The sequence below is a fragment of the Candidatus Zixiibacteriota bacterium genome, from assembly GCA_019038695.1.
Classification (GTDB): Bacteria; Zixibacteria; MSB-5A5; order GN15; family FEB-12; genus B120-G9.
Genome location: JAHOYZ010000005.1, coordinates 1 through 57,671 on the forward strand (window position 1 = coordinate 1; position 57,671 = coordinate 57,671).

Below are 57,671 nucleotides of genomic sequence, written 5' to 3' on the forward strand. Positions count from 1 at the left end.
CGAACCTGGACGGCCACCGATGCAAGTGGCAATGTGTCAGCTCCTTGTAGTCAGGATGTAGTCTATGCCTGCGATCCTTGTGACTCAGATGTGATCGTCCCCTCTCTGGTCTGCCAGGCAGATAAGCAAATAGGATGCGACGAATCTGTAGTTTTCGACGAGCCCACAGCTACCGACAATTGTGATCCGTCGCCTGTTATAGACGTTGTGTCGACAACCGAAAACCCCGGTCCTGGACCTGACGAAATCACTCATACTCGAACCTGGACGGCCACCGATGCAAGTGGCAATGTATCAGCTCCTTGTAGTCAGGATGTAGTCTACGTTTGTAGTGAGCCTGATCCCTGTGACTCAGATGTGATCGTCCCCACTCTGGTCTGCCAGGCAGATAAGCAAATAGGATGCGGCGAATCTGTAGTTTTCGACGAGCCCACAGCTACCGACAATTGTGATCCGTCGCCCGTTATAGACGTTGTGTCGACAACCGAAAACCCTGGTCCTGAACCTGACGAAGTCATTCATACTCGAACCTGGACGGCCACCGATGCAAGTGGCAATGTGTCAGCTCCTTGTAGTCAGGATGTAGTCTATGTTTGTAGTGAGCCTGAGAGCTTGATTACAGATGTCAAATCCTGCGATAGCTATGTCGATGGCACTTCGGCTGATATAACCCATCTTTGCTACACATTCAGGAAAGGCAAGATTAGCAAGTGTAGCTCGAGAGAATTCTATTATTATGTAATGGTGACCGCGCCGAGCGGAACCTTCACCGTCGACATAGTACAAACAAGGGACAACGTAGATTTTCCTCTCTTTGATATAGCCAGAAGGGGTGTTACTGCTTATGACAATTGCGTAGTTACTGGTTCAGGATCGTCGAATACCCTCGGCCAGGCTTGGGTGAATATTGACGGCGCCTCCGAGGGACAGAAGTTCGTAATCAGAGTGAAATATTCTACCAGTTCAGTGGTTGGTACCTCAGTTGGTGTTCCCATGCCGACTGTGCATTATGACTTTGCCGCCGAAATCGACGGTGTCGTGATCGACTCTGATCTGGACGGACTGGTTCTGTCCAGTTGTACTGCTGGTACTAAAAAGAATAGTGTCGTACCTAATGGCAACTTCCCGAATCCCTTTAACCCCACTACCGAAATCCACTTCACCCTTCCGCAGGTTTCTACTGTGAGATTGGATATCTTCGATATCGTGGGCCGGCGGATAACGACTTTAGCAGATGGTCAATTCGGAACTGGCAGACACAGTGTGTTGTGGGATGCAAGCTCTGAGGCCAGCGGTGTCTATTTCTATCGGCTGGCTACGGATTATGGCGTTTTCGGCAAGAAGATGGTACTAATTAAGTAAGTGCCCAGCTAAGGGCACGTCAATCTAGTCGGCTGTAAGGTGCTGACCGGGGCAATTGCTTGTCAGCGCCATAGCGAGGAATCGGGCCCGGAGTGGTAACACTCTGGGCCTAAGCGATCCGACAAAATCTCGAAAGGAGGCGACGCAAACCGGCAGGTCGTAACGTAAGTGAACCTACATGTAGCAGCCGATGCCAACTGTTTCCACTCAAAGCGGACATGGAATTGCTCAGACCACTGTTGCTACATTTCCGAGATTTATCTTAACACAACCTTCCCTAACCATCTGCGAACCTCAGGGATGTTGACGTTGTCATTAGTAGATCCAGTTTTCATTGCCGGTATTGTACGGCGGATCAATGTAGATACACTTGACTTGTCCCGCGTAGTAGGGGAATATAGCCTTCAGGGCTTTGAGATTGTCACTCTGAACCAGCAGATTGCCTACATCAGGGTCGCCCTCCGAAAACTTTCGATCACATTGCAGCAATCGATAAGGAATCTGCCAGTGATGATTGACGACTTCTTTTTTGCCTATCCACTCCAATGATGGCATGAGCCTTGAATCCTCCATGAAACTCCAGTTATTCGGGTCACCCAGCGGAACTCACGTTTCAGGTTCAACCCTTCCCACTGTCGGTACACACACCTGTAGCGAGTATGCTAACGTATTTCTAACTGGGAACTACGCGGTACTACACGCTACTACAGCAAACTACTCCGAGTAATATGCTCCTTGTCCAACTACCAGAGTGAATCTTCTTGCCAAATTCATCAATTGAAATGCATATTTCTGTCTGTTTTCTTCCGCTTTTCGTTTTTACGAAAAGGGAAGGATCTCCTCAAATCCAACCTCTTTCAATCCGATGCAGATATCAATGAATCCTCAAAACAACCACCAATTCCGAACCCGATGGCTGCCTATGCTCGACAGTAGTGATTTCAGCCTCTAGCCAATCAAAAGAATCCCACGCAGAGCTTCCTTCGGTTACCTACATATGTGAGAAATAACCGTCTATTCTTGTTGCGCGTTAGTAGTCGCTATGTTCGGTCTTGTTGGAGCGATATTGGCACGAGACTTGCTTAAATTAAGCTCATTAGAAACGAATAACGTATATCGATTCGAGTTGCTAATTCTGTGTTTTTTGTTATCTTGTTATTAGTCGCTTGGATAAAACCACTAACCCAAAACCTTGGAGTTCCTTATGCTTTGGAGACTCTTTCATGACGAAGAAGGTCAGGACATCATCGAGTATGCTCTCCTGGCGTCTCTCATCTCAATCGCAGCGATTGCTGCAATCGTGTTGATCGGCCCTGCTCTTGTATTAATTTACGAAGCAATCGTGGCCGCGCTTTAACCTTAAGAGTTGGCGTGATCACGTATTAGCGAGTGTTCAATATGCCTGAAAATGCTAATTACTTTGGTACAATGGCGTTTATGGCGGCGATTATCGTCGCAGCGCTCGCAGTCTACACGGATCTCCGGTGGAGGAAGATCCCGAATAATCTAACCGTTCCAGCCGTCGCGGCAGGTATTATTCTTAATATCCTGAGTGGCGGCTGGAACGGTCTCCTTTTTTCCTTGACCGGACTAGTCATTGGTATCGTAGTTTTTATAGTACCTTTTGCGTTGCGCGGTATGGGGGGTGGTGATGTCAAACTGATGGGGGCTCTGGGCGCTTTGCTTGGCGGCTATGCCATTGTCAGTATAGCCATCTACACTGCGATTTTGGGTGGCGTTCTTGCTATTGTGGTAGCGGTATACAACCATCAGATGGGAAGCTCTCTTAGAAAAGTAATGATGTTGCTCGCGAAACTGGTTCCCTTCGTTGGCCGATCCAAGGAAATTGACAAAACAACAAGCTTGCGTCTTCCGTATGGATTGGCTATAGGTGGTGGAACTATGCTTCTGATTTTAATAGGACAGGTGTTCTGAGGACCATAATATGGTTAATTTGAGACTAATTGGCAGAGTACGAAGAACTGACGGTAATGCAGTTATTGAGATGGCGCTGCTTCTTCCGATTCTCCTGCTGGTCATTTTTGGTATCACTGAATTTGGGCGTGCTGTCATGACGACGAATGTCATAAATTCGGCAGCCCGTGAAGGAGCCCGTTTAGCCGCCGTATCGCAACTAAGCGATACTCTATCGGTTCAAGCGCGCGTAGAGGAAGTTATGCTGGCGGCTAACGTGACGCCGAAAACTATTACCGTGCAGTATTTCGCGGCAAATAACAGCGTACGGGTCGAGGTCACCAGTGACTTCGTAGTTTTAAGCGGCGACGTGCTGCAGGTCTTTACGGGCACGATAGAGCTTTCCGGCACCGCTGTAATGCGCTACGAATTGTGATCTGCGGAAATCATGATGAATATGAGATCGACGATTCATAGTCAAGAAACTCGTTCATGTAACTCGGACTTGGTATTCGGAATGTTACGTTCGATTTGTGGAGAAAATTATTAGATGAGAGCTATTGGTGTAATTCTGATCGTTATAGTGGCACTTACGTGTGGTGCCTTTGCGAGCGTCCTCGCTTACAATTACCTCAGGGATAATCGGGCAAATCAAGGACCCGAATTAGTTCCCCTTGCTGTTTCTGTAAGGGATATCACTTTCGGTACTACATTGACCAAAGAGGATATGGAGGTAGTGCTGTATCCGATTGGGAGTGTCCCTGATGGAGCATACGAGAACATCGACAGTCTGGTTGGACAGTCAACCAAAGTGTTCCTGAAGAAAAAGGAACCGATCCTTGACTCCAAGTTGTCGTCAATTGGTGGTGGATTATCATTGCTGATAGGTGATAACCAGCGTGCGGCGTCTATTCTAGTCGATAAAATCTCCGGCGTATCAGGCTTCGTGCTTCCTGGGGACAAGGTTGATATCATTGCAACAATAGCGCGCGTTGGTAGTAAAAGGGAATCCATAGCCAAGACCATTCTTCAGAATACCGAGGTGCTGGCGGCAGGTGAAAAGATTGAGCGCAAAGGTGATAAGGTGATCGCTGTTCAGTCAGTAACGCTATTGGTCGACCCGGACGGAGCACAGGCTCTTGCCTTGGCCTCGATAGAGGGCAAACTGCATTTGTCTCTTCGTAATCCAAATGATTCAATCACTGTTCAGGTTGATCCGGTGAGCAAGTCCGGGATTCTTGCTGCCGAGAAGAAGAAATCCAAACCGCAGCCCAAGAAATCAAAGCCACGTGTAAAAAAGACTCAAGCAAAGAAGAAAATTGAGCCACCCAAGAAACCGGACTCGGTGGTTGTTTTCCGAGGTACAGACAAGACTGAAGAACTTCCTGTAATGGACGGGCAAGACAGCACTATAGATTCGACATCAACTACCAAACCGTAAAGCAGCGTAGACGATTTTCATAAGGAGTGTGATACATTGCGCAGACCAAATATAGCTTGGACTACTTTGATGCTGACCTTAGGCCTAATAGTCACTTTGACGATATCCCTGGCCCCTAGCAGTAGCGCCCAGGAGCAAGAGGTCCGTGTTGCAGTAGGTAAATCTACGGTGCTTCGTCATGTAGAGCGGATGGAAACAGTCTCTTTGGCCAACGAGGAGATTGCGGACTTTGTACTTGTTACACCTACTGAACTGGTCCTCATCGGAAAAGAAGTTGGAATAACGACTCTCTTTATCTGGGGTGAATCAGGAGCTTATCACGAATTCAACCTGGTGGTAGAAAGAGCTGTGGTCGGTCGCCAGATCATCATAGAAGTCCAGGTGGCGGAGGTCAATCGTTCGGGTTTGTCTGAACAAGGTGTGGACTTCCTTGTTATTGATCAAGACAATGACGCTATAGCATCTGGAACCCAGACAGTCGGATCGTATGCCGGCCAAGTTAGCCCGGTGGATCCATTCTCTAATGATATCTTGGCGCAAGAAGGAGCCACAGCGGTTCTTAAATGGATCGGGGACAAACAACATGTTGCCGGTGTGATTCGCGCTCTAAAGAAGAAGGGGGTCCTTAAGCTGCTGGCTCATCCGCGTCTCTTGTCGCTGAGCGGAGAAAAAGCGAGTTTTCTGGTCGGAGGTGAGATACCGATTCCAGTTTCTCAGTCAGTATCAGGTGCCGGTGTTAACGTCTCTGTCGAATGGAAAGAGTACGGCGTTAAGCTTAATTTCGTACCGACAATCATTGATTCTAACCTAATCAGATTGAAAATAGCTCCTGAGGTATCCAGCCTGGACTGGGCCAATTCTGTGACTTTTGCAGGCTTCGACATACCAGCTCTGCGTTCGCGAAAGGCCGATGCTGTAATTGAGCTAAATTCAGGCCAGTCGGTTGTTCTAGGCGGGCTGGTGTCCTCCGAGACAATAGAGACTATTAGCAAGGTACCAATACTAGGCGACATACCAATTATCAATTTCTTTTTCCGACGCAAGGAGCGAACATCATCGGAAACCGAACTACTGATCATTGTCTCACCGCGTATAATTGACGATATAGCTAGTGAAGTGATTCCCCCTCTCCCTGGTGTTGTCTATGACTCGACCAAATTTGAGGAGAAACTGACACCAGTTGGAGTGGAACAGGGACGACCAGATGATACTTCCAAAGAACCGGATCAACAGATTCGGGAGAACTAGGCGGGAGTTGTGTTATGAATACATGGCGTGTTTTGAAACGAGAAGAGAGGGGAGCAACTACTGTAATGGTTGCGTTTGCGATGGTCATGATATTGGGGTTTGCAGTTGTGGCTATTGATATGTCGATTGTAATGCTTGCCAAAAACCAGCTGCAAATAGCAGCCGATGCGGCTGCTCTCGCTGGAGCGCTTTCGATGGGATATACTAACGGGGATCAAGGAGCTGCCGAGAGCTCGGCAATAGAAGTCGCTGGCCTGAACGTTGCCATTCAAGATGTTAACCAGCCGGTAATAATTGGTCCTGACGACGTGACTTTCCCTGAATCCAACAAAATTACCGTGGTCACTCACCGTAAGATTGAGACCGGTGATCCAATCAGTCTCCATTTCATCAACGTTCTGGACGATTCATACAATAAGCAAGGTGAAATGACCGCTAGGGCATCGGCTGCGGTTTATCCAGTCTCAGGTACGGACTGCATTAAGCCCTGGTGTTTCCCGGATCAGTGGGATGATACAAACAACGACAGCCTTTATGATCCAGGAGAGTTCTACGATCCACTGCTCACCGGATACGTCGTGCCGGACGATGTTGGTACTCAAATCGTTCTTAAATTGAACAAATCCTTTGATCCTGCCCATATGGGCTGGTATTATGCCGTTGACTTTGGTCCTATCAATACTGGCGATCCGGTAATAACTGGCGCCGACGCTTATCGCGAGTGGATCGGACACTGCGAACCGTACCTGGTTTCGATTGGGGACCAATTGCAGATGGAACCGGGAAACATGGTCGGGCCAACCGCGCAAGGTATCGCAGACCTTATTGATCTCGACCCGTATGCCGAGTGGGACCCTGCTACCGGAACGGTCATAAACTCTGATTACCCAACTTCGCCGCGAGTGATAAAGGGGACAGTATTCGATCCCAGCGTTGGTGTCCAGACCGATGGGACTGGACGAGACTATCTCACGGTAGTTAAAATAGTTGTATTATTCCTGGAAGAACATCACAGTGACGAAGTGACCGGGCGGTTTATGCGTCGTGCCTCCGGAGGAGAGCCTTGCCCTGATTGCCCTCCGGGGTTCGTTTTCACACCGGTGTTAGTGGAATAGCGAAATTCTGAAGGAATCGATGTATGTCAGAGCAAATCCGAATATTGACTGCCGAGTTTGACGATACTCTCCGTCTTAGCGTCCAGGATCTTGTCAGAAGACTAGAATTTGCCGATTTGCTACCGTCGACAGAGCTTGAGGGAGAATGGTCTGCCACAGCCAGAGCTGTAAAACCGGATATTCTTATGGCCGTGCTGGATACAGCTAATGACTATGGCCATACTCTGAGCTTGGTCGAGGACCTAAAATCCGAGTTGCCACATATGGCTGTGTTCTTTTGCTCGGCCAATGATTCGGCCGAGCTCGTTTTGTCGGCCATGCGAGCCGGTGGTCAGGAATTCCTAAATGTGCCTATAAACGCTCAGGATTTTGAGCGAGCCATAAGGAAAGCCTACCGGGCTCACGAGCAACGCCATATGAACAAAGTCAAACTGGGTGCAGCAATCTCCGTGTTCAGCGCTAAAGGAGGTCAGGGCTCATCTTCGTTAGTAGTAAATCTTGCCATCGCAATGGGGCGACTTGATCAGGTCGAGTCCGCCATTTTGGATCTAGACCTATTTGTCGGGGATATCCCAGGGTTCATGGATATCACGCCTCAGTATGATCTTCTCGATGCCCGCGATGCTAATGGAAACATTGATGTCGCGCGGCTTCAAAGTTGCATGACCAGACATGATAGTGGTGTATCAGTTATGGCGGGGCTTATGAACGCGGGCCGTATCAATGAGATCAGCGCGTCTCTTGTCAAGCAAGCTATCGCCTCACTCAGGACCATGTCCTCTTATATATTAATAGATACAGCTCATGGCTTTGATTCCCGTACTCTAGCTGCTCTGGAGTCATCGAATCTGATTCTCGTGCCAGTAATACCTAGCGTTTTATCTGTGCGCGCCGCTCGACGCTCACTAGACCTACTGGGCGGCTTGGGCTACGACCGAACCAGGATAATGGTGATCATCAATCGTGTTTCCAGAAGAGATACAATTAAATCGGCAGATATTGAGAAGGCTCTGGACTACCCGGTTTTTTGGAAAATTCCCAACGACTACAAGACAGTAGGCAGTGCCGTAGACACAGGACGTCCGTTCACTGTCGGAAAGAGACTGTCTAAGGTTGGCAAGAACTTCCTGGAACTGGCGGATCGCATTGATAGATATTTCTACCCTGATGAGGATTGACCAGACGTACTTAACCAGCACGCTGGAGTTATCTTGGGTTAAATCATGAACTCTGAATAGGAAGAAAAAATTTAACGTGGATCCGCTAGAACACAACGATAGTCAATCGAGGTCAAAAGCTCGAGACAGTTTCCAGGAACTCAAGTCAAGATTGCATGCGAAGCTAATAGCCCGAGTTGATTTGACCGCCCTCCAGAATTTGGATCCTTCCTCCCTGATAGACCAAGTTCGCGAGATCACCGAGTTGCTGATAGCTGAAGAGAATCTGCTCCTTAGTCCAGAAAGTCGCAAGCAGCTCATCCTTGAGATTCAGAATGAGACTCTTGGCCTCGGACCACTTGAGCAGTTCTTGGCCGACAATGACATCTCCGACATTTTAGTCAATACACACAAACAAATTTATATTGAGAAATTCGGTAAGTTGGAGTTGACAGGAACCAAGTTTCACGACGACAATCATCTCATGCTAATCATTGAACGTATCCTCTCACGGGTGGGCAGGCGTGTTGATGAATCCTCACCAATGGTCGATGCCCGCCTGCCTGACGGTTCCCGAGTCAATGCCATCATTCCTCCGGTTGCCCTGGATGGACCTTCGCTCTCAATCCGCAAGTTCCGGACCGATATTCTCAGCATGGATGATCTTCAGCGGGGAGGAAGCGTTGCTGGTCCCATGATTCAATTCTTGAAGGCCGCCGTTGCATGTCGTCTGAATATCCTGATCTCAGGAGGAACTGGAGCCGGTAAGACGACGTTGTTGAACATTCTCTCCGGCTATATCTCCTCTGGCGAGCGGATAGTTACGATTGAGGACTCAGCTGAGCTTAGGTTACAGAAACCCCACGTTATCAGATTGGAAACACGCCCTCCCAACATTGAGGGAAAGGGAATCGTAGATCAACGCGCTTTGGTGCGTAATGCTCTGCGAATGAGACCCAACCGCATTATCATCGGTGAAGTTCGCGGGGCAGAAATCTATGATATGCTTCAGGCCATGAATACCGGACACGACGGATCGCTAACGACTGTACATGCAAATGGTCCTCGCGATGTATTATTGCGGCTGGAAACCTTGATGCTTTTGTCAGGGGTCGCCATACCTATACGCGCTATACGTGAACTTATTAGCACATCTATTGATATTGTGATTCAGATTAATCGATATAGCGATGGGTCTCGTAAGGTGGCCAGTGTTTCTGAGATCGTTGGTATGGAACACGATACCATAACTATGCAGGAGATATTCCGGTTCAACAAGACCGGAGTAGGAGAGTTTGGGGAGACCCTTGGCAACTTCGAGGCAACCGGCATACGTCCTCAATCGTTGATTCGCATAGAAAATTCCGGTATACATTTACCCCCAGAGATGTTCAAGGAGATGGACCACTAGGTGATGTTAGAGTATGTGGCCATACTTGTGTTTGCGGCTGTGTTTCTCAGCACCTTGGCGCTCTATTTGCTGCTTCGCGATCGTGTAAGTTCCCATAATCGGCAAGTTCGAAAGCGTTTGGGAAGTCTTGCTTCTCAGTCTGACGAAGATCGATTTGTGTTTAGCATCCTGAGAGATAGCCGGCTGAGCAAAATCCCAGTGCTACACCGTTTGCTGGCGAAGACGAAGTTCTCTCGTGTTTTACAAAGAATGATAGAGCAGGCAGGTGTCAATGTGAATACTGGCACCGTTGTCCTGGCTATGGCTTCCCTGGGTGGTTTGTTTCTGCTCGTAGTAAACATGTTGACGGGGAATATTATTTTAGCGACATTGGCTTGTCTTGCAGCAGTGGCTTTGCCCTATTTGTTTCTTGTTCACAAACGCACGAAAAGAATTTTTCAATTTGAGGAAACACTGCCGGATGCGATTTCTATGGTCGTCGATGCCTTACAATCCGGCTTTTCATTCGAGTCGGCATTACGGCTGGTGGCACAGGAAATGCCTGACCCACTCGGCACGGAGTTTGGAATCACCTTCGAGGAACAGAATCTCGGAGCCTCCTTTTCCTCAATTCTTACAAATCTCCGCCAACGAGTTCCCAGCGAAGACCTTGATCTCTTCGTCACCGCCCTTATGATCCATCGCAAAACCGGCGGTAATCTTGCAGAGGTACTCACCCGAACCGCAGATACTATTCGGGAGAGATTTACATTTAGGGGTGAGGTTAAGACCAAGACAATTCACAGCCGCTTCTCAGGCTTAATTCTGATCCTACTTCCAATCGCAATTATCGGCGCAATGATGTTGTTGAATCCAAGCTACTTCATGATTTTAGTTGAAGATAAGACAGGTAACTACCTTCTTGGGGGAGCTTTTATTATGCAACTAGTTGGAATTTGGATCATTAAGCGTATAGTGGACATTAAGATATAGGGAACGTGACGTGGATGTGAGAATCATATCGGCTCTGGCCTTCATTTCAATATTCCTGTTGTCATTTGCGGTGCTTTACTTTGTTTCTTCCCGTAAGCATCATACAAAAAAACGTCTCTTTGAGCTCGCAGCTGGCACTGAGAAAAATGCTACGCAAAAGACAAAGCTAACACTATTGCAGAAGAGCCTGTCCGTATTACACTTTGGAACCGGGCCGGAGTCACACCTAAAGCACTGGCTGGCCAGGGCAGGGTACTATGGTCCCCAGGCAATTTATGATTATTATGCGCTGAAGGTGGCCTCGGTCATCGTTCTGAGTGCACTTGTTGCGATCGCATCATTCTATGGTCATCTACCACTTCCCCAGGTGCTTCTATTCGTTGGCCTAGCGGTAGTGGTGGGAGCGCTTATTCCGCACTTCTGGATTAGCAATAAGATTATTCAGCGCAGTGAACAGATTCGACGAGCAGTTCCAAACATGCTCGACTTACTGGTCGTTTGTGTGGAGGCGGGATTAAGTCTCACTGCCGCGATTCAGAAGTTAGCTGTAGAATCGGAGCATAATTGCCCACCTCTGGGTCATGAATTACACATAGTTACGAGAGAAGTCCTAATAGGAAAGTCCAGAGGAGAAGCTTTCCGTAACTTGGCTGACCGAACCGGAGTTCCGGAATTGCGTTCTTTGGCAATCACGCTCATTCAAGCTGACAAACTGGGAACAAGCGTCTCCAAAGCACTCCGAGTGCTGTCTGAATCGATGCGTATTAAGCGACGACAACGAGCAGAAGAAATGGCAAACAAGGCCTCTGTAAAGCTTGTATTCCCCCTTGTGTTTTTGATCTTTCCAGAATTGCTGGTGGTCTTATTAGGACCAGCAATGTTGAATTTTCTTAAAATGTTCCCTGGTGTGGACAAATAAAAGCCACAAGGAGGTGAGCTGATGGATTTCTGGACAGTAGTACTCATTGTCGCACTCGTTATCATTGGGATTGCCTATTTTGCTAGGCGAAGCAGTCGCATCCGCAAAGAAGGCAAGCGTCGAGGCAAATGAAGACAGAGTTTCGTGTGTATCAGCCTTTCCGAGGCATGAAGCGCCTCGGAAGGTTGTCAAACGTGCATTTGTGATGGGGGGTAAAGTGCCACGGCGGATGCGACGTAAAACTGGACCGGTGCCTAGGCTGAGCCGGTGTAGGGCTGTACTTACCGGTAAGAACAGCCGTACGCAATTATTATAACCGTTGGAACTAGTGTAATTTTCAATTGCGACTTAACGCCAGATAATAGGATGTAATTATGAAGCTTACTATCAAATGGGTTGCTAGCATTGTAACCATTCTGCTTTTAACTGTTATATTTGTGGAGACGGTACCCCCCACATATAAATACAGCCAAGTAGATGTCCCTGGTCAGTCGAATCTGTTCGAGGGCAAATCAGATCATCAGTGGAGTATTGAGCAGTTAACGCGTGCCCTATTATTGGCTTTGAGCACAATCGTTATAATCATGGCCATTTGGGTTTCGCCGGAGAGATCTTGGCCGGGGCTTTACATGGAAAGAAAACGAGCCGAGCAAAGGGCAAAAATCGCGGAAGCCGAAGCGCAGATTGCTAAGCTTAAGATGGACAAAGCTAGAAACATTACGAATCCTTAGCTTGCAGCAGAGCCCATGCTCGACTTATTTTGAGAGATATAAACGAGCCCAGCTCCCTTGATCAGCGGAGAGCCAGAGCGTCATGGTACCTCACACCCGGCCGTGGTTCGTCTTGGAATATTGAGTCACCAAATTGCATGATCTTGCCACCTTCGATTGATACCTCTCATAACTGAGTTAGATTGATTCCAGGAAGTATCTTGGGATGTCATGGGCGGAGCGAGATGGCAGGCGGAAATTGCGAGTACTTCGCCAGGAAGTAGCCTTATGATGCAACCCATGATTGGAGCATAGCCTGGGCAAAGATTGCAAAGATACCGACCAACCCGATATCTCTTTGAAGGCGGTCAATGTCTCCAAGGGAGGTAGGATTTTGGCGAGTTCCGTTGAGTGGGCGGGGACCAGCGATGAACGACGCCGAGGACTATTGGGCCGTAGCGGGATGGACTTTATGCATGGTATTTACATAGTTCCGTGCCAATGTGTCCACACATTTCGGATGAAGTTCCCGATTGATGTGGCTTTCGTAGGTTCAGACGGATGTCTTTTAGCTGTACAACACAACTTGAAGCCAAATCGGATTTCAAAGCTCATCTTTCGTGCTGAGGGAGTATTGGAACTGGCTTCAGGCAGGCTTCACGACACCGATACTGACATCGGCGACATAATCAAGTTTCAGGAAGTGGATTCGACGGAGGAGTAACCTGTTCTCCTCATCTGTGGCATAATTCCGGTGCAATCTACCATAATATCTGAACATAGTATAAAATTCGGTTATTCCGCACAATGACGAGCTGAAACGAACCGGCCTATTTGACCTTGATCCGAGCCATCATGTATTCACGGTTGAGCTTGGCGATGGTATCGACGCTAATCTCCTTGGGACAGACCGCTTCGCACTCAAAGAAATTGGTGCAACCACCAAACCCTTCCGCGCTCATTTGAGCCACCATGCTACGAACCCTCGAAGTTCTCTCAACCTTACCCTGTGGTAAATGTGCAAACTGGGATACTTTGGCTGCGACAAACAGCATTGCTGACGCATTCTTGCAGGAGGCAACACACGCCCCGCAACCGATACACGACGATGCATCCATCGCCTTGTCAGATTCTGATTTGGGAATTGGGATAGCGTTGGCATCGACAGTAACACCAGTATTGACCGAAACAAATCCCCCGGAGTACATTATGCGATCAAGAGCAGTACGATCAACAACAAGGTCCTTGATGACCGGGAACGCCCTGGCGCGCCAGGGTTCAATGTAGATAGCGTCGCCGTCCTTGAAATGGCGCATGTGCAACTGGCATACAGTCGTACCCGGTTCGGGTCCGTGGGCTGTACCGTTGATCATCAGGGAACAGGTACCGCAGATGCCCTCGCGACAATCGTGGTCAAAGGCGATGGGGTCCTGGCCTTTCTCAGTGAGGTCTTCATTGACCACATCAAGCATCTCCAGAAATGACATGTGGGAGTTGATTTCTTTGGCCTCATACCGTTCCATCCGGCCTTTATCTTCGGCATCCTTTTGCCGCCAAACGAAGAGCGTGAGATTCATTACTTATAGCTCCTGGTGGCAAGGTGGACGTTTTCGAACTCAAGGTTCTCAACATGAAGTGATGGTGATGTGTCCGCTCCCTCAAACTTCCATGCCGAGACGTTGGTGAACTTCTTGTCATTGCGAACAGCCTCACCCTCCTCAGTCTGGTACTCCTCTCGGAAATGCGCACCGCAGGACTCGGTACGATTGAGAGCATCGTGGCACATCAATTCTCCGAACTCAAGAAAATCGGCGACACGTCCGGCCCGCTCCAATGACTGGTTAAGTTCTTCGCCGACGCCCGGCACCAGCACATCTTGCCAGAATCTATCCCGCAGAACGGGAATCATCTCAAGCGCCTTTTTCAGACCGGCCTCATTGCGAGTCATACCGCAGTATTCCCACATGATCTTGCCCAACTCTCGATGGAACGAATCGACCGTCTGCTTGCCGCCTATAGTGAGTAGTCTTTCGGTACGTTCTTTGGTCTCACTCTCTACGTTTCCAAACTCCCCATGCTCAGTACCAATTCCGCTTGGGCCAGACCGCCCGAGGAAATCACCAATAGTATAGGGGAGAATAAAATATCCATCAGCCAGACCCTGCATTAGAGCACTTGCACCGAGTCGATTGGCACCGTGATCGGAGAAGTTGGCCTCGCCAACAACGAACAGACCCGGAATCGTGCTTTCGAGATTGTAATCCACCCACAGTCCACCCATTGTATAGTGAGCCGCAGGATAGATGTGCATCGGTTGGAGGTAGGGATTCTCACCGGTGATTTTTTCGTACATATGGAAGAGATTGCCATACCGTTCTCGGATGACGTCTTCGCCCAAGCGTCCAATGGCATCAGCAAAGTCCAGGTAAACACCTCGTCCAGTGGCACCAATTCCGCGTCCCTCGTCGCATACCTCCATAGCCGATCGAGAAGAAATATCCCTGGGTGAAAGGTTGCCAAAACTGGGATATTTGCGTTCAAGATAATAGTCGCGCTCGCCTTCCGGGATGTCAGCCGCCCTCCGACTGTCATCAGCTTTCGCAGGAACCCAGATGCGACCGTCGTTACGAAGCGACTCGGACATCAATGTCAGTTTAGATTGATACTCACCACTGACGGGGATACACGTTGGATGAATTTGTGTGAAGCAGGGATCGGCAAACAGAGCGCCTCTTTTATAGGCTCTATAGGCAGCTGTTACGTTGCAACCTTTAGCATTGGTAGACAGATAGAATACATTGGCGTACCCGCCTGTGGCCAGCACGACGGCATCAGCGGCGTAAGAATTAATCTTACCAGTAACCATATCTCGCACAACAATACCACACGCACGACCGTCGATCACAACCACATCAATCATTTCTGTACGCGGGAACATCTTAACTTGTCCCCGACCGATCTGTCTGGACAAAGCCGAATACGCTCCCAGCAAAAGTTGTTGGCCCGTCTGCCCACGGGCGTAGAACGTGCGCGATACCTGGGCACCACCGAATGAACGGTTAGCCAATAGCCCACCATACTCACGGGCGAATGGCACACCCTGCGCGGCGCATTGATCGATAATGTTGCTACTCACCTGGGCCAGTCGGTATACATTGGCTTCACGTGAGCGGAAATCGCCGCCCTTGATCGTATCGTAAAAGAGACGGTAGTCTGAATCACCATCATTTTGATAGTTCTTGGAAGCGTTGATCCCACCCTGGGCTGAAATGGAATGAGCCCGGCGAGGACTGTCCTGATAACAGAAGCAAAGTACGTTGTAACCAAGTTCGGCCAGAGAGGCTGCACCTGCACCGCCCGCAAGGCCGGAGCCGACGACAATGATCGTGAATTTGCGCTTGTTGGCCGGGTTGACCAACTTCATCTCAAATTTGTGTTTGTCCCATTTTTCGGCGAGGGGACCGGATGGAGTCTTGGCATCAAGTTTCATGTTAGTGCCCTCCTGCCGAAGTTGTGATTTGCCCTAGTAGTACAGCCACCGGCAAGGAACAGTACCCGAAAAATAGTACCAGGGCAACCAGATTGCCAAGTCTCTTGAGAGCGTTTCGCCAGCGAGTGTGGCTCAGGCCAAGAGTCTGCAGAAAACTCGGAATGGCATGGTTGACGTGAAAGGCAAGAGCCACCATAGCGAGAATGTAAACACCAGAGACCCACGGGTTGAGAAAGCCCAGCACAACCATAGAATAAACATCATGCAGGCCGTTAGGATCGTGTAGATCGGCAAACTCGGGGTTGGTCACCAGCATAGTGAAGTGAAGAATATGATAGATGACGTACAGAAACATAGCGCCGCCGGAGTATATCATTGTACGTGATGAGAAGCTGGCCTCCAGTGTTTCCTCTTTGGCGTAACCGACCGGTCGTGCCTTGTAATTATCCCAAAAGAGCCTTAGCCCAGTCCAGACATGAACGACCAGCAAAGCCAGGAGGGTGAATCGGACGATCCAGATTATCGGTCCCAAACTCTGAAGTGCGGCCGCGTAGCCGTTGTACTGAGCCTGGCCAAGGAATAATTGGAGGTTGCCGATCATGTGACCGCCGGCAAAGCCCACAAATGCCAGACCGGTGATAGCCATCAGAATCTTGCGACCGACTGTAGGTGCAGCTACGCTCGAAACTTCGGGCATCTGCACTATGGCTGTTCCACGATTGTTCATTGTTATCTCCCTTACACAAGAATTGGACAGGGAGGGAAGCATGTCAACCAAAATTGCTTCTATATTCTGACCAAACCATTAGCATAGTTGAAGATAATCCCCGCACAGGATCAGGAGTTTGCAGACATCTCTCGTCCCCTACGCCAGACAAACTAGTCTGACCAGACTATTCCAATACGGCAAGAAGTGAACAGTCATGAGGTCGTAGTTGAGATGTGCATCTGCTTTCTCAATCTGATCAAGTAAATACTTGGTCCGTTTCATCAATGAAAGACCGCTGATAATCAGACGGCCACAGAGCCCGTGGGCACTAGTCTCCGATAAGCTCTTTGACTTTAGAAATGACGAGTTCGGGGTCAATCGGTTTGTCGATAAACATCTCCGGTTTCACCAGTCCCTCCTCGCGCATCTCTTTGATGGCCTGCCGCATCTTTTCGCGCAAGGCATCATACGGCCGCTCATGAGTATCGTCACTCTGGGTATCAAGATCACCAAGAACCTCCGCCACGGCCGTCAACATAATAACCGGAATATCCTTGTATTCTTCATTCCTACGAAGCTGCTTGAAGAGTACGAAACCTGTTTTCTTAGGCATCATAACGTCTAGAAGAACCAGGTCTGGTTTTTCGATTCCTATCTTCTCCAGCGCTTCCTTTCCATCGCATGCTTGTATCGGTACGTAGCCATTCTCTTCGAGGGCGACCGAAAGAAACTTCCGTGTGATTTCCTCGTCGTCAACTACCAGAACTTTTTTTGCCATCACTACTCTCCTTTGTACTGCCAGTTCCGCCAACGGGAAGGATGATACGAAAAAGCGCACCCTGGTTGGGCTCAGACTCAACCTCAATCTTTCCCTTGTGGATATTAATCATTCTTGATGTAATGGACAAGCCTAATCCGGTTCCCGCCTTACTTTTCGTGCTGAAAAACGGAGTGAAGATGTCTGCTTTCACTTCTTCAGTCATGCCGATTCCGTTATCTTTGATTTCGATGATCGACTCCTGGCCATCTTCAGACAGGCGTGCACTCATTTCCACGTTCGGCTTTTCGTCATCTCCGTAATCCTTCCAGGAGCAGGCATCCAGGGCGTTGGATACAATGTCCATCACCGCCGAATGTATCATCGGGCCATCGCACACAATGGTCGGTAAGTCAGCGGCAATACTCAGTTCGAAGGCTATTCCTCTCCCAGCCGCAGTTTCTCTGACAACCCGGTAAATGTCGGACAGAGTTTGACTCAGATCAATTCGGTCGGGTCTCGGCTTCCACTCCTTCACATACTTGAGCATATCTGACGACATATCTTTCATTCTGTTTATCCCCTCCTGAACCATCCCCCATCCTTCCTCAAGCATCTTTCGGTTGTCCTTGGCCAAACCGATCCTGACCATGTAAGCCCCACCGGTGCAGGCATTCAACATGTTCTTCATTGAGTGTTGAATGCCCGTAAAGACCTCTCCGATCGCGGCCAGACGCTGAGATTGGACCAGTTTTTTCTGAAGACGTTTCTCCTCGGTGAGATCCTTGCCAATCCCGATAGTGCCGATAACTTCCCCGGCCGCATTCCGGAGCCTTGACAGTGATAGCAGTATGTCTCTGACTTCTCCGTCTTTGGTTCGAAATTGAGTTTCATAGTTTGAGACATTGTCGGAGAACTTCAGTTTTTCAATAGCCACGTATCTTTCCTGGGGATCGGCAAAGAGCATCTCAATCGGTTTCCCGATTACGTCCATTCGCCAATAGCCCAGTACAACCTCCGCACCGGTGTTGAACGTCCGGATCTTGCCGGAGGAGTTTACCGTTATGACAACATCGGCGGAGCTATCCAGTATGCCCCGCAGGTAATTCTGCGTCTTATGCAATTCCAGCATTGCCGAGGAGAGCAAAGCAGCAACATCATTGAAGGATGAGGCCACCGAGCCAAATTCGTCCTCTCCGTCTTCCTCCACACGAATATCCAGTTTCTTGTCAGCCAGCTGGCTCATGGCCTCCGCCAAACCGGCCATAGGCCGCTTGATGAACAGAACTATGAGGAACCAGGTGATGGAGTAACTGAGCAGGATAGCAATCACGATGGCTAACAAGGTCAGTTGATTGCTGCGGGTGATGCGGTCATCAACCTCCTTCAACGGAAAGTCCGTAACCAGGAGTCCCAGTACGGAAGAAACATCAGCCTGGACATGACAGCCCGCTGTCCGGCAGCCTTCATCATTGATAGCGGGCATAGAAACTGACACAGTCCTTTCGTCCGTGCCAGGTTCGGTGAACAGATTGATCGTTTGAGTTCTCGGTTCACCTTCTCCAGAGATCAGGTGGAAGCTCTTGCAACGGGGATTGCCTTCTGCCAGTGATCGAGCAAGCGTTTGGATACTGGTTTTGTCGTGGGTGCTATCAGAGATCAGATAGTTATGGACAGTTGTGTGGTACGCTAAAGCTGTTTCCTGCGCCCGGAGTATGGCATCATTCTCTTCAGCTCGATTATTGACATAGCCCATCGTTGCCAGGGCCAAGGTAATGATAAGGGCGAGAACAGCGCCAAGTTTCCAAAATAGTTGCATCGGTTTCATGGTGACTAAGATGAACCTGACATTTGATAATGCTCAGCAATCATGAGGTGACAGTAATGCGTTCAAGTGATGGCACGAAGGACTCAGAGAGCCAACTCTCGAACACATCTCCAGTTGTTTTTTCGCATTCAGATCAACTACCGATCCGTATCTCCCGTCATGTCTTATTACCTGCAGAATCGCTGGTCGATGAGCTATGAAGCACTCTTGCTTCGGAGGGCAACAGCTTCAAGTATTTCAACCCCCAGCCAAACATGAAGGCGACTACACCAAATACTCCCAGCGCCTGAAGTACTTCAACGTAGCTGATGTCGTAGGAAGCAATTCCTTCCTCAACGACTGACTGAGTAATATGCATACCGGGGAAAATCTCCGACCCGTGGGTTAGACCCGGCAAGACAATAACGTAGCGCTCACACAGGATTCCGAAGATCACCAAACAGGAAGCAAATACAATCCACGGCACTGATTGTCCGGTTGTTTTTCGGAAGAGAATTAACAAGGGCGTTACCAGGCCAACGAGAATCAGACCAATCCAGAAGAGCACACTATGAAAACCGCCGAATAGATAATAGATGGCAGCAGGACGCAATTCTACAACGTAGGCGCGATAAGCATTCTCTACAAACAGGAAATACAGAACAACAATGACGCAGATGGCCAGGAATCTCCCCAACCAGACTATCAGTTCGTCATCAAGGTGGCGCTTTGTGAATCTGAACAACCCCACAATCAGGACAATCATCAGGGCCGTCCCGGAAGCCATAGCAGCGGCCACAAAAGCTGCCGGTAACAGTGGCGATTCATACAGGACTCTCGCTCCGAAGCCGAAAATCGCCCCGGTTCCAGTATGGACACAGAAAGCCCAGCCAAAAGCCAGCGTCGCAATTACCTTGGTCAGTGTTTTCTTCTCGTAAAACAGAGCCCACAGATATACGATGCATATCAATATGTGTCCGATGTACAGGATCGGGTTGATAGAAAACATGGATTGAAGATTAAAATACACAAACGGTTCAACGAAAACTCGATCCATCCTTCCCTGGTCAGTGAGGATTGAGAGTAGACCGGCTATCAGAAACAGAGTAGCTACATAGACGGCGATTCGAGCAAACGGTTTGTACTCCTGTTTTCCAAAGACACCGTACAGTCCCGAGATTACCAGCGATCCAGCCGACAGACCGATGTAGTAAACCGCCATGACGATCTGAAGACCCCAGGGAACGCGGTTGTACATTCCAGTGACCCAGAGTCCTTTCTCGATGGCCCACCAGGTGGAGCCCACGCCCGCCACGGCCATAGCCGCAAAAACGATCATCAGCATCCGATACTGGGCCGAGTCTCCCTTAATGCTATCGAATTTCATATCCATGCAATTCCTCGCCGGTCCCGGCCTAAAGGCCGATGTAATAGACCTTAGGTTCCGTACCCAAATCCTCTCTGATACGTTTTACAGCCCCAGTTGTCACAATCTTAGAGATGTTGCTGTCAGGATCATTTATGTCCCCCACCAGCAGAGCCCCAGCCCCCACCTGTTCGCACGCCTCGACACAGGCGGGCATGCGGCTGACATCAAGACGATGGGCGCACAAAGTACATGACTCCGCCACTCCATGGGACCTTTTGGGACGATCTTTATTGGGCCATTCTTCGTTATCTCTAAAATTGAACTGCCGGGCGTTATAGGGGCAGGCGATCATACAGTACCGGCAGCCGATGCACCGGTGATGATCGATGATAACAATGCCGTCATCACGCTTGTAGGTGGCCTGGACGGGACAAACCTGGGCGCAGGGAGGATTATCGCAGTGATTACACAGCAACATCACGTTCTTCTCCATGGTTTTGTGACCGACTTGACTCTCCACCTTGACTTTCTTGATCCAATGAATATCCCACCGTTCATCCCCGAAATGGGCGACGTTGTTCTCGTGCCGACAAGCATCCATGCAAGCAGTACAGCCCTCCCGGCATTTTGTGAGATCAACAATCATCCCCCACTTCTTGCCGGACGATGGAATATCCGCACTTGCCCAGCCAGCTGAGGTCAGGAAGCGGAAGGCATAGGCACATGACGTCCCCGCCAATAAAGTGCCTCCCGCCGTCTTAAGAAAATCCCTTCTGTCCATTCTTTATCTACTTTCTCATGAGCCGAATTGTTTACGGATAGTAATGACATTCGAAACAATCAGGCGTCAAACTAGTTGCATCATGACAACTGTTACAAAACCGCTCCCGGCTCGTGTGACACTCCTGGCACTTATCGAGGCTCAGGTCTTTTCTAAAGCCGAATCGCACCACTTCCTCTCTAATCTGCCGCAGCAGTTCCCAATGATGGTAGCGCATATAGTCAGTATCTTTGACGCAATTCTTATATTGGGGATCAGGCATCTCGAGAAACAGCTCACTACTCTCAGCCTGCTCGGTAGAGACAAACGATACGACGCTGAAAACCAACGGCAGCAGAATAACCACCAGAATGACTACGGTCAGGAGAGCCTGTCTATCTTCGAATGCGTTTTTCGTTGGATTATCAGGCATGCACTTCCTCCTTTCCAGATGTCTTACCCTCAACGCTAATAACACGCTGCTCCGAATTGTCGCGGCCAGTGTATTCGGCGAAAACGAGAGCGGTGGTGCGATAGACAATGTGGGCGAACTTGGAATACGGCAGATACATCAACAACATGAAAACACAGACCAGGTGCACGAAATAGATCAAGTGTCGGTGTGGCTCCAAACGAACATAGTGCAGCGCTTCAGTGAAGAACCCGCTGAACAATACCGCCAGCAAAATCGCGATAAGCGACCAATCGAAATAGGAACCTGCTCCGTACTTCTCAGCGTTCTTGACCCGATCACGAATCATCAGCACCAAACCAATTATCATGGCCAGACCGCCAGCATTGGCAAGCACTTTCCACGGATTAAAGAAGCTGAAGGGGTAAATGAAATTACCCTGAATAAGCGGGTTGATTCTGGCGGTGATCACCCACAGCGTCACTAATGTCAGAGCCAGGAATCCGAAGAAAACAAACGTGTGTGACCAAAGTCGAATGTGCGCTTTGTCGCAGGTAGAGAACTTATCGTGGGTGAAGATATTTTTAATCACCGTAACGATACTTGGCCATAGCCCTTTGACCGGTGGATAGACCGCACCCATCGCAGTTGAACTATTCATCGCGAGCCAGAAACGATTCACCCCGACCACGACGGTAAAGATCATCAGTGCCGTGAACAGACCAAAGAAACTGTTGAGCAACCAGTGGGGAAACATGTGAGAGTAGGCGAACACAATTTCGTCACCGGTACCCCTCGACATACCCAATAGCTTCTCGACCGGACCTCTCAGATACAGCGCCAGCGCCAGCAACGCAATTGGAATACCCGCCAGCAACGGCAGACACTGGGGCTGATTAACCCATCGGCCAAGAAAGCGAGGGAAGGCGAAGTGCTGAACACATTCCTGCCGGAGTGCCCCCATAACATATCCCGGTTTGGCTCCACGCGGGCATCTGGTCGAGCAATCATTGCACTGGTAACAGAGCCAGATGTCAGGATCGATCATCAGACGCTCTTTCATTCCCCATGCGGCCCAGGCCATCTCCTTACAAGGGAAAGCATTCTTGTCGGGGGAGATCATACAAGTTCCCGCGCAGGTACCGCATTGGATACACTGCTTGAGAGTCTGGCCGCCCTGTTTCTCCAGCGCTTGGATGAAACCCAAATCCGGTTCGATCAAGACCGGTGCGTTGACAGCAGAGGTTTCGTCAGTTGTGTTAAGAACCTCGTGGGTTCCGGCTTCCGGCTTTTCTTGCGAACTGTTCTCGGCAGTATCCAATGTCTCATGTCCTCCGGCCGCTCAAACGAGCGACCCCATTTGTCAGACTACTGCTACCTGTCAATTACATTCCCTTAAACGGATTCGGGCCAAACTTCTCGATTACTTCCTCCTGGAACTTTGCGAAAATCTCAGGGAGTTCTTCGTACTCGGAGATTTGTAGTTGATGGAGTTCCACTCGTTCATTCTCCATGGCCATTTGGGTCAGCTTCTCTCTAATATTCTCACCCCGATAGTCGGCCAATTCACTACCCTTGATGAAATGACATTGATAATCATCACCGTACTTGCAGCCAATCATAACCACACCGTCATACCCGGCCGATATAGCCTCTGTGACCCACACCGAGTTAACAGAGCCGAGACATCGCACCGGTATGATTCGTACATACGGGTTGAATTGCAGGCGGTGTTGCCCCACCAGGTCCATGGCCGGGAAGGCGTCATTCTCACAAAGGAGCGCAAGTATCCTCGGCTTTTCATCGAATTCCTCGGGTACATTGACGGCCTTGATCATGGAAGCGACCATATCGACAGAGAAGTCCTTAAATGAAACAATCCGCTCCGGGCAGGCACCCATACAGGTCCCGCACCGACGACATCTGGTTGCCCATAATTGTGGTGTACCCTTTTCGTCTTCGTCGAGAACGCCGAAAGGACACTCTTCGGTACAACGCTTGCATTGAGTACATCTTTGCAGGAAGAAGTCCGGCAAGGATTTATCGCATGCGCGTGGATGGACTGACTCACCGCGGGAGGTTATCTCAACACACTGAATTGCCTTCAGCGCTGCACCGGTGGCGTCATCCCGACTGCCAAGACCGTCCATAGGTTGTCGGACGCATCCGGCGGCGTAGACGCCGGTACGTCGAGACTCATAAGGAAAGCAGATGAAATGCGAATCAGGAAAACCGTATTCAAGGACCGGTAAATCAGGTCCCTGGCGATATACGAGGTTGAGTATTTCGGTACCTTCGTGATGCTTGAGTTCCTCAACCTTTTCGGCTGCGGCCGCCCGCTGGATATCGGATTCTCCCTTGGCTGCGGTAAGTTTCGCATCCTCAAACGCTCGAATAGCCTCACCGTCCGCAGAATTGGGTACCATTCCGGCGGCCAGGACTACCAGATCAACATTTACCTGGATGTTCTCACCGGGCATGGTATTCCTGGCTGTTACAACGAGTTTACCGTCTTCACCGCGAGTTACATCAGCGACATCTCCCTTGGTCAGAAAAACCCCGGGGTCCTCCTGTACTCTGCGGTAGAAATCTTCATACTGCCCGGGAGTGCGAATGAACTCGTAGAAAATGTACGCTTTGGCGTTCTCATCGCTTTCCCGCAGGTATATGGCTTGTTTGAGCGAAGTAAGGCAACAGATCGATGAACAATGGGAGTGATGCTCTTTGACACGAGAACCACCGCATTGGATAAAGGCAATGCTCTTCACTTCCTTGCCGTCCGAGGGACGAGTAATACGCCCCTGGGTCTTGATCATCTCCTCCAAATCCACATTCCGGATGACATCGTCGACCTTGCCATAGGACAGGTTCTCACGGGGATCGGATGCCCTCCAACCAGTGGCCTGAATGATAGAACCAACCCGGAAGCTATCGAGAACCGCACCTTCAGAACCGCCGTTGTCAGCTGATTTCAGCGTGACATCAAACAGCCCCGGCGCACCTGTTATCGCATTCGTACTGGCCGACATATATGTCTTGATGAGTGGATTCCCTTCGATCTCGGCGACAAGCGCTTCGATACCGGTATCTTCAAGATCGCGGAAAGGTGGTTTGGTTGGGACCGATTTGTGCTGTTTGCCCAGCCATCCTCCCAGTCTGTCGGTTCTCTCTACGAGGCGGACCTCGTACCCGGCTCGGGCAGCCTCCAGTGCCGAGGTCATTCCGGTTATTCCGCCTCCAACAACCAGGATGCTCTTGTCGATTGTTTCCTCCGCCTGAAATGGTTCCAACAGGGCCATCTTCTGAACCTTGGTGATGTACATGCGGAGATAATCCTCGGCCAACATCTGGGTGTCTTCCTCATTAGGTGGCTGACACCACACCACATGCTCACGTAGTGCGAATTTCTCCACAATCACACCCTTGGCAAAAGCGTCACCCTCATAGTGACGGGGAGAAACTCCGGCAATCACGGCCTTAGTAAGGCCTTCCCTCTTTATGTCTTCACGGACGGATTCAAGATCATGCGGTTCGCACGAGCTTATCATTTTGCAATACGGCACGCTGAATTCTTCGGTGGCTACTTTGCTCAGGGCATCAATATCAAGGGCCTCAGCAATTCCGTATCCAGTGCAGATGAAAACGCCGATTTTGTCATCCATGATATCATTCCCCTCCGTTGAGGCACTGTATCGCTCTCAGTGCGGCCGCCGTGGAACCTTTTGTCGTTCGGGAGACATCACACGGTTGCCGACTACAACCGGTGGCATAAATGCCTTCCATCTTGGCCGAGTCGTCAAAAAAACCATACTCATCAAACTTCAATTCGAACGGTACTTTGAAATCGACACCGTTAGGCACCATACCAGTCGCCAGAACTACCATATCGTACTTCTCGTGCAGATTGTCACGCGACATAGTATCCTGGACATCAAGTAGCAAGTCCTTGCTGCCGGCGTCTTCACTGATCTTGGCGACCTTGCCCTTCACAAAGGACACATTATCATCTTCCAGGAGATCGTAGTAGAACTTCTCTTCGCGACCGATTGTACGGACGTCAATGTAGAAAATAGTGGCTTTTGCGTTTTCGTTCTTCTCCCGGAGATATCTGGCCTGTTTCAATGAAGCCATGCAGCAGACCGCCGAACAATATGGGAGATGGTCTTCATCCCTCGAACCCGCGCACTGCACGAAGGCCACATTCTCGGCCGGCTTGCCATCCGATGGCCTGAGAATCTTGCCTTCGGTGGGACCATTACGGGAGGCTAGCCTCTCCATCATGACGTTGGTAATCACATTCCGACATTGTCCGAACCCCAAGTTGTCGAGCTTGGTTGCATCATAAGGATGCCAGCCGGTTGCTACGATAACGGCCCCAACGTCTACCTTTATCTTCTTTTCTATCATGTCGAGATCAATCGCACCGTCCGGAAATGTGTCAGTGAGTTTAGCCGCATCCTCTTCAGACAGCGCCTCGCGATCAAGAACATAGGTTGATGGATAGGCCATATCATGGGGCGAGTAGAGCGCTTTGGTCTTATCCATCCCGTAGTTGAATGAATTCAATCGTTCGGATGACAACTGGTCAACCATAGAATCGTCCAGAGCAACTTTCCCTGTCACAAATCTTGGCTTGACTTTGATGATGGCTCTGAAGTCACCCACCTCGCCGGTAATCTCTTCTACTGTAGCGAGCGTGTGAACCGTTATCCTGGGGTTCTGTCTGATCCTGCGAATGTTGACTTCATACCCACATGTGGGGGGGCACATCTTAGGGAAATATCGATACATGCGCACAATGCGCCCACCCAGATAGGCCTCTTTTTCCACCAGGATAACGCGATAGCCAACCTCAGCTGCTTCCAGGGCCGCAGTCATTCCTGCTATGCCCCCTCCAACTACAAGAATAGGACTTGCATCAGCATTCATGTTATCGCCTCTCGGTCTATTTTTGTCCTAACAGAAACAACCCCGGGAAGGAACGTCAAGGGAGTCTGCACTTGGGGTTACCAGAAGATAATTAGTGTTGACGGCCATCGCAAGATTTTTCCTGCAGTTTTCTTACCATTGATTTTCTGATGAGTTGACAGTCGGTTCCACTTTATCAGGAGTAAGAATGAATGGGAGATGGCATCTTCACGCCGGAGACTTCTCCACAACTCAATGAGTAATTACTGTGCGGGTGTGATCGCGGCTTGACTTCTACGCTCACCAGACACCTGATCATCTGACAGACGAGGTTGACAAACTACTGTTTAGTATGTTGTATTGCGACCTGTTTAATTGTCATCCTCCGCAACAGCTCAACCTCAATTCGAGTTTTCTGAAAACAAACAACCTCTTTACTAAAAAATCAGGTGTTTACGAGATATTTATTGGACGGTATTTCCAGATCGATGTCGGGCGTAGTAGAGATCGACAAGTTCTGTTTTTTTGAGTTGACACTTGTGATCTGATTCACTAAGTTAGTGAACGATAACTAACCACGTCTGGAATTGTGAAATGAATAGCCAAGGCGGTTCACGAAAAGACCTGATCCTCAAACAAGCAACACAGTTATTCGCTGAGCAGGGTTATGACAAAACTACGGTCAGACATATCGCCACCGCCTGTGACATAACAGAGCCGGCTCTGTACCGCCATTTCGCTTCGAAGGATGATATTTTCAAGTCTGTACTACAGCAAATACCAGCCCGTGCTAGATGTGATGAGTTGTTTCAGCGACTCCAATCAGAAACTTCTCTGGAGGCCATACTCAGTGGTCTGGCCAAACATATTCTAAGTTTTTTCACCACCAACCAGGACTTATATCGCCTGCTACTCTATTCGAGCTTGAGTGGACATAAGGAAGCAGAGAAGGTCTACCGGGTGATCCGTGGCAACTTAGCATCGTTTCTGAAAGACCAACTTGATCGTCTGGCGATGCAGAAGCTGGCTAGTCCCGGTCGAAGCGAGATTACGGCTCGTTGTTTCATTGGTATGGTTTTCGATTGTTCATTATCAGACACCCTGTGGAAGGGGTATCAGAGACAGACGTTCAAACCTGAAGAAGTTGTTGCCAACAACATTCCCATTTATGTGAAAGGATTGAGTGTGGAGTGAGCACCTGATTGGCTCTTTCTCCGGCCAAATTGACTAATTGTCACAATGAAACTATAGATACATGCAAAGGTTGCGGAGGTAATAAATGACAATCGCTAACAAAGCTGGCCCAAGATTCGGGACAGCGGTCCCTATCATACTTCTCATTGTCGTGGGAAGCGTGTTGTGCTGTGCCATTACGTCTGTGGGTGGAGTGCCGGACGAAACATGTGCGGATTGCCACGACGAATTGGTCGCAGCCTTTGAACAAACGACTCACGGGACTTATTTTGGAGAAATAGGACGCATGGAGGGTCAGAGTTGTGAGTCTTGCCACGGTTCAGCGCTTGAGCACGTTGAAGAAGGTGAGCCAGAGAGTATCATCAATCCTGCCAAACATGATGAGTTTGGCGGCACCCAGTTGTGTCTTACTTGTCACGACGGACATACTTTCGACAACTGGATGTTCAGTGGTCACAGTGCCGCCGGAGTAACCTGCGCCGACTGTCACACAGTTCACCAGGCACACAGCTCCAAGACCAGCACGACGACCACCGAACTATGCTATGGTTGCCACACTCAGGTCCGCGCAGAGTCATTTATGCCTTCAAGACATCCCATTGCTGAAGGTAAGATGTCCTGTCTGGACTGCCACGGTGTCCATGGAGAAGATGCGCCGCTGGCGCAAAACGGGACTGGTCGAGAACTCTGTTTCGGCTGCCATGCTGAAAAGGAAGGTCCATTTGTCTTCGAGCACGCGCCTGTTAGCGAAGACTGTATGATGTGTCATACGGCCCATGGCTCAGTGGCCAACAACCTTCTCAAGCAGAACGAGCCGGCTCTGTGTCTCAATTGTCATCCGATGCACTTCCATGCCACGGTTGATGGCCTTGATGGGTCCTTCACGCCACCTGCCACCGCACCAGACAGGACCACCATGTCTACGCCGGACGGTTGGAAAACTGGCATGCTGACCAAATGTACACAGTGCCATACTACGGTTCATGGGACAGACCTGCCGTCCCAGTCAATTACAACCGGCGGCGGCGCCTTAACCAGATAGGAGCAGAACATGAAGAAGACAATTACATTGCTAAGTGTCTGCCTGACCGTTCTGGTTTTATCCGGTTCGGTTCTGGCAGGCGAAACGGACCAGGCCGTGACTAATTACTCGGTCTGGATTGGTTCGCACTACACGGAGTTTACGGACAACGCTAAGAAGATCGGCGAGTATAACCTCGGCAATACTGAGATGTTGCCCGAGGTTGGTTTGGACTTGATGTCCCGATCAAAAGGCAAACTACTGAGCTTTAGCAGTTACTATTTCGATGATCAGAATATGAGAGCCATTCTTCACGCCGTATCCGGTGATCGGCTTAGTTTCGAGTTGAGCTACCGTTCAATGGTAATTCAGAACGGACAGGACCTTCTGACCAATATTGCCGCCAAGGAAGCTGCCGCTGCCAAGATGCTAACCCATGATATTACCGATCCCGGAGCCGACTACAACTACACCCGACAGGAAATCCTGAGCAAGGTTAGCCTGCTTCTCTCAGAAAAGGGAAAGGTCCGTTTCGTTGCCGCTCATCGGAGTATTCTGAAAAACGGCACCGAGCAGGCGATCGCTTCCACTCACTGTTTCAGTTGCCACCTAACATCCGAGACGGTGGCGGTTGACAAGCGGACCCATACGGTCGAGGCCGGTCTTGAGGCTGAGGTAAGCAATTTCGATGTTGGATACACCGTTGGGTATCGGCTTTTCGAATCAGGCATGGCCGATCCTGAGGCTCGGTGGGATGAAGCAGTACATCCCTGGAATATAGATGCAGAGCCGTACCTTTCTGAATTTCCTACCCGGTTAGTGTATTCAGACACTACTCAACCTTACGCTGCTCTGCCCAGAACAGAGAAGATATCGCACAAGGTGCGGTTAAAAGGCAAAGTGGGTAAAGGGCGCCTGGCTTCATCGTTTGGCTACAGCAAAGCGACCAACGACAGGACCGACCTGTCCACTGACGCCTTGTCGGGGGCATTAAGCTATGCGGTGCCGTTGTCTCCCAAGTCGCGGCTGATTGCCAAGGCTTCGATGGTGCGACTAACCGCTGATGATATATTCATCGATCTGCCGACCTTCCGCGAAGGGCGCCCCGGTTGGACCGAGGACTTTGATCACACGAGATACTCTTCTTTGGATCGTAGTGTGGCGAAGGTTTCAGCGGAGTTCATAAGTCGTATTACGCCGAAGATGACCCTTTCGATTCTGGCCGGTTATGACCGTGTCGATCGTGACGACTACCCGGTACCTGATGAAGGCTGGACAACCAGCACTCTTAGGGGTCAGGCCAAGCTGCGCTACCGCAAAGGTCTGAAATACTCGACGTCTCTGAAATACCGTTTTGAAAAGACGACGGATCCCTTTATGTCCGGTCGTGGGTTCTTTGAGGATGTCGGTCGCGATCTGCTCACCCCGGCCGGTGGTGGTTCTACTATATTCTATCACCAGCGCGAGGAGATCCGGTACCAGAACATCACAACCGAGCCAACTGTAGCTCACAAAGTTGAATGGAGTTCTTCCTGGCGTCCAACTTCGAAGGTAAATGTAAACTTCGGGGTCAAAGGATCCTATGACAAGAATAACGATCTTGACTCCCTGGACGTCAATCATCTCAGTGTTCAACCGAATCTTTTCCTGAACTTGATACCCAACAGCAGAACAGTAGTGACAGCCGGGTTCACTCTCTCGCATCAGAAATCGAGAGGTCCGATTACGGTCGCTCTCTTCGATGGCTGAGGCGGCGGTCTATCACGCGACTCAGTTGGAGACGCTAAACATTACGGTTCCATGTATACCATGGCCGATTATAAGACCGACGTTCAGAATTTGTATCTTAGCACCAGCTGGCAGGCCTCACCTAAAGTAAACATCAATGGTATGGTTCGCTATACTATGTCGAAAGCAGAATATGAACAGGTGATAATGCCCGATGTCGAAGACCGGCTGGTCAATGATCTGGGTGATCCGGAACTTGGCCACCAGGATTTCACTTTCGATGAAATGGACCAGTACTCAAACCTTGAGTACAAACTACTTGGCTTCTCAGCCGGCATCCAGTATCGTATCGCATCCGATGTTACTATCACACTTGATGGTGATTTTGCTGATCTCAAGGACGATGCCGGTTATGTTTATGGAGACGAAACCGGACAGATGTTTATGATCCGAACCGGTGTAAAGATGGACTTCTGATCGAAGGATTAGTGAGTTGTTCCATATTGTTGGGCCGCCATCTCGGCGGCCCAACTTGTAAATGATCGACCCTCGGAGCGTCACTTCAGTTTATCGGAACGCGGCGCGGTTAGCTCTGTTGTGGTCGGCAATCTGCGGTTTCCAAATATGAAGGTAACACTTACAAAATCATTGGCGATTGTGTTTGCAGTCCTTCTGATCTGTCCTGTGATAGCTAACGGGCAGATCGAAAATGCCGACTGCTTGGATTGTCATGAAGAGGCTTCCGGGGAGCGAGCACCTCAGTATGATTCCTGTCTCGTGTCCTCAGTGCACAACGATTTTTTGTGTGTTGATTGCCACAGTTCGATAGTAGAGCTTCCGCACGACGAAGAACCGACTGCTCTCGTAGATTGTGGGGAATGTCACGACACTGAGACAGAGGTCTATCAGTGGCACGGTCGTATGAAAGTTTCTGATAGGGGAGAAGGTATCCCAACGTGTGCTGATTGCCATGGCAGACATGATATCCTGCCTGTGACTGACATTGATTCGCGGGTCAATGTCCGAAATGTCCCGGAGACTTGTAATCGGTGTCATGAAGATCAGGACATGATTGAACAGCACGAATTACTTTACAGCAGACAAGTATTGACTGCGTTCAAGACCAGTGTGCACGGCAAAGCCTCAGGCGGCGGCGTGAGTCTCGCTGCTACTTGTAATGACTGCCATTCGACATCGGGTACCGCTCACAGGATTCTGGGTCCGGGACACCATGAATCATCAATCAACCATTTTAACATTCCAGAGACGTGCGGCAAATGTCATCCGGGAGCAAGAGATGACTTTCATGCCGGAATCCACGGCATACTGGCGACCCAGGGAGAAACAGATCCACCGGTCTGCACGAACTGTCACGGTGAGCATGGAATTCTTTCCGCTTCCGATCCGCGTTCCTTAGTAAGCCATGCACGAGTAGCAGAAGCAACCTGTTCCCCCTGTCATGAATCAGCTCGCCTCAATGCGAAGTATGGACTACCGACTGACCGCCTCAAGAGTTGGGTTGATAGCTACCACGGTTTGAAAAGCAAGGCCGGAGATGTGGCTGTGGCCAATTGTGCCTCGTGCCACGGCGCGCACAAAATCCTTCCCAGTAGAGATCCGGAATCGCCCGTCAACGCGAATAATCTGCAAGCCACTTGCGGTGAATGTCATCCCAACATCTCCGAAAAGCTGGCCCAAACACCTGTCCACGGTACTCCCGGGATCTCGACAACACCAATTGCCGGTGTTGTGGCTGACATCTATGTCATAGCTATCATAGTTATCATTGGGGCTATGGTGGTACATTGGCTGGCTGATCTTCGCAAGCAGATTCATCTCATCATGCTCCGGCGACAGATCCGCCGCATGACCAGAAACGAAACAGCTCAGCATTGGTTCCTGATGATTAGTTTCATCTTGCTCGTGATAACTGGATTCTCCCTGAGATTTTCTGATGCTTTCTGGGTAGAGTGGTTCTTTGGCTGGGATGGCGGATTTCCTATGCGTGGCATATTACATCGTGTGGCTGCTGTCATATTTACGCTTTCCGCGCTCTGGCATCTGATCTTTCTGGCAACGCGCCGCGGACGCGATTTTCTCCGGGATATGTTCCCGAAATTCAGTGACTTCCGTCATTTCATGCAAATGATGAAATATAATCTGGGGTCGAAACACAAACGACCGCGCGCAGGACGATTCAGCTATGTGGAGAAGGCCGAGTACTGGGCGTTGGCTTGGGGATCAGTTGTGATGATTGTCACCGGATATCTCCTATGGTTTGACAATGTAGCAGTGGAGTTTTTTCCCAAGGGCTTCCTTGATGTCATGCTCGTAGTCCATTACTACGAAGCTTGGCTGGCTGCCCTGGCTATTTTGGTATGGCACCTGTACTCGACTGTGTTCAGCCCTGCGGTCTATCCCATGAACCCGGCCTGGATTAATGGCAAGATGCCGCTGGATTTCTATCAGCATGAGCACCCCGATGATCCTGCTCTCGCTGAGTACCTGTCTGAGGTATCGAACGACGATATTGTTACAATCGACGGTGATGTTCCTGGAGTAGAATCATCGGAATCTGAGAGTACCAAATCAAGTAATGACGCTACAGTTGTTGACAAGCAAGAGGACAATGATTCACAGTCACCTGATTAGACTCAAACCTTTGTCAACACTGCTCATCCGCGCATATGAAGCAATAGAAAAAGCGCCCCCCAATGGGGGCGCTTTTTAAATTTCACTATAAACGAAAACCGAAAGCTATTTACCCTCTGGCTTCTTCATATCAGCGTGAATACCGGTGAGTTTCATTTTCTCAAAGTTGAAATCTTTGGCGGTCGTGCCCAACACTCCAGGGGCTTTTTCATTGTGGCACACCATGCAGCTGGTGCTGTCGGGGATTATCAATCCAGCTGCTACTGCCTTGTCACGGTCTTTCATGACGGTCTTCTTCTTATAATCTGAACCTGCACCATGACAAGCTTCGCACTGGACACCCGTCAATAGTACATCTTTGGCCGTTGTGCCCGTAGTGTAGAAGGGTGCCAGAGCCTTGTTCTTCTGATCTTCGGCCGAAAGGCTGTCCCAGGCGGTAGCGTGTTTTGTAGCCAGCCAACTCTCATGGATACCATCTTTCTTATGGCACATCTTACATTTCTTGACGCCTACATACTCATGCGCGGCCCCCTTGTCTTCCTTGGCCTCGTCAGAGCTGACTGTGGCGCAGAAAATAAAGGCCATTGCTGCAGCGAATAAAATCAGCAGACGTTTCATAGGAAATCCTTTCTCAGAACGAGTCAGTTCAAACACTTGTACATATCAACTCATACAAATTGCCGTCAATATGATCTATTGTCGAGGGAAATTTCAAGAATCTTCCTGCTTTGGAAAACCCAGTATACAAAATATTCTCATATGGCAACGTTCTGTAGTATGTGGATAAAGACTCAGATTCGGGATGTGATAGTGAATTACGCGTATTTGGTGTGACGCTCTGTGCCAAAAGCCACTCAGATTGAGGCTTTTGGCCGTACGTTATCGGTCAGGCGGCACAGATATTCGAGGGGTAGACTAAGAACTAGTTTCCTCGACAACCATCACTTCGTAGGTCGCAAAATTCCAGAATACCAACTCGTAACACAAAGCGGCTGCAACCCATACGACAAGAGAGAACGCTACGTTGTCTGAGCTGAACAGATTGTCCAATAGAGCGTGAAGTGTACCCAAAACGAACGCCACAGCGATGGAGACCCAGAAAGTGGATACCCATTGGTGCGACAATTTCAGTTTGGCATCGCAATTCCGGCAACGAATACGCCTCGGGTCGAATATAACCAGACATTTGCCGAATGACATTGCGTTGTACGAACATTCAGGGCATTTCATAGCTTACCATCTCCCTTCAACTATCTTCAATACCAGATACGAAAACCATTATTGCCGTTTACTACCGCTACCGTTGCTTGTGCGCTGCAAGAAGCTTATCCAGAACCTCTTTGAACTCACTTGGGTTTTCTGGAGTGAAAAGGAACCTCTTGCAGAAGCCTTCATTCCTGTCCAGGACCACATGCTCCAGGAAATTTGCCCAGTCTATTTTTATTGCCGGCTTGAAATTCTTCAGTCTGAGATCACCCTTCAAGAGACCTTTCACATCAGATTCCTGAACATCAACATTTTCGATGGCGTCAAGCGGTATGGAGACAAGACCGAGATGCGTAGCAAACTCAACATGGTCTTCATATATCCTATATTCTTGCCAGAGACTCCTGGTCGTAGACTTAGATGTATATAGTACCTCGCTACTCACGACTTACTCCTTGCTATTCGGTTTCATTATTGTCATTAGGCTGCAAGCTCAAGAAAGATAACAACAATACAGATATGATCTGTTCCCGGTTGTTGTGCTGCTTGCTAAAATTAGTCACGATAGGTCCTCATGTCAAGATTGTTATTGTGCTGGGATAATCATCGAGAGTCGGAAAGGGGATCACATCCCGAATAGGGATCCCGCGTTCACAGAAAACAAAGTTTCGTATCTAAGATGCAACACCAACTTCTCTGAGATTCAGTTGTACTTTCGTATAGAGCGAGGCATCAAATGGAAAGACCTCTCAAGCTAAGCATAGTGAACCGAAGTGTTGCCACTTCAAGCTGAGGAGAGCGGTATCAGTCAGAAAATTTACAATCAAACTGTGAAATATGCGTTGCGTTTGGCACGGAAGGCGAGCATATTGAACACATCGTCATTTAATAGGAGGTAGTTATGGCTACGAAGATGAGTGGATCCCCGCGCAAGAATACCTGGGTATTCCTTGGCGGCGGACTGGCAGTTGTGGTCATCTTGGTCTTGTTTGTCGCTTTTGGCGGACAGGGGCCATCTGATGATGAAGCTCGCGGTACAATCGGAGTTGCCGAGACATATCGCGCCGAGCAAATATCTGAAGACGACGTCATTCTTGACGATCCCGAATTGCAGTCAGTATTGCAGAGTGACGACTTCCAGCGACTGATTGCTGATGAGGACTTCCAGGAATTGATGGGACACCAGGACTTCCAAATGCTCCTGGCCGATGAGGTTTTCACGGAGATGCTTGGTAACGCAGGCTTCCAGGAATTGATGCTACACCAGGACTTCCAAATGCTCCTGGCCGATGATGTTTTCGCGGAGATGCTGGGTCACGCTGGTTTCACAGGAATGGCTGGTCATGCTGGCCTTGTTGGCCTTGCCGAGATGATGAGTCATGCTGGGGCCAGCACAATTTTGGTGGACAAGGGCGTCCAAGACTTGCTCAACCACCAGGGATTTGGCGAGGCCATGACGCATTCGGGGTTCCCGGAGATGTTGGGAAACGCCGGCTTCCAGGAGATGATTACCCACGAGGGATTTCAGGTGATGATGGTCCAAGAAGACTTCTCTGAGATGTTGGCCAAACATGGAATGTCTGAGATGCTGTCACACGCCGGCATTAACTTGCAACTCGCCGACGAGAATTTTTTCCAGATGCTGAATCAGTACGGCTTCGACAGATTGATATCACACGCCGGCACCCGCGAAATGCTCAGTCATGCCGGCATAAATACAATGCTTAGCCATGCCGGACTCGCCACGAGTCTTTCCAACCAGGATTTTGTTAAGATGCTTAACAACCAGGGTTTCCTCGAGTTGCTTACCAATGCCGGCTTTCAGGAGATGTTAAATAACGCTGGATTTGGCGTGATGATGAAGCACTCCGGATTCCCGATAATGCTTGGCTATGCTGGCTTGGAGAGGACTCTTTCACACCAGGGTTTATTAACTAAGATGCTCGGCAACCAGGGTCTCCTGAAGGCTTTGAGCAATACCGGTTTCCAGAAGGCTATGACCCACGCTGGATTCAAACGCTCCTTAGCTCATCAGGAATTCATGAAGGAGATGATTGCCCATGCCGGTAAGGCCGCGACGATCGAGAAGTAAGTAGCGACAACTCCGCGGAGTACAGAGCTCTGATGTAGCTTTGTGACAATCAGACGTACTCCGGTTGGCATCGAATAATCTGGGATAGGATGCACATCTGAGCTGCAGATGTGCATCCGTCTCAGATACTTGTATAAGGGTCTGTACTCAGAATATTCACATGTCTAAATACATTATTGCTCTCGTAGCGGCGATTGTCCTGGTAATTGGCCCTGGAACCCGTGCCCAGTTCCAATCTCTCGAAACCGAGAACATGCGTTTGTTGTACAACGAGGTTACACAAGCCTACCTTGCGCCTCATGTAGCCCGGTGTTTCGAAAACGCAATGAAGTTCCACCGTGAACTGCTAAATTACACACCATCCGAAAAAGTCACTGTAACTATGTTCGATATTGCTGACTATGGGAACGCCGGGGCAGCGGCGGTTCCGGAAAACAGGATATCGTTATTGGTGGCGCCTATCAGCTACGCCTACGAGACTTCACCGGCGAATGAACGGATGAATACATTCATGAACCACGAGTTGGTTCACATTGTGGCACTGGACCAGGCAACCGGCCGAGACAAGTTCTTCCGCAAGATGTTCTTTGGAAAAGTGAGTGAGACTTCGGATAATCCCCTGTCAATACTTTACGGTTATATGACCAACCCTCGCCAGGCAGCCCCGCGTTGGTTCCATGAAGGGATTGCTGTCTTTTTAGAAACCTGGATGGCCGGCGGCATCGGACGTGTTCAAGGGGCTTACGACGAGATGGTGTTCCGAACCATGGTGTTGGATAGCAGTTCGTTCTATGACCCTATCGGGGTTGAATCACATGGATCCCAGACGGATTTTCAGGTTGGAGTTGTATCGTATCTATATGGAACTCGGTTTTTCAGTTACCTCGCCCTGCACTATGGTCCGGAAAGTCTTATTGACTGGGTGGCAAGAGTTGGAGGTAGCAAAGCATATGTCATATCACAGTTCAAGCAAGTCTACGACATGGGACTGGGTGACGCCTGGAACCAGTGGATTGATTGGGAACACGAGTTTCAGCAGGTCAACCTGGATAGTATTCGGCAATATCCGATAACTCCCTATCGTGACCTCTCCCCAATAGCTCTTGGCTCTTTGTCTCGTGCTCAGTATGACTCAGTGTCAGGTGAGATATATGTAGCCGTGAACTATCCCGGGGAAGTAGCTCACATAGCTGCGATAAGTATCAGTGATGGATCGATACGGAAGTTGTGCGATATCAAAGGGGCAGCTCTTTACTATGTGTCGGCCATGGCCTTTGATCGTCACCGACATCAACTTTTCTACACAACAGACAATGACGACTGGCGCGATCTGAGAGTTATTGATACCAGAACCAAGCAGACCCGCACCCTGCAGAAAGACCTCAGGATGGGTGATCTTGCCTTCAATGAGAATGACAGCTCCTTATGGGGGGTTCGACATTACAACGGCATCTCCACGCTGACCCGTGTCCCCTATCCCTACGATGACTGGAATCAGATATATTCGTGGCCCTACGGTAAGGACATCTATGACCTGGATATTTCCAGTGACGGCAAGATTGTGACCGCCGCACTTTCGGAAATCTCCGGACGACAATCTCTGATTGCCATGAACATAGACTCTCTTGTGGCCGGTGACTCGTCGTACTCCACACTATTTGAGTTCGGTCACAGCATTCCAGCCGGTTTCGTGTTCTCTGACGATAATCGATTCCTGTATGGCTCCTCGTACTACTCGGGGGCTTCCAACATATTCCGCTATGACTTCAAGCTTGATTCGATGGAAGCCTTGAGCAACTGCGAGACCGGGTTGTTCCACCCGATCCCTGTCTCACAAGATTCCATGATCGCATTCAGATATACTAGAGATGGATTCCTGCCGGCTATCCTTCCCCACCGACCATTGGAAGACATTAGCGCCATCACATTTCTTGGTCATAAAATCGCCAGGGAATATCCGATTGTGCGAGACTGGAATGTCGGTTCTATGGCCGACATCAATCTCGATTCTCTCACCGTCAGCACAGGGAACTATCATGCTCTGGCAAATTTCCGGTTGGTGTCAATGTATCCCATCGTTGAAGGTTATGGCGAGTATCCAGCTTATGGTTTTCGGGTCAATCTCGAAGAGCCGGTTGGATTCCACAGTTCCGATATGACCGTTTCATATACTCCGAATCAAAGCTTGCCCCAGGAGGAACGGTGGCATGTTGGCTGGCACCATATTTATCTGAACTGGCAATTCTCGTTTAATTACAATGGAGCTGATTTCTACGATCTATTCGGACCCACCAAAACAAGCCGCAAAGGATACTCGGCGGGTCTCCTATACAAAAGGACGCTCCTGTACGATCTGCCGCGTGTGATGGACTATCGGCTGAGTTTGACCGGCTTCGGTGGCCTGGAGAAAATGCCTGATTACCAGAATATTGCGACTACTTTCGATGAGTTCGTTACCCTTAATGGTGCCTGGACCTACAAGAACCGGAAAGCCTCTTTGGGAGCGGTGGATCACGAGAAGGGAATACTGTGGAATCTCACTTCGAACAACACCTATGTAAATCGCAAACTCTACTCCAAGTTTGCTACTCGATTTGATTTCGGGATTCCCTTGTCCCTGCACCATAGCTCCATCTGGTTGAGGACCTCAGCAGGCTATGCACCGGGAGACAGGGACAACCCGTTCGCCAATTTCTTTTTTGGAGGATTTGGCAACAACTGGATTGATTATAAAACCGAAAAACGCTATCGTCAAACTCATGCTTTTCCAGGGGTTGAGTTGAATGCCATAGGCGGCACCAATTTCGCACGGGCCGTCCTAGACTTGAATCTACCTCCAATCCGTTTCCGTCATCTTGGCTGGCAGGCGCTTCATATCATGTGGATCAGGTGTTCACTTTTCTCAACAGTTTTAAGCACGAATCTGGACAACGAGGAGTATCGCACCACGTATTTCAATGCCGGTACTCAGCTTGATCTGAGGTTCAAGCTGCTTTCCCGACTGAAATTGACTTTCTCGGTTGGTTATGCAGCAGGTTTTGATGAACAAGAGTACTTGTCCGATGAGTTGATGGTCTCTCTGAAGGTGCTTTAGAACGATAGAACTCAAGTCAGAAATTCTTTGACTTCGCATTAGTCGGCACCTTAGCTTGACATAACAGTGAATCAGAGAACACTATCATGACCGGCGGACTATGGAACGCGAGTTTCGCAGAAGCATTGACAGTCTTGATGACGTATTCAGTTTCGTCGAGGAATGTGCCTCCGCCTACAGTCTGGACGATACAATCAGGCTCCCCCTCAGTCTAGCTATCGAGGAGGCATTCACTAACGCTGTCAGGCACAATTTTAGCTCACATCAGAGCCTCTCACTTAGTATTGTTACTGATGATCGAACCATTGTCGTTAACTTGATCGACCGCGATGCCAAACGATTCGATGTTGTGTATCCCGGGCCGGAGGACATCGATTCTCGCCTTCGGCAGGGAAATCCGGGAGGCCTGGGATTGCATTTAATTCGGGTTTTCATGGACAGCGTCGATTTTACATACAAGAATGGAAACAGCATAATCACCATGACAAAGAACGTGGATAAATAACATGTTTGATATCACGATGACAGATGATGGAAGCGTATCACTCGTGGGCAGACTGGACGCTGCTCAAGCCAGAAAGGCAGAGGAAGTACTCGCCAAAATATCCAGTCCACTTCGAATAGACTTTACCGGACTTGAGTACATTTCCAGTGGTGGCTTGTCTGTTCTGCTGATTACATACAAGCGATTGAGTGATCAGGGCCACAGCCTGAAACTGGTGAACATGAGCCCTCATGTCCGCGAGGTGTTCCACTATGCGCGTCTGGACAAGGTCTTTGACATTGAGTAATCAGGTAATGATCCGTTTTTACGTATATTTGACCGGAGATTCATATTTCTCACCAACCTCCCTGTCGGAAGATGGTATTTATGACAGAAGCTGATAATGATCATGATAGAACCTTGGTACAGGATTGTCTCGCAGGCGATCTGAAAGCCTTCGAGGTGCTCGTTGATAAGTATCAGAAACCGGTATTCAATGCCGCTCTGAGGATCGTAGGTAATGGTGATGATGCCCAGGATGTTTCGCAAATGGTATTTACTAAGGCGTTTGAGAAACTTCAGAGCTACGACCCGAAATACAAGTTCTTTAGTTGGGTGTATCGAATGACTATTAACGAATCTCTTAACTGGATCAAATGCCGGAAGCCTCAGAGTGAGATTCCAGAGAACTTGGCATCCACGGCTCGCACGCCCGAGGAACAATATCGTCGGAAAGAGATTGATCAGGTGGTTGAGGATGCCGTTGGCGAACTCCCTCTTGATTATCGTATGGTCGTAGTCTTCAGACATTTCGTAGACCTCACATATCGGGATCTGAGTTTCGTACTTGGTATTCCCGAGAAAACGGTTAAGTCACGCTTATTTTCCGCGCGACGACTACTGGGCCAGGTGCTTCGCAAACGAGGGATGGTAGGATATGATTGATGACAAAATTGTTGAACTGATGAACAAGGTGATTGACGGAAGCGGATCTGCTGACGACAAAGAGGACTTGGAGAAGCATCTGGCAGAAAACGCAGAGGTCCGAAAATACTACGACGATCTCAAGGCCACCGTCTGTATTCTTGATCAAGTGGGAGCAGTGGAGCCCCCTTCAAATCTCAAGTCCAATGTCATGCATTCGGTTCGTCAGCACTATCAGACCAATTCCAGAGAAGAATCTTCTCCGCGACAGACGATCGTTGAAATCGTGCGGAGTGTATTGAACCCACGCTATGGGCTAAGTTTCGCTGCCGGCGCAGCGGCAGCGCTCCTGGTCTTTTCGTTGTGGACCGGAAGCTCCCTGGAGGGAATGAAAATGGACCCCTCACATCTGGCTGGTACTCTTATGCTTGATGGCATTTCCGAGGGACTGGTAGCGCTTGACCGGGACGCCTTCGATCTGGACGGTGTGAGTGGCTCAATTGAATCACGCGTAACCGGCAAGGCTCTGTTGATTGATATCAAAGCTCTGGCAGTCAGGCCAAATGAAATTATCCTGGAGTTCGACCCGGAACAATACAGATTTGACGGCTTCCGACAGCACGACAATCCTGAGAGTCAGATTGCTGTCAAGAGTGGGCTCGTAACAATGAATCTGGTCGCTCAACACCAATACACTCTCATCTTTGAAGTTCTCGTGGACGAACCGACCGAGACTATGAATTGTCGTGTTTGCAGCGAAGGCTTGATGTATGAGGAACAACTGGAAACCAGAGCCCAGCAGAAGAAGAACAAGTAATTGGATTAATATGCGACCAGCGACAAGAAACACACCAACATCCATCTGGTTCGAATGTAATTTAGTCAAACAGCTACTGGCACATCGAGTCGGTCAGTCGGCACCGACCAGCCCTCAGGGGCAGGATATACTGGCTTGATTGGAAGTGTCGCGCTGAAATGTCGTTAAACGTATTCGACATGACATATTGAGACGGACGGGGAAACGGTGCTCAGGTAGTTAGTTGCAAGAAATGCTGTCGAGATAATCGACAGCTTTCTTGCGTGCTGTTCTATAACATAGATTTGGATCAATCATATGTCTTATGCCGCAACGGGAGTCAGCTCTTGAACATCGCGGTTGGCCTTGTACCGGTATGTCTGTTCCTGGTGGCATTGATTTTCTTGGACAGCTTCAGACTCGTGAGACCCCGGACAGTAGGACTGTCTCTCCTGGTCGGTGGGATTGTGGCCATCGTATGCATGTTTCTCAATCGCTGGTTGATTGATCTTCTACCGTTATCCACTTCCACCTTCTCAAGATACCTGGCGCCAATTGTTGAGGAAGGACTCAAGGCGGTGTTCGTTGTTTGGATGCTTCGTACCCAGCGGGTTGCCTTCGCTGTCGATTGTGCAATCGTCGGCTTTGCGGTTGGAGCAGGCTTTGCCCTTGTCGAGAACATCTACTATTTGCAGAATCTCTCTGTCGCAAGCCCGTTCGTCTGGGTCGTTCGTGGACTCGGTACTGCCGTCGTGCATGGCAGTACGACCGCAATCCTCGCGGTACTGGCAAGGATTCTCTTGCAACAACACCCGGATCATTTCCGATCAATGATACTGATTAGCCTCGGTCCGCCAATATTCATACATGCCGTTTTCAATCATTTTCTTCTCCCACCATTGTTCATGACAGCGGTTATTTTGATCGTTCTGCTGCCGCTGACGGCGATTGTATTTGCTCAAAGTGAACGAGCCACCCGCCAATGGCTGGGCGTCGGCTTCGATACTGATATGGAACTTCTGGAGTCGATTACATCAGGCGATATCCGAAACACTCGTGTCGGAACCTACCTGGCATCTCTGAAAGATCGGTTTCCGGGAACTGTTGTGTCTGACATGTTGTGTTTGCTCCGTCTGCAATTGGAGTTATCTCTGGGCGCGAAAGGGATCCTCCTGATGCGGCAAACCGGTATAAAAGTACCCCCCGATCCTGAGGTCAAAGCCAAGCTCATTGAGTTGGAGTACCTGGAAAAGAGCATTGGACGCACCGGTCAGCTGGCCATGACCCCGATGTTGACATCAAGTCGCCGCGACCTATGGCAAACGTATATGCTCAAAGAGTAATCGATCACGATTCCCTGACTACATTGCAATCGAGCGTTAACCTATATCGTTTCCAAGCAAGAGATCATATTGAAACCAAGATGTTGTTGTTGAAATGACATAAAATGGTAGTCGCAAATTGATCACGATAGACTGTAAGTTCTCATATTTCAAGACAAGTCAAGGGTTCGCTCCCGCCTCGACCGAGGTCTCGGCATCGCTTGACATCCTGGTGGGTGCGAAGTATCGTACAGATATCTCAATCAGGTCATGAACCGGGAGAGTGTACTTTGACAGGGTTCTACCGATCACAAATCAGATTGTCGAGATATCGCAGAACCAGCCACACCTCGCATTATCTCCTCGGCATCTCCATCGGCTTTGTTCTCCTCATCATCGGAGTTTCACTATTCACAATTTCCTGTGATTCGAGCGTCGATCCGCCTCCACCTCAAGATCCATGCCAGGGATTTACAGGTAACGTATCAGGAGAACTTGCACTCCCATACTATACTGAAATACTATATACCGTTGAAGGTATCATTCGCGATCACTACGACGATAGCCCTGTCCCCAATGTTTCAGTTTCAATCGACTGGATTGATTCAGCGGTTGTTGTTACCTCTGACTCTTATGGTTACTTCTACATTCCCGGACCAATCTGTCCGGGAGAGTACGAGATCGTTTTCACGGCACCAGGTTTTGCGGTTCAAACTATCTCCGCTTACGCACCCAGTCTGGATGAGCTGAAAGGAGACATTGATGTCAGTCCATCCGGTTCCATTTTATACCCGCTCGAACTGGATGTAGAGATATACGGCCTGACGGGATCTGTTTCCGGCGTGATCCTGGATGCCTGGTGGGAGTTGTTAATTTGTCCGGATGGCTCGGTCATCATCCCTCCGGTGATGGGCGCTGAAGTCGAGTTGAAATTCCGAGGGCAGGATCATCTCGGTCAGGAGAATGTTACCCTGGTTCCGGACCTATACTGGGTAATGTCAAATGTGGAAGGGTACTTCGCCTTTGTTGATCTTCCTCTGACAGACTCTGCATCACTGACTGTCCCGCCATTCGTTGCGGGCGACAGCAGCTATGGCGGATGCCAGATCGTTGTACCTGTTCCATCAGCAGGTCTGGTGCTGGTGCCTGGAATGGACACAGTGTTTCAAGTTGCCTATCAGTATTTTGGATACGATAGTTCGGGTTTCCTCGAAGTTTCCGGATGGCTTGCATGGAACTACGTTAATTCAACGTATCTCACTGGTATATGGCGGATCAGCAATGCGGGCGGCATGGACACCACTTTCCACATGGTAGACAGCGGAAGGCTGGCGGGGATACATGAGGACGGACATATTTTCATCGACTTGAATCCCGGATTCGCCGATGCCAATACTCTACTGAGTGGCACTGTCTCCGAACAGTCAATATCCGGGACCTGGCAGACCGTGGGATTCATAGGTGTCCTTGATAGCGGGTCGTTTATCGCTGTAAGGAAGTAGTCGTCTTTGAACAATCGTCCTGCTGCCCAAAGGATTGCTTTTAATCGTCATATTCCAGCAAAATCGCAAAGAACGACAGGACAATCAGGAATATGAACTCGAGATTTAGAAACCGGGGTTTGTCTCATCGTTGCTAAGAGCAATCTCTTATTAAGTTTTTTTCTGTCCGACACTCGAATCATCCCCTCTCCTCCCCTGCAACCTTCCGACCACTCTGGCCGTAGACAGTTATAGCAATTGCGAATATACGAACAACCGGAGGATACATGCGAAACTACAAATTGTACTTTGTCGCCCTGTGTATGCTGATGATGATCGCTACCTCGGTCTCAGCCGGCAACTGGTTCACCGACATTTTCGGTAGCACCCGGGGAATTAGAGGCTCCGGCGATCTCGTATCCGAAGATCGGGATGTCAAAGCATTCAGTAAAATCAGAACTTCCGGGTCATACGACATTGTCGTCGTCGTCGGTAGAGAACAATCAATCAAAGTGACTTTTGACGACAACCTTATAGACATCATTGAAACCGACGTGAAAGGGAGAACCCTGCGTATCTACTCGGACGAATCGTACCGCACTCGCAGGGACTGTCTCATAGAGATAACGGTGCCCGAGCTTAAGGGATTCGTGGCCAAGGGTTCGGGAGATATTGAGATTCGGAATATGGACGGCGAATTCTTTGAGTTCGATCTGAAAGGATCGGGGGATATCGAGATGGAAGGCATGATTGACGAGCTTGAGATCAATCTGGCCGGTTCGGGTGACATAGATGCCCGCGATCTAATTGCCAGGGATGCAATCGTAGTCATCAAAGGATCGGGTGATATACGCGTCCATGCTACCGAGATCCTCGACGCTGCTATATACGGCAGCGGTGATATCGATTACTACGGCAAGCCCGACGATGTTTCCAAACATGTAGCCGGTTCTGGCAACATCAAGAGGCGGAAATAGCCAAAGATCGGCGTAGCTGGTTTCTTTCCATATTCAGAGTCTGTACGATAGAGGAAGTAGTAACTACATACGGTCTGAAAAGCCTGTCGGGATGTAGCAAATTCATCGCTTTTCGTATGCGGGGATAACGGTATCGACGTTTGATCTGGAAGGGACGGTTTCAAGCCTGAACGCCTACCATAATCCTATCGTATCCAACGGGTTACGTTACCTTTTTTCCTTGCAATTCATTCAACAAATCAGTATCTTAATATCCTGAATATGATGATGGAGAAACAAGGAAACCGATCGCCTGAAATGGGTAGATTCGACCAACATAGAAACGTTCCTCGCCTGTCGGGAGTGATTGACGCTGTAATCGGTTCGCTGGGACTGACACGGAAATATCACGGCTGGCAGGTAGTCAATAACTGGCCGGAGATAGTCGGTCGGCAAGTAGCAAAGGTGGCAACCGCCACTCGTTTTGAGGATACAACTCTCTATGTCGCTGTGGCTGATGATGCCTGGCGGCAGGAACTGGTAATGCAGACCGAATCGATTCTGGAGAATATTCGTCAGTACCCATATGGACAAGCTGTAAAACAGCTTCGATTCGTACGGGGTGAGAAAGGCTAACAAGGGATAATGGCAGCTAGAATTCAAGACAACGAAAAAGAAATACCGCAAGAGACGAACGGCCACGTCTACGACGCGACGACAATCAAAGTACTTGAAGGGCTTGAAGCTGTACGTCGTCGTCCTGCAATGTATATCGGCGATGTCGGCAGCCGTGGACTTCACCACACCGTCTACGAAGTCGTAGATAATTCGATCGATGAGGCCATGGGCGGCTTCGCTACCCATATTGTTGTAGAGATAGGCAAGGATGGTTCGATCACGGTTACCGACGATGGTCGTGGTATTCCGGTTGAGACGCACCCCGAGGAAGGGATTTCAGCCCTGGAAGTGGTCATGACCAAGCTTCACGCGGGCGGAAAGTTCGATCACGAATCTTACAAAGTCTCTGGTGGATTGCATGGTGTGGGCGTGTCTGTCGTCAATGCCCTGTCGGAATGGTGTTGGGTAGAAGTCTGCCGCGACGGGCAAGTCTATCGCCAGGAATACGCCCGCGGCATTCCCACGACCGAAGTTAAGAAAAACGGCAAGCGCAAAAAGGTTGGTACTCGGACTTGCTATATGCCGGATACCGAGGTTTTCACTTCTATAGAATTTAAGTTTGATATCATAGCTTCGCGACTCCGAGAATTGGCCTTCCTCAATCAAGGTTTGTCTATCGACCTTGTCGATCACCGAACCGATCGTAAGGTCAACTTCCTGGCCAAAGGCGGCTTGGTTGAGTTTGTCAAATTTCTTAATGAAAGTAAAACGCCCGTTTTCAAAAAGCCGATTCATTTCAAGAAAACCAGCAAAGATGTTGAGGTCGAGGTCGCGATCCAGTACAACGACGGTTACTCTGAATCGGTTTACTCCTATGTGAACAACATTCACACTATCGAGGGCGGTACGCACCTGACCGGTTTCCGCACCGCGCTAACTCGTTCGATCAACAATTACGCCTCAAAATATAACCTGGTCAAATCCAACGGTATCGGTCTCGTAGGCGAGGATAGCCGGGAAGGACTTACGGCGGTCATCTCGACCCGGGTACGCGACCCGCAGTTCGAAGGCCAAACCAAGACCAAGCTGGGCAATGGTGAAGTGCGAGGCATTGTTGAGCAAATCACCAATGAGTTCCTGGGAGCATTTTTCGAAGAGAACCCACCGGTAGCACGAAAAATCGTGGAGAAACTCCTTGCGGCTGCATCCGCTCGTGAAGCAGCCCGCAAAGCCAAGGAACTCACACGGCGTAAAACTGCGCTCGACAGTGCGGCGTTGCCCGGCAAGCTCGCAGACTGTTCACTGCGCGATCCGGCGCTGTGTGAACTGTATATCGTCGAGGGCGATTCGGCCGGAGGTTCCGCCAAACAGGGACGAGACCGACGTTTCCAGGCGATCCTGCCTCTACGTGGGAAAATCCTTAATGTCGAGAAAGCACGGATCGACAAGATTCTCTCCAACAAGGAAATCCGTTCGATGATTACCGGTCTGGGATGCGGTATCGGGGATGATTTTGATGCTGACAAGGTGCGGTATCATAAGGTCATCATCATGACTGATGCCGATGTTGACGGATCGCATATCCGGACGCTTATCCTGACTTTCTTCTTCCGCTACATGAAATCGCTGGTGGAGGCAGGACGTATTTTTATTGCTCAGCCACCATTATTTCGCCTGCGCCACGGCAAGAAAGAGCAGTACGCTTATACCGACGACGAGAAAGATAAGATTCTCAAACAGATGCCGTCGAGCGGAGTTTCGATCAGTCGTTACAAAGGTCTTGGTGAAATGAATCCCGATCAACTCTGGCGAACGACTATGGACCCGGAGCGACGCACCCTTTTGCAGGTCACGGTGCAAGACGCCGCGGCGGCCGACCATCTTTTCAGTGTCCTTATGGGTTCCGAAACAGCGCCTCGCAGTCGTTTTATCCAGGAAAACGCTCAGTACGTGAGGAACCTGGATATCTAGAACCTGCGCCCCATCATGTCACCATGTGTGGAGTCGAAGGGTAGTGGCGGATGGCACACTTAACTTCGTTTGAGTGTGAATATGGATGACGTTTTATCGCCCCAATAAAAAAGTAATACCCCCGGCAGGACTCGAACCTGCTACCCTCTGCTTAGAAGGCAGATGCTCTATCCAGATGAGCTACGGGGGCACAGACTTTTTCTGCTCTACAGTCTCTTAATCAAGGATACTGTAGATTCTTTCGGTTTATCAAAGTAAAGATATGCTTCACAAGCTCAACCGGCAACCCAAAAATTGGCTCGGTTTCCCGGCCAAATCAGCTATATTGCCACATGTTAGATATTGTCTTCCAGACGCCGCGGCTTGTGATTCGTAAGGCTGTCCCCTCTGATCACGATGTTGAGTTGTACTACGCCCTGTGGAGCAATCCGAAAGTGATGACCTTCGTTGGATTCCCAGAGGGTCTAAAAATGACTCGCGAGGATATCCGGAACCAGCTCGCTGGCTGTAACGAGACCGAATATGACCGGCTGCTGATCGTCGAGTTGAAGGATACTAACCAACCGATCGGTGAATGCAAACTTGGATTGCCCAACTCCGATGACATAGCCGGCACTGATGTCAAACTCCTGCCGGAGTTCTGGCGCAATGGGTACGGCAGCGAAGTCAAACGCGGCCTGGTTGAGTACCTACTTGCCCACACCGACTGCAAAGCGATCAAAGCTACCCCCAACAAACTCAATATCGCCTCGCAAAAAATGCAGGAGTCGGTAGGCGGAAAATGTGTCGGTGAGGACACCTATCATTTCCCCGAGAAAATGCGCTCGTACACTGTTGATCTGGACCTCTACATTTATCATGTCTCACGAACCGACTACGAGCGCAACAAGTAGGCACCTTGCCTAGCGTCCTCTATGGTATCATATGGGCGCAGCCGTTACCGACTTCGTAGCAAGTCCAGAACTCTACTTCAAGACCGCACTTGTTGTTTTCGTCGCATTGTCGGTCGTTGTGAGGACCATCGACGGCCAATCCAGGCAGAGCATGTTTGTCGAATGTCACGATAATCGCATCCAGAATCGGTCCCACTGTTTTTAGGTCATCGGCGAAGTAATCACCCCGAGTGGAAACCACAACCACAGCCAGTCCGTTGAGTGCTTTGGCCGCTGCGGTCTTGTCCTCTGCGCCAAGGTGTTTCTCGGCTGCTACTATGATATCCAACATGGTCGCATTCAGGTCCGCGTTCGCTATTGCCATGCTGGTGAAAGACGCACGAACCTCCTCCAGCTTAATCTTGACCTCACATATGTCTGTGCAGCATCCCACAGACAGAACAACGAGTGCCAGCAAAGTTAATACAAAAACAACAGATCGTAGCTTTTCCATTTCACTCTCCTTGGTTTATTCCTTCAAATCAATTGATGTTCATTAGGGATATTTAGTGAATTCAAGACGAGAAAAGCTATATAAATTATTCCGGACCGGAAGACGGCTCGGTTAGGATGCCGACCGCCTCACCAAGCTCAGCATTCAAAAGCACTTTTAGTATTTGCCCATCCGTTGATTTGGGAACATCAATTAACCGTATCGTGTCCGCCAGCGAAGCATACTTTGGTAATACTTCGGGAAGAATATTGCGCTGGCCCAAGAGGAAGTCTTCATTAAAAGCTATACCGTCATCGTCGGGGTATAGGGGGATATAGCGAATATCAGCCTCAACAAGGTCCTGGAAAAAATGTGTCCCGAAAGAAAGATCGGGGACATAGTTGCCCTTCTGTCGGGCGATCTCAATAAGCGCGGCTGTGTTGTTAATGTCGGAATAAATCACACTAACACCCAATCGGATATCCCCACGACTGCCCCACCGTCCCGGCCCCATCAGAATGAATTGTCGTCTGGGCAGGAGCTTATTAAGCTTCCCTACGGCACGACCCACATCAATCATTTCCGCGCGAGAACCCAGCTCGCCGTAGGCTGTCGGGTTGACGTAAACAATATGGGTAATGTCCGGCACAAGGCCGTTCGAAATATACTTGCGTGCCGAGAAAATCATCTTGTCGCGGGGCGTGTCTTTGGGAATCGGCGATGGGGCACTTAGGTCGCTATGACTCTGCGAACGGCACTGTAGGAGATAGAAGTGTTTTCCGTTGGACGCAAACTCGATATCAACAGGCACGCCCATAGTCTCCTGTAGTATATTCAAGATCGCCCCGACCTGTTTCACAAACGGAGTTCGTGTGATTAATCCTTCAAAGGTAATGGCCAGATTATCCCGATCGGGATCAAGACTCAGCCCCGACGGCAACCGTAGATGACCGTCTTCGTAAATTGAAGCCATTTGATTGATTCCAGGAATTTCAAAGGCCACATCCCTGAGGAATCTATTAATCTCGATAGTTTCGAAAGTGTTGGATTCCAAGTTGATCACGTCAATCATCTTAGGGGAATACCTGGCTGTTTCTTCGGGACTGGCATTAACTCTCAGTCCGGGTTGACCGGGGGCAATCAGAACCGGGTAATCATCGCTGAGACGATCGACAGCCCGCGTTCCGAGGCCTGGTACCAGCCTGATTAAGCCATCTTCACGCTTAATTCTGGGGGACCAACGGAACTCGTTCTGGCTGAATGCCACCCCCGCAAAGGATGGCAGAAAGTAGTTGCCCACCCGTGAGCCTACAACCCGTTGAATCATAATGCCCATTTCCTCGCCGAAATCAATCAGCCCCCGCTCCGTCCTGTACTCAATCGGATCAGGGCCGAAAGTGGATGCGTAGACTTCGGCGACGGCATCAAGTAACGCCGCCAGTCGTTGTCGCCGGGGACCCTGGTTGGCCACGAACAGGCTCTTGTACTTGCCGGAGAACACGGCCCCAATGCGATCTTCGAGAATACTGGAACTACGAACAATGAGTGGATGATCGCCCAAGTCACTCAGAGCGGCGGACAGGCCATTGACGATATCCGGGGGGAATCGAGCACTCTTGAAAGTTTGTACGATATACGGATATTCAAACCGAACTTGATCGATTGGTTTGTATTTCTGCTCAACAACCTCGTCGAAGTTGTTGTAGTGCATAAAATGAAGGAGAACGTCGGAAGTTATGTGATATGTCTTGGGGATTTTCACGTTGCTCAGCAGCGGGATTTTTTTGGCCTTCTTCTTGAGAATCTGTCTGGCCAGGTACAGTCCAGCACTCTTGCCGCCCAACTTGCCTTGCGAATCAGAACTGAACACCACTCTGTTGAGCAGGCCGTAGAAATCACTCACTTCAATGAAGTGTTTCGCCACGATGATATACTGGAGTTGATCTGAGAGAAAGCGTCGAATGAGTGATACGCCAATCCCGCGCTTATTAGGTGATTCGATCTCCGGATCTTCTGAAGCCAGATGATGATAGCGACGTATGGCATCAGCCACCTCGGCGAGTGACATATTCCGATTAACCACCTGCACCAGGAAACTAAGCTTGTCTTCCTGAATCCATTTTTGAATCAGCGCCAGGATTTCATCATCGCTCAGATTATCAGCGGCTATCTTGAAAACATCCGTACCTAGTTCGGCCGTGAAACCGGTTGCTCGGGTTTGATGCGGCTGATTCCAGTCCGCAGGTCGTTCTTCATTAATCGCCACTTCAGTTGGCATAAATGTCTGAAAAAGGCGTTCTGCCTCAGCTACTCCGCCCCAGCAAAGGTGATTGAGCATCTTGCGAGCTACATTTATATACAGATTACGATCTGTTTGTTTGAGCATCCGTAGCACCACCCGCCACCCCTCAAGAGAATCACTAGAATCGTCTTGCTGTCCATTCTGCCACTCGCTGACAATATGACGCATCTTCTGGTGCATTATGCGGTGTCCGATGCGACCGGCGATAATGTGAATCAGCTTCCTCTCTCCATTGAGAAAAGGGCCCTCATCACATCCCGGCATCTCTTTGGTGTAGTAAACGGAAATGGTGCCAAATACAATATCACCGGCAACGATATCGGCAGTCTGAACCCACTTGCTTTCAGAAAAATCAGGGGATGTCCAGACCCTGTCCTCCAAACTGAATTTCACCCTACAAAGGCTGGGGTATTGCCACCCGGCAGGAATGGCTGCGACAGTCTTCTTAACAATCTCGTCTGTGCTGGCATCCGGCTCTCGCAGAATTTCTTCTACCTGGTAAAGACAGTTGAGTTCCTTGGCGCGTTCCTGCAAAGCCTCGAAAAGCTTATCAACTGATTTCTTCTGGTCGCTCATCAGGTCTCAACACCTCTTCCAATTCCATTATCAACACCCGACTGATCGCCACTGAGGACGTCCAGCCAGGCATGAAAACTCGATATTACACCCATCCACGGTCGCGACACGCATGGGCAACGCGATCAATGGCAATTGCATAGGCAGCGTCGCGCATAAACAGTTTGCGCTTGCGGGCCAATTCGCTGACCGAGGCAAAAGCCGAAGTCATCTTGGTGTCCAATTTTTCAAGGACTTCGTTTTTTTCCCAAAAGTAGTTGGTGTTGGACTGCACCTGTTCGAAATAGCTGCAGGTAACACCGCCAGCGTTGGCCAGAAAGTCCGGAATGATAAAAATGCCACGTTCCTTAAGAACAGCATCCGCCTCGGGAGTGGTCGGACCATTGGCACCCTCGGCAACAACTTTGACTTTCGAACTAATCCGGGTAACGGTTTCCCCGGTGATCTGGTTCTCCAGAGCAGCCGGAATCAAGATATCGACATCCTGGTCAATCCAGGCATCACCGTCCTGAACCTCATACCCAAGATCACGGGCCTTATCCTTGTCTATCCCGCCAAAGCGATCAGTAATCTCCAGCATTGCCTTGAGTTTGATTCCATCTTTTTTGACAAACGCATACGATTTCTGGTCAGCCTGATCCCAGCTGGACACACAGATCACTTTGCCACCCATCTGTTCGTAAAGCTTGATTGCATACTGAGAGACATTCCCAAAACCCTGGACCGATGCGCAGGTATCTTCTGGTTGTATCCCAAGCTCTTTCAGTGCTTCACGGATAGTGAAGACAACTCCAAATCCAGTGGCCTCGGTACGACCCTGCGAGCCACCCATTCCAATTGGCTTACCAGTTATGAATCCAGGGAATTTGCCACCGTGGATGTGTTCATATTCATCCAGCATCCAAAGCATATGTTGAGCGTTGGTCATTACGTCAGGAGCGGGAATATCCGCCACCGGCCCGACATTCCTGGCCAGTTGGCGTACCCAGCCCCGGCATATCGCCTCTTGTTCACGCGCACTGAGATTATGCGGATCACAGATCACACCACCCTTGCCACCGCCGAGTGGAATGTCGACTACAGCACATTTCCACGTCATCCACATCGACAAAGCGCGAACGGTATCGACTGTTTCCTGGGGATGAAATCGAATACCGCCTTTGCATGGTCCCCGGGCATCATTGTGCTGTACGCGGAAGCCTCGGAAAACCTGTACCGTGCCGTCGTCCATTCTGACCGGGATGCTGAAATGGTATTCTCTCAACGGATTGCGCAACAGGTCACGAACGGGAGCTTCCAACTCCAAGGCATCAGCAACGTGATCAAACTGAGCCTGAGCCATTTCAAATGCGTTAAACGCCTTGCTCATCACTTCACCCTCTGAACAATGTGTGGGTCTGAATTCAGGCGACGGAAAGCCGCGCCGTGTATAGTGGATCGTAATAGATGGCACTGACTCACTCCTGCCTGGGGAAGGCTACGAAATCTGCAATTGAAGCGACTCAACATCTGTCACAACTCACAAAAGAATGTTACCTATTCCACAGGCGATCATACCTTGGCACCCTAATTCTGTCAAGCCGAATCGGAGCCTAAAGTAACGATTTATCCGGGTTCAGGCCAGCAGGTAGCCGCAGAAAAGGACGAGAATGGGTGTTGAGAATTCAGTAGGTTAAGTTGCTAGCTCTTGTTCGCTGATCATTGACTTTCAGCCTCATTCCTGGAGCGTCCTCAGGACGCTCTACAAAACCTCGGTTCAGGTAGAAGGACGTTTTACCACTTGCTGAGAATAGCTGGATGTCCCTCAATCCAGCGGATTTGCATTCTTCCACTAACATGCGAAGGATGGTTGATCCTACTCCTTTACCTTGGTGCGACGGTCTTACGATCATGTCATAGATCATGCCATAGAGGACACCGTCCGACACAACTCGCCCAACCCCCACGAGTTGATCACCATCATATGCCACTACCAGATACCAACTATTCGCCAGCGCGTGTGACAATTCTACCGAATCCACTCGATATTTAGAATTCCAACCCGTGGTCTCGAAAAGCTCCAGATACTCGACGGGATCAGGTACTTCATTCTTGTAAGAAATTTCTGTCATATTGCTCTTCCAGTGAACGTGAAGCGCAGGGTGTCTGCGTCTGCCGCAGCCGATTGTTATCCCTATTCGTCTATATGGCTTAGAAGCAACGGCTCTTCCTTCGCGTTGCTTCTGCTGAAATGCACGATGCGTCCAATCAGAAGTTGCTCGTACTCCGGAAGAGTGTCGTTGACGACTTCGCACTCAGACGTCTTCAAAGAACCGGGCAAGAGAGGAACTCCAAGCTGACCTGTTTCAATCTGCAAGCCATCAAACTTATCAACATCGGCGCTATGGCCTTCGCCAAAGCGAAGAGCGAGATCCTTTTGACTTTCAGAGAGAACACTTACCCCAAACACTCTACTCTCGATAATTGCCTTCCGGGTGGTGCTCTGTTTGCCTAAACAAAGCATTATCTTATCGGAGTCTACCTGGGTCGCCCAACAGCAGGTCATACCGTAGCGGCGGCCATTTAAGATGGTTGTGACGATATAACAACCGTAGGTCAACGCTTCGCATCTCTCAGCCATCAGTTTCTTTTCTCCTCGATTAACGTTTTAGGTAACAGGCATAACGTCATGAATGTCTTGTTGACCCAATGGTCAAATGTTAGCTCGCTAATCAATTGAATATAACTCGAAATCTATGTAGTCTTCCCATTATTAAGACCAGATGCAAGTTAGTGATTCTGTCTTTGTCTTGTCAAAGTATTTAGGTTTCTGTTCAACGGGTGTCTGCTGATCAACATAAAATGGATATTCGGTGGTTATGGGATTTATGTATAGCCTGGGGATTTGGATATGACAGCGGGACCGCGGCTCAGGCGATTGTGCTGAGGCTGGTCGTGGTACTGACGACATAAACAGCAGATGGCCTCAGCTACTTCAGATATTCCAGGGTCATCTTGCCGTCAGACAATTTCGCATAACTGAAGTGATTGATAAAATCCCCTGTGTTCAGATAGACGCCGTTGCCAAACTCTTTGATGACCGGGATATGAAGATGCCCTATAGCTACAAAGTCGTATCCTTCAGTCAGTTGCGCCTCGGCGTACTCTTCGTAGTCTTTGGCAAAAACGTGATCGCGACGGGCAGTGTAACGACGTGATGATCCAGAGACTTTTTTCGCCAGCGGCATAGCCCAGTCGGGTGGCAATTTGCGATAGAGCCAGATGTTCACCGGGTGGCGGAGAATTCGTTTGAGAAAACGATAACCACGATCAGCTTTCGCTAGGCCGTCCCCATGTATCAAATGCAAACGCTGACCTTCGTGCGAAAGGTCCAGAGTATCGCGATGAACCCTCAGGTGCAGCTGTTTCTCGAAGAAATCACCCATCCAGAAATCATGGTTGCCACTGACATAATCGACTGTGATCCCCTGTTCCACCAAGCGACTTAGCCAACACAGGACGTCATGGTACTCTTTGGGGATGGCATGATGATACTCGAACCAGAAGTCGAATAGATCTCCCAGTATTACCAACCGCCCTCCATCGGCTCTGATCAGTTCGAACAGAGAAGCGATCTTATCTCGCTTGAGTTGCTCTTGCTCGGGACTGCCACAACCCAAGTGGGCATCTGAGAAAATATACAGTACCATAGGGTGCAATATACACCAAAACCAAGCGCTGGTCAGGAAGTTTATCAATCAGATTTCTGGCGTTGATTTACACGGTTAACTTGACAAACGGCCTACTTCGTGAGGTTTTTTTTAGCTTTCCCGCATCTTCCCCAATCAATCATATTGGACTAGTCAAACTTGTCCGTCTGCCATAAGCAGACAATACGGAGACCAAATAGATGGCTGAGGAGAAAAAAAAGAAAGAGGTGTTTCTCACCACTCCTTCACTAGTCGGCAAAAAAATGTACTTGAGGACAGCAACCGCTGAAGACGTAGTAAACTTTCAGAAGTGGCGACTGCTTGGTGAACCGCAGTCAATGAGCTGTCGAATGGCCAGCCTGATTACTCCCGCTCAGGCCGCAGAGAGATACGCAAAGAAAGAAGCCCCCTTCGATAACCTGGAACTTGCGGTAGTCCTCAAAAAGGATCACATTCTTGTTGGCAAAGCAGTATCTTTCGATTACAATCACCTCAACCGTTCTGCCGAACTGGGACTGATAATCGATCCCGATGAACATGAGAAGGGGTACGGCAAGGAGGCGTTGCATTTACTCTACAAGTATCTCTTCAAACAACGCGGTCTGTACAAGGTCTATGCCCAGACGGCGGAGTTTAACAAACCGGCTATGAAGTTACTTGAGAGTCTGAGATTTAAGAAAGACGCCACACTGCGTAATCACTATTTCTACGACGGTAGCTTTCACGCCGGACTGATCTATTCCCTGCTTCTCTCCGAGTTCGAATAAGGATCACTAAGCCGGGGCATTACGAGTCTTCTGGGGGCGACGGGGGTGGCGAAGACGGCTCAACCGAAGTAGCAGATTCTTCCGGGACTGATTCAGCATTATTTAAAGCGGGTGGCTGCGGTAACGGCTCAACCGAAGCAGCAGGTTCTTCCGGGCTTAATTCAGCGCTTACCGACACAACTGTACCAGACGAGGTTGAACCTGGTGAAACCGGCTCCGATGGTGGTGCCACATCCCCGCCCCTAATATGGCTCACGGCGGAATTGAGCTTGATCAGTTCCGCCCGAGCCTTCGTGGCGAAGTCCTGATCTTTGGAGGCATACAGCACGGAGCGGGATACATTGATTACAGCTGGCTTGTTAAAGCCATCAGTTCCATACTCAGCTGCCTGCTCCAATGATCCTCCCTGCGCACCAACACCGGGGATAAGTAACGGCATATCGTCAGCAACTGCCCGGATCTCCTTTAGCTGTTCAGGCGCAGTAGCACCGATCACCAACCCACAGTTGCCAGTCTTGTTCCAGTAAGCAACTTTCTCAGCTACCACATGATAGAGTGGCTTACCGCTTACATCAAGCATCTGGAAATCCTTCGATCCTGAATTCGAGGTAAGACATAAGATGAAAACCCCTTTGTCCTTGTACTCGAGGAACGGTCGCAGGGAATCGTAACCCATATATGGGCTTAGCGTGACCCAGTCCCCTCCCAACCCTTCGAAAACAGCCTTGGCATAATGGCTAGCCGTATTACCTATGTCGCCCCGCTTGGCATCAATAATCACCGGTACATCCTTGGGAATACGATCCACGATCATTCGCAAAAGCGAGATTCCATCGTAACCATAGGATTCATAGAAAGCAAGATTCGGCTTATAGGCACAAACAACATCTTTGGTGGCCTCCACAATCTGGAGCGCGAAATCGAACATCCCCTTGGCATTCCTTGTATATTCGGAAGGCATACGTTTGGGGT

The 57,671-nt window shown here is 49.5% G+C and carries 52 protein-coding genes, 1 tRNA gene and 1 pseudogene (1 of these 54 running past the window's edge); 31 read left to right on the top strand and 23 right to left on the bottom strand.

The window, feature by feature from the left end; all coding sequences use genetic code 11:
- On the top strand, positions 1–1,362 hold a 1,362-nt coding region (locus KOO62_01375; protein MBU8932634.1), incomplete at its 5' end, for an HYR domain-containing protein.
- A 266-nt stretch (positions 1,363–1,628) separates the two neighbouring features.
- On the opposite strand, the pseudogene KOO62_01380 reads toward KOO62_01375, so the two are convergent.
- Positions 1,629–1,917, bottom strand: a pseudogene (locus KOO62_01380) (site-specific DNA-methyltransferase).
- Positions 1,918–2,566: 649 nt separating this feature from the next.
- On the opposite strand from KOO62_01380, the gene KOO62_01385 reads away from it, so the two are divergent.
- The 12 genes from KOO62_01385 (at position 2,567) to KOO62_01440 (ending at position 12,973) form a co-directional block, all read left to right on the top strand.
- Positions 2,567–2,719 carry a Flp family type IVb pilin gene (locus KOO62_01385; protein MBU8932635.1) on the top strand — a complete coding sequence of 51 codons (153 nt, stop codon included), beginning with the start codon at positions 2,567–2,569 and terminating at the stop codon, positions 2,717–2,719.
- A 41-nt stretch (positions 2,720–2,760) separates the two neighbouring features.
- Positions 2,761–3,297: a prepilin peptidase gene (locus tag KOO62_01390; protein MBU8932636.1), complete on the top strand. Its 537-nt coding sequence runs from the start codon at positions 2,761–2,763 to the stop codon at positions 3,295–3,297.
- Between the two features lie 19 nt (positions 3,298–3,316).
- Entirely contained in the window at positions 3,317–3,712 is a 396-nt protein-coding gene (locus KOO62_01395; GenBank protein ID MBU8932637.1) for a pilus assembly protein, read from the top strand.
- Between the two features lie 114 nt (positions 3,713–3,826).
- Entirely contained in the window at positions 3,827–4,717 is an 891-nt protein-coding gene (gene cpaB / locus KOO62_01400) for a Flp pilus assembly protein CpaB (protein ID MBU8932638.1), read from the top strand.
- A 69-nt stretch (positions 4,718–4,786) separates the two neighbouring features.
- On the top strand, positions 4,787–5,965 hold the full coding sequence (locus tag KOO62_01405; GenBank protein MBU8932639.1) for a pilus assembly protein N-terminal domain-containing protein: 1,179 nt from the start codon (positions 4,787–4,789) through the stop codon (positions 5,963–5,965).
- 14 nt (positions 5,966–5,979) lie between these two features.
- Positions 5,980–7,080, top strand: coding sequence for a hypothetical protein (locus KOO62_01410; GenBank protein MBU8932640.1), 1,101 nt, complete (start codon positions 5,980–5,982; stop codon positions 7,078–7,080).
- 23 nt (positions 7,081–7,103) lie between these two features.
- The gene (locus tag KOO62_01415) at positions 7,104–8,258 is read left to right on the top strand and encodes a P-loop NTPase (GenBank protein MBU8932641.1); all 1,155 of its coding nucleotides are present in this window, start codon (positions 7,104–7,106) and stop codon (positions 8,256–8,258) included.
- 52 nt (positions 8,259–8,310) lie between these two features.
- Positions 8,311–9,648 carry a CpaF family protein gene (locus KOO62_01420; protein ID MBU8932642.1) on the top strand — a complete coding sequence of 446 codons (1,338 nt, stop codon included), beginning with the start codon at positions 8,311–8,313 and terminating at the stop codon, positions 9,646–9,648.
- Positions 9,649–9,858: 210 nt separating this feature from the next.
- Positions 9,859–10,620: a type II secretion system F family protein gene (locus KOO62_01425; protein ID MBU8932643.1), complete on the top strand. Its 762-nt coding sequence runs from the start codon at positions 9,859–9,861 to the stop codon at positions 10,618–10,620.
- Between the two features lie 16 nt (positions 10,621–10,636).
- On the top strand, positions 10,637–11,539 hold the full coding sequence (locus KOO62_01430) for a type II secretion system F family protein (GenBank protein MBU8932644.1): 903 nt from the start codon (positions 10,637–10,639) through the stop codon (positions 11,537–11,539).
- 374 nt (positions 11,540–11,913) lie between these two features.
- The gene (locus tag KOO62_01435) at positions 11,914–12,270 is read left to right on the top strand and encodes a hypothetical protein (protein MBU8932645.1); all 357 of its coding nucleotides are present in this window, start codon (positions 11,914–11,916) and stop codon (positions 12,268–12,270) included.
- A 373-nt stretch (positions 12,271–12,643) separates the two neighbouring features.
- Complete coding sequence (locus KOO62_01440; protein ID MBU8932646.1) at positions 12,644–12,973, top strand: DUF192 domain-containing protein; 330 nt, start codon at positions 12,644–12,646, stop codon at positions 12,971–12,973.
- A 106-nt stretch (positions 12,974–13,079) separates the two neighbouring features.
- Here the strand turns inward: KOO62_01440 and KOO62_01445 are convergent, their stop codons facing one another.
- The 11 genes from KOO62_01445 to KOO62_01495 all read right to left on the bottom strand — a co-directional run bounded on the left by KOO62_01445 (position 13,080) and on the right by KOO62_01495 (position 26,482).
- Positions 13,080–13,826: a succinate dehydrogenase/fumarate reductase iron-sulfur subunit gene (locus KOO62_01445; GenBank protein ID MBU8932647.1), complete on the bottom strand. Its 747-nt coding sequence runs from the start codon at positions 13,824–13,826 to the stop codon at positions 13,080–13,082.
- Positions 13,826–15,739, bottom strand: a complete 1,914-nt coding sequence (locus tag KOO62_01450; GenBank protein MBU8932648.1) for a fumarate reductase/succinate dehydrogenase flavoprotein subunit — start codon at positions 15,737–15,739, stop codon at positions 13,826–13,828. Before KOO62_01450 ends, KOO62_01445 begins: the two co-directional genes overlap by 1 nt.
- Before the next feature lies 1 nt (position 15,740).
- Positions 15,741–16,466 carry a succinate dehydrogenase cytochrome b subunit gene (locus tag KOO62_01455; protein ID MBU8932649.1) on the bottom strand — a complete coding sequence of 242 codons (726 nt, stop codon included), beginning with the start codon at positions 16,464–16,466 and terminating at the stop codon, positions 15,741–15,743.
- Between the two features lie 310 nt (positions 16,467–16,776).
- Positions 16,777–17,226, bottom strand: a complete 450-nt coding sequence (locus KOO62_01460; GenBank protein MBU8932650.1) for a response regulator — start codon at positions 17,224–17,226, stop codon at positions 16,777–16,779.
- Positions 17,201–19,033 (bottom strand): PAS domain S-box protein, encoded by a 1,833-nt coding sequence (locus tag KOO62_01465; protein ID MBU8932651.1) that lies wholly within the window; start codon positions 19,031–19,033, stop codon positions 17,201–17,203. The genes KOO62_01460 and KOO62_01465 overlap by 26 nt, the downstream gene beginning before the upstream one ends.
- A gap of 157 nt (positions 19,034–19,190) precedes the next feature.
- Complete coding sequence (gene nrfD / locus KOO62_01470; GenBank protein ID MBU8932652.1) at positions 19,191–20,399, bottom strand: polysulfide reductase NrfD; 1,209 nt, start codon at positions 20,397–20,399, stop codon at positions 19,191–19,193.
- Between the two features lie 28 nt (positions 20,400–20,427).
- Positions 20,428–21,162, bottom strand: coding sequence for a 4Fe-4S dicluster domain-containing protein (locus tag KOO62_01475; protein ID MBU8932653.1), 735 nt, complete (start codon positions 21,160–21,162; stop codon positions 20,428–20,430).
- 31 nt (positions 21,163–21,193) lie between these two features.
- Entirely contained in the window at positions 21,194–21,574 is a 381-nt protein-coding gene (locus tag KOO62_01480; protein ID MBU8932654.1) for a hypothetical protein, read from the bottom strand.
- Positions 21,567–22,874: a quinone-interacting membrane-bound oxidoreductase complex subunit QmoC gene (gene qmoC, locus KOO62_01485; protein ID MBU8932655.1), complete on the bottom strand. Its 1,308-nt coding sequence runs from the start codon at positions 22,872–22,874 to the stop codon at positions 21,567–21,569. Before qmoC ends, KOO62_01480 begins: the two co-directional genes overlap by 8 nt.
- A gap of 64 nt (positions 22,875–22,938) precedes the next feature.
- Positions 22,939–25,215 (bottom strand): FAD-dependent oxidoreductase, encoded by a 2,277-nt coding sequence (locus KOO62_01490; GenBank protein ID MBU8932656.1) that lies wholly within the window; start codon positions 25,213–25,215, stop codon positions 22,939–22,941.
- 4 nt (positions 25,216–25,219) lie between these two features.
- Complete coding sequence (locus tag KOO62_01495; GenBank protein MBU8932657.1) at positions 25,220–26,482, bottom strand: FAD-dependent oxidoreductase; 1,263 nt, start codon at positions 26,480–26,482, stop codon at positions 25,220–25,222.
- A gap of 573 nt (positions 26,483–27,055) precedes the next feature.
- Between KOO62_01495 and KOO62_01500 the strand changes: the two genes are divergently transcribed.
- The 5 genes from KOO62_01500 to KOO62_01520 all read left to right on the top strand — a co-directional run bounded on the left by KOO62_01500 (position 27,056) and on the right by KOO62_01520 (position 33,056).
- The gene (locus KOO62_01500; GenBank protein MBU8932658.1) at positions 27,056–27,655 is read left to right on the top strand and encodes a TetR/AcrR family transcriptional regulator; all 600 of its coding nucleotides are present in this window, start codon (positions 27,056–27,058) and stop codon (positions 27,653–27,655) included.
- 85 nt (positions 27,656–27,740) lie between these two features.
- Positions 27,741–28,697 (top strand): DmsE family decaheme c-type cytochrome, encoded by a 957-nt coding sequence (locus KOO62_01505; protein MBU8932659.1) that lies wholly within the window; start codon positions 27,741–27,743, stop codon positions 28,695–28,697.
- A 9-nt stretch (positions 28,698–28,706) separates the two neighbouring features.
- Positions 28,707–30,425, top strand: coding sequence for a hypothetical protein (locus KOO62_01510; protein ID MBU8932660.1), 1,719 nt, complete (start codon positions 28,707–28,709; stop codon positions 30,423–30,425).
- Between the two features lie 60 nt (positions 30,426–30,485).
- Positions 30,486–30,881 (top strand): hypothetical protein, encoded by a 396-nt coding sequence (locus KOO62_01515; GenBank protein ID MBU8932661.1) that lies wholly within the window; start codon positions 30,486–30,488, stop codon positions 30,879–30,881.
- A 147-nt stretch (positions 30,882–31,028) separates the two neighbouring features.
- Positions 31,029–33,056 carry a cytochrome c3 family protein gene (locus KOO62_01520; GenBank protein ID MBU8932662.1) on the top strand — a complete coding sequence of 676 codons (2,028 nt, stop codon included), beginning with the start codon at positions 31,029–31,031 and terminating at the stop codon, positions 33,054–33,056.
- A 105-nt stretch (positions 33,057–33,161) separates the two neighbouring features.
- On the opposite strand, the gene KOO62_01525 is transcribed toward KOO62_01520, so the two are convergent.
- The 3 genes from KOO62_01525 to KOO62_01535 all read right to left on the bottom strand — a co-directional run bounded on the left by KOO62_01525 (position 33,162) and on the right by KOO62_01535 (position 34,707).
- Positions 33,162–33,674, bottom strand: coding sequence for a cytochrome c family protein (locus KOO62_01525; protein MBU8932663.1), 513 nt, complete (start codon positions 33,672–33,674; stop codon positions 33,162–33,164).
- A gap of 297 nt (positions 33,675–33,971) precedes the next feature.
- Positions 33,972–34,286, bottom strand: coding sequence for a hypothetical protein (locus KOO62_01530; protein ID MBU8932664.1), 315 nt, complete (start codon positions 34,284–34,286; stop codon positions 33,972–33,974).
- 67 nt (positions 34,287–34,353) lie between these two features.
- The gene (locus KOO62_01535; protein ID MBU8932665.1) at positions 34,354–34,707 is read right to left on the bottom strand and encodes a PH domain-containing protein; all 354 of its coding nucleotides are present in this window, start codon (positions 34,705–34,707) and stop codon (positions 34,354–34,356) included.
- 456 nt (positions 34,708–35,163) lie between these two features.
- Between KOO62_01535 and KOO62_01540 the strand changes: the two genes are divergently transcribed.
- The 11 genes from KOO62_01540 to gyrB all read left to right on the top strand — a co-directional run bounded on the left by KOO62_01540 (position 35,164) and on the right by gyrB (position 48,000).
- Positions 35,164–36,354 (top strand): hypothetical protein, encoded by a 1,191-nt coding sequence (locus KOO62_01540; GenBank protein ID MBU8932666.1) that lies wholly within the window; start codon positions 35,164–35,166, stop codon positions 36,352–36,354.
- Between the two features lie 160 nt (positions 36,355–36,514).
- Positions 36,515–39,448 carry a hypothetical protein gene (locus tag KOO62_01545; protein MBU8932667.1) on the top strand — a complete coding sequence of 978 codons (2,934 nt, stop codon included), beginning with the start codon at positions 36,515–36,517 and terminating at the stop codon, positions 39,446–39,448.
- Positions 39,449–39,548: 100 nt separating this feature from the next.
- Positions 39,549–39,953: an ATP-binding protein gene (locus KOO62_01550; GenBank protein ID MBU8932668.1), complete on the top strand. Its 405-nt coding sequence runs from the start codon at positions 39,549–39,551 to the stop codon at positions 39,951–39,953.
- A gap of 1 nt (position 39,954) precedes the next feature.
- Entirely contained in the window at positions 39,955–40,239 is a 285-nt protein-coding gene (locus tag KOO62_01555) for an STAS domain-containing protein (GenBank protein MBU8932669.1), read from the top strand.
- Between the two features lie 80 nt (positions 40,240–40,319).
- On the top strand, positions 40,320–40,877 hold the full coding sequence (locus tag KOO62_01560) for a sigma-70 family RNA polymerase sigma factor (GenBank protein MBU8932670.1): 558 nt from the start codon (positions 40,320–40,322) through the stop codon (positions 40,875–40,877).
- The gene (locus tag KOO62_01565; GenBank protein MBU8932671.1) at positions 40,870–41,673 is read left to right on the top strand and encodes a hypothetical protein; all 804 of its coding nucleotides are present in this window, start codon (positions 40,870–40,872) and stop codon (positions 41,671–41,673) included. The genes KOO62_01560 and KOO62_01565 overlap by 8 nt, the downstream gene beginning before the upstream one ends.
- Before the next feature lie 326 nt (positions 41,674–41,999).
- Positions 42,000–42,995: a PrsW family intramembrane metalloprotease gene (locus KOO62_01570; protein MBU8932672.1), complete on the top strand. Its 996-nt coding sequence runs from the start codon at positions 42,000–42,002 to the stop codon at positions 42,993–42,995.
- Between the two features lie 269 nt (positions 42,996–43,264).
- Positions 43,265–44,476, top strand: coding sequence for a carboxypeptidase-like regulatory domain-containing protein (locus KOO62_01575; GenBank protein ID MBU8932673.1), 1,212 nt, complete (start codon positions 43,265–43,267; stop codon positions 44,474–44,476).
- Between the two features lie 266 nt (positions 44,477–44,742).
- The gene (locus KOO62_01580) at positions 44,743–45,432 is read left to right on the top strand and encodes a DUF2807 domain-containing protein (GenBank protein MBU8932674.1); all 690 of its coding nucleotides are present in this window, start codon (positions 44,743–44,745) and stop codon (positions 45,430–45,432) included.
- Between the two features lie 297 nt (positions 45,433–45,729).
- Positions 45,730–46,047 (top strand): DUF721 domain-containing protein, encoded by a 318-nt coding sequence (locus KOO62_01585; protein MBU8932675.1) that lies wholly within the window; start codon positions 45,730–45,732, stop codon positions 46,045–46,047.
- Between the two features lie 9 nt (positions 46,048–46,056).
- Positions 46,057–48,000, top strand: coding sequence for a DNA topoisomerase (ATP-hydrolyzing) subunit B (gyrB, locus tag KOO62_01590; protein ID MBU8932676.1), 1,944 nt, complete (start codon positions 46,057–46,059; stop codon positions 47,998–48,000).
- Between the two features lie 116 nt (positions 48,001–48,116).
- Here gyrB and KOO62_01595 read toward each other — a convergent pair.
- A tRNA-Arg gene (locus KOO62_01595) sits at positions 48,117–48,190 on the bottom strand.
- A gap of 151 nt (positions 48,191–48,341) precedes the next feature.
- On the opposite strand from KOO62_01595, the gene KOO62_01600 reads away from it, so the two are divergent.
- Entirely contained in the window at positions 48,342–48,893 is a 552-nt protein-coding gene (locus KOO62_01600; GenBank protein ID MBU8932677.1) for a GNAT family N-acetyltransferase, read from the top strand.
- Between the two features lie 19 nt (positions 48,894–48,912).
- Here the strand turns inward: KOO62_01600 and KOO62_01605 are convergent, their stop codons facing one another.
- The 6 genes from KOO62_01605 to KOO62_01630 form a co-directional block, all read right to left on the bottom strand.
- Positions 48,913–49,386, bottom strand: a complete 474-nt coding sequence (locus KOO62_01605; protein ID MBU8932678.1) for a hypothetical protein — start codon at positions 49,384–49,386, stop codon at positions 48,913–48,915.
- 85 nt (positions 49,387–49,471) lie between these two features.
- On the bottom strand, positions 49,472–52,243 hold the full coding sequence (locus KOO62_01610) for a PEP/pyruvate-binding domain-containing protein (GenBank protein ID MBU8932679.1): 2,772 nt from the start codon (positions 52,241–52,243) through the stop codon (positions 49,472–49,474).
- Positions 52,244–52,328: 85 nt separating this feature from the next.
- A complete protein-coding gene (locus KOO62_01615; GenBank protein MBU8932680.1) occupies positions 52,329–53,612 on the bottom strand; it encodes a Glu/Leu/Phe/Val dehydrogenase in 1,284 nt (427 codons plus the stop codon).
- A gap of 295 nt (positions 53,613–53,907) precedes the next feature.
- Positions 53,908–54,354 carry a GNAT family N-acetyltransferase gene (locus KOO62_01620; protein ID MBU8932681.1) on the bottom strand — a complete coding sequence of 149 codons (447 nt, stop codon included), beginning with the start codon at positions 54,352–54,354 and terminating at the stop codon, positions 53,908–53,910.
- A gap of 62 nt (positions 54,355–54,416) precedes the next feature.
- The gene (locus KOO62_01625) at positions 54,417–54,863 is read right to left on the bottom strand and encodes a flavin reductase family protein (protein MBU8932682.1); all 447 of its coding nucleotides are present in this window, start codon (positions 54,861–54,863) and stop codon (positions 54,417–54,419) included.
- A gap of 349 nt (positions 54,864–55,212) precedes the next feature.
- Positions 55,213–55,932 carry a UDP-2,3-diacylglucosamine diphosphatase gene (locus KOO62_01630; GenBank protein MBU8932683.1) on the bottom strand — a complete coding sequence of 240 codons (720 nt, stop codon included), beginning with the start codon at positions 55,930–55,932 and terminating at the stop codon, positions 55,213–55,215.
- 200 nt (positions 55,933–56,132) lie between these two features.
- Between KOO62_01630 and KOO62_01635 the strand changes: the two genes are divergently transcribed.
- Complete coding sequence (locus KOO62_01635) at positions 56,133–56,699, top strand: GNAT family N-acetyltransferase (protein ID MBU8932684.1); 567 nt, start codon at positions 56,133–56,135, stop codon at positions 56,697–56,699.
- A gap of 19 nt (positions 56,700–56,718) precedes the next feature.
- Here the strand turns inward: KOO62_01635 and pyrF are convergent, their stop codons facing one another.
- Positions 56,719–57,671, bottom strand: partial view of an orotidine-5'-phosphate decarboxylase gene (gene pyrF, locus KOO62_01640; protein ID MBU8932685.1) — the 3' portion only. 73 nt of this gene lie beyond the right edge of the window; 953 of the gene's 1,026 nt are visible here — the last part of the coding sequence; its start codon lies off the right edge, out of view; it ends in the stop codon at positions 56,719–56,721.

Excerpts from the sequence above, each read along its gene's own strand:
- KOO62_01555 (MBU8932669.1), top strand. The coding sequence starts at position 39,955 with ATGTTTGATATCACGATGACAGATGATGGAAGCGTATCACTCGTGGGC.
- KOO62_01410 (MBU8932640.1), top strand. The coding sequence starts at position 5,980 with ATGAATACATGGCGTGTTTTGAAACGAGAAGAGAGGGGAGCAACTACT.
- KOO62_01525 (MBU8932663.1), bottom strand. The coding sequence starts at position 33,674 with ATGAAACGTCTGCTGATTTTATTCGCTGCAGCAATGGCCTTTATTTTC.
- KOO62_01505 (MBU8932659.1), top strand. The coding sequence starts at position 27,741 with ATGACAATCGCTAACAAAGCTGGCCCAAGATTCGGGACAGCGGTCCCT.
- KOO62_01490 (MBU8932656.1), bottom strand. The coding sequence starts at position 25,215 with ATGGATGACAAAATCGGCGTTTTCATCTGCACTGGATACGGAATTGCT.
- KOO62_01625 (MBU8932682.1), bottom strand. The coding sequence starts at position 54,863 with ATGGCTGAGAGATGCGAAGCGTTGACCTACGGTTGTTATATCGTCACA.
- KOO62_01565 (MBU8932671.1), top strand. The coding sequence starts at position 40,870 with ATGATTGATGACAAAATTGTTGAACTGATGAACAAGGTGATTGACGGA.
- KOO62_01610 (MBU8932679.1), bottom strand. The coding sequence starts at position 52,243 with ATGAGCGACCAGAAGAAATCAGTTGATAAGCTTTTCGAGGCTTTGCAG.
- KOO62_01415 (MBU8932641.1), top strand. The coding sequence starts at position 7,104 with ATGTCAGAGCAAATCCGAATATTGACTGCCGAGTTTGACGATACTCTC.
- gyrB (MBU8932676.1), top strand. The coding sequence starts at position 46,057 with ATGGCAGCTAGAATTCAAGACAACGAAAAAGAAATACCGCAAGAGACG.
- KOO62_01550 (MBU8932668.1), top strand. The coding sequence starts at position 39,549 with ATGGAACGCGAGTTTCGCAGAAGCATTGACAGTCTTGATGACGTATTC.
- KOO62_01385 (MBU8932635.1), top strand. The coding sequence starts at position 2,567 with ATGCTTTGGAGACTCTTTCATGACGAAGAAGGTCAGGACATCATCGAG.
- KOO62_01585 (MBU8932675.1), top strand. The coding sequence starts at position 45,730 with ATGGGTAGATTCGACCAACATAGAAACGTTCCTCGCCTGTCGGGAGTG.
- KOO62_01445 (MBU8932647.1), bottom strand. The coding sequence starts at position 13,826 with ATGAATCTCACGCTCTTCGTTTGGCGGCAAAAGGATGCCGAAGATAAA.
- KOO62_01405 (MBU8932639.1), top strand. The coding sequence starts at position 4,787 with ATGCTGACCTTAGGCCTAATAGTCACTTTGACGATATCCCTGGCCCCT.
- cpaB (MBU8932638.1), top strand. The coding sequence starts at position 3,827 with ATGAGAGCTATTGGTGTAATTCTGATCGTTATAGTGGCACTTACGTGT.
- KOO62_01635 (MBU8932684.1), top strand. The coding sequence starts at position 56,133 with ATGGCTGAGGAGAAAAAAAAGAAAGAGGTGTTTCTCACCACTCCTTCA.
- KOO62_01545 (MBU8932667.1), top strand. The coding sequence starts at position 36,515 with ATGTCTAAATACATTATTGCTCTCGTAGCGGCGATTGTCCTGGTAATT.
- KOO62_01460 (MBU8932650.1), bottom strand. The coding sequence starts at position 17,226 with ATGGCAAAAAAAGTTCTGGTAGTTGACGACGAGGAAATCACACGGAAG.
- KOO62_01465 (MBU8932651.1), bottom strand. The coding sequence starts at position 19,033 with ATGAAACCGATGCAACTATTTTGGAAACTTGGCGCTGTTCTCGCCCTT.
- KOO62_01560 (MBU8932670.1), top strand. The coding sequence starts at position 40,320 with ATGACAGAAGCTGATAATGATCATGATAGAACCTTGGTACAGGATTGT.
- nrfD (MBU8932652.1), bottom strand. The coding sequence starts at position 20,399 with ATGAAATTCGATAGCATTAAGGGAGACTCGGCCCAGTATCGGATGCTG.
- KOO62_01450 (MBU8932648.1), bottom strand. The coding sequence starts at position 15,739 with ATGAAACTTGATGCCAAGACTCCATCCGGTCCCCTCGCCGAAAAATGG.
- KOO62_01530 (MBU8932664.1), bottom strand. The coding sequence starts at position 34,286 with ATGAAATGCCCTGAATGTTCGTACAACGCAATGTCATTCGGCAAATGT.
- KOO62_01510 (MBU8932660.1), top strand. The coding sequence starts at position 28,707 with ATGAAGAAGACAATTACATTGCTAAGTGTCTGCCTGACCGTTCTGGTT.
- KOO62_01630 (MBU8932683.1), bottom strand. The coding sequence starts at position 55,932 with ATGGTACTGTATATTTTCTCAGATGCCCACTTGGGTTGTGGCAGTCCC.
- KOO62_01480 (MBU8932654.1), bottom strand. The coding sequence starts at position 21,574 with ATGCCTGATAATCCAACGAAAAACGCATTCGAAGATAGACAGGCTCTC.
- KOO62_01495 (MBU8932657.1), bottom strand. The coding sequence starts at position 26,482 with ATGAATGCTGATGCAAGTCCTATTCTTGTAGTTGGAGGGGGCATAGCA.
- KOO62_01615 (MBU8932680.1), bottom strand. The coding sequence starts at position 53,612 with ATGAGCAAGGCGTTTAACGCATTTGAAATGGCTCAGGCTCAGTTTGAT.
- KOO62_01390 (MBU8932636.1), top strand. The coding sequence starts at position 2,761 with ATGCCTGAAAATGCTAATTACTTTGGTACAATGGCGTTTATGGCGGCG.
- KOO62_01520 (MBU8932662.1), top strand. The coding sequence starts at position 31,029 with ATGAAGGTAACACTTACAAAATCATTGGCGATTGTGTTTGCAGTCCTT.
- KOO62_01435 (MBU8932645.1), top strand. The coding sequence starts at position 11,914 with ATGAAGCTTACTATCAAATGGGTTGCTAGCATTGTAACCATTCTGCTT.
- KOO62_01515 (MBU8932661.1), top strand. The coding sequence starts at position 30,486 with ATGGCCGATTATAAGACCGACGTTCAGAATTTGTATCTTAGCACCAGC.
- KOO62_01605 (MBU8932678.1), bottom strand. The coding sequence starts at position 49,386 with ATGGAAAAGCTACGATCTGTTGTTTTTGTATTAACTTTGCTGGCACTC.
- KOO62_01455 (MBU8932649.1), bottom strand. The coding sequence starts at position 16,466 with ATGAACAATCGTGGAACAGCCATAGTGCAGATGCCCGAAGTTTCGAGC.
- KOO62_01580 (MBU8932674.1), top strand. The coding sequence starts at position 44,743 with ATGCGAAACTACAAATTGTACTTTGTCGCCCTGTGTATGCTGATGATG.
- KOO62_01620 (MBU8932681.1), bottom strand. The coding sequence starts at position 54,354 with ATGACAGAAATTTCTTACAAGAATGAAGTACCTGATCCCGTCGAGTAT.
- KOO62_01540 (MBU8932666.1), top strand. The coding sequence starts at position 35,164 with ATGGCTACGAAGATGAGTGGATCCCCGCGCAAGAATACCTGGGTATTC.
- KOO62_01475 (MBU8932653.1), bottom strand. The coding sequence starts at position 21,162 with ATGGACAGAAGGGATTTTCTTAAGACGGCGGGAGGCACTTTATTGGCG.
- KOO62_01500 (MBU8932658.1), top strand. The coding sequence starts at position 27,056 with ATGAATAGCCAAGGCGGTTCACGAAAAGACCTGATCCTCAAACAAGCA.